Annotated in this window: 65 protein-coding genes and 2 tRNA genes (2 of these 67 cut by a window edge); 62 read left to right on the top strand and 5 right to left on the bottom strand. The window is 36.9% G+C overall.

From position 1 onward, the window contains the following. Positions 1-652 carry the 5' end (the start) of an HD domain-containing protein gene (locus FC86_RS03310; RefSeq protein WP_056974614.1) on the bottom strand. Its footprint begins 707 nt before the window's first position, so the window shows 652 of its 1359 coding nt (coding positions 1-652); it begins with the start codon at positions 650-652; the stop codon falls past the left edge of the window. A gap of 160 nt (positions 653-812) precedes the next feature. Between FC86_RS03310 and FC86_RS03305 the strand changes: the two genes are divergently transcribed. The 5 genes from FC86_RS03305 (at position 813) to FC86_RS03285 (ending at position 5316) form a co-directional block, all read left to right on the top strand. After that, the gene (locus FC86_RS03305) at positions 813-1223 is read left to right on the top strand and encodes a DUF1934 family protein (RefSeq protein WP_056974612.1); all 411 of its coding nucleotides are present in this window, start codon (positions 813-815) and stop codon (positions 1221-1223) included. A 43-nt stretch (positions 1224-1266) separates the two neighbouring features. Further along, on the top strand, positions 1267-1788 hold the full coding sequence (rpoE, locus tag FC86_RS03300) for a DNA-directed RNA polymerase subunit delta (RefSeq protein ID WP_056974610.1): 522 nt from the start codon (positions 1267-1269) through the stop codon (positions 1786-1788). 135 nt (positions 1789-1923) lie between these two features. After that, the gene (locus FC86_RS03295; protein ID WP_056974608.1) at positions 1924-3537 is read left to right on the top strand and encodes a CTP synthase; all 1614 of its coding nucleotides are present in this window, start codon (positions 1924-1926) and stop codon (positions 3535-3537) included. Positions 3538-3700: 163 nt separating this feature from the next. Then, on the top strand, positions 3701-4969 hold the full coding sequence (locus FC86_RS03290) for a UDP-N-acetylglucosamine 1-carboxyvinyltransferase (RefSeq protein WP_056974606.1): 1269 nt from the start codon (positions 3701-3703) through the stop codon (positions 4967-4969). A gap of 101 nt (positions 4970-5070) precedes the next feature. Then, the gene (locus FC86_RS03285) at positions 5071-5316 is read left to right on the top strand and encodes a type B 50S ribosomal protein L31 (protein WP_056974604.1); all 246 of its coding nucleotides are present in this window, start codon (positions 5071-5073) and stop codon (positions 5314-5316) included. Between the two features lie 55 nt (positions 5317-5371). Here the strand turns inward: FC86_RS03285 and FC86_RS03280 are convergent, their stop codons facing one another. Beyond that, positions 5372-6601: a multidrug efflux MFS transporter gene (locus tag FC86_RS03280; RefSeq protein WP_056974602.1), complete on the bottom strand. Its 1230-nt coding sequence runs from the start codon at positions 6599-6601 to the stop codon at positions 5372-5374. Between the two features lie 158 nt (positions 6602-6759). On the opposite strand from FC86_RS03280, the gene FC86_RS03275 reads away from it, so the two are divergent. The 6 genes from FC86_RS03275 to FC86_RS03250 all read left to right on the top strand — a co-directional run bounded on the left by FC86_RS03275 (position 6760) and on the right by FC86_RS03250 (position 11994). Then, complete coding sequence (locus FC86_RS03275) at positions 6760-8136, top strand: UDP-N-acetylmuramoyl-tripeptide--D-alanyl-D-alanine ligase (RefSeq protein WP_056974600.1); 1377 nt, start codon at positions 6760-6762, stop codon at positions 8134-8136. 28 nt (positions 8137-8164) lie between these two features. Then, on the top strand, positions 8165-9745 hold the full coding sequence (gene cshA, locus FC86_RS03270) for a degradosome RNA helicase CshA (protein ID WP_056974598.1): 1581 nt from the start codon (positions 8165-8167) through the stop codon (positions 9743-9745). 75 nt (positions 9746-9820) lie between these two features. Beyond that, positions 9821-10189: a holo-ACP synthase gene (gene acpS / locus FC86_RS03265; RefSeq protein WP_056974596.1), complete on the top strand. Its 369-nt coding sequence runs from the start codon at positions 9821-9823 to the stop codon at positions 10187-10189. Then, positions 10173-11315 carry an alanine racemase gene (gene alr / locus FC86_RS03260; RefSeq protein WP_056974594.1) on the top strand — a complete coding sequence of 381 codons (1143 nt, stop codon included), beginning with the start codon at positions 10173-10175 and terminating at the stop codon, positions 11313-11315. Before acpS ends, alr begins: the two co-directional genes overlap by 17 nt. Positions 11316-11322: 7 nt before the next feature. Then, positions 11323-11574, top strand: coding sequence for a hypothetical protein (locus tag FC86_RS03255; RefSeq protein ID WP_156403332.1), 252 nt, complete (start codon positions 11323-11325; stop codon positions 11572-11574). Positions 11575-11613: 39 nt separating this feature from the next. Next, positions 11614-11994, top strand: coding sequence for a type II toxin-antitoxin system PemK/MazF family toxin (locus FC86_RS03250; RefSeq protein ID WP_056974589.1), 381 nt, complete (start codon positions 11614-11616; stop codon positions 11992-11994). 39 nt (positions 11995-12033) lie between these two features. Here FC86_RS03250 and cbpA read toward each other — a convergent pair whose 3' ends face one another. Together cbpA and FC86_RS03240 are read right to left on the bottom strand one after the other, a co-directional pair. Next, on the bottom strand, positions 12034-12723 hold the full coding sequence (gene cbpA / locus FC86_RS03245; RefSeq protein ID WP_056974587.1) for a cyclic di-AMP binding protein CbpA: 690 nt from the start codon (positions 12721-12723) through the stop codon (positions 12034-12036). Between the two features lie 170 nt (positions 12724-12893). Continuing rightward, positions 12894-13868 (bottom strand): L-lactate dehydrogenase, encoded by a 975-nt coding sequence (locus FC86_RS03240; RefSeq protein ID WP_056974585.1) that lies wholly within the window; start codon positions 13866-13868, stop codon positions 12894-12896. 198 nt (positions 13869-14066) lie between these two features. Between FC86_RS03240 and pth the strand changes: the two genes are divergently transcribed. The 15 genes from pth to rpoC all read left to right on the top strand — a co-directional run bounded on the left by pth (position 14067) and on the right by rpoC (position 36543). After that, positions 14067-14624: an aminoacyl-tRNA hydrolase gene (gene pth / locus FC86_RS03235; protein ID WP_056974583.1), complete on the top strand. Its 558-nt coding sequence runs from the start codon at positions 14067-14069 to the stop codon at positions 14622-14624. Between the two features lie 22 nt (positions 14625-14646). After that, entirely contained in the window at positions 14647-18156 is a 3510-nt protein-coding gene (gene mfd, locus FC86_RS03230; RefSeq protein ID WP_056974581.1) for a transcription-repair coupling factor, read from the top strand. Beyond that, positions 18153-18395: an RNA-binding S4 domain-containing protein gene (locus tag FC86_RS03225; protein WP_056974579.1), complete on the top strand. Its 243-nt coding sequence runs from the start codon at positions 18153-18155 to the stop codon at positions 18393-18395. The genes mfd and FC86_RS03225 overlap by 4 nt, the downstream gene beginning before the upstream one ends. 14 nt (positions 18396-18409) lie before the next feature. Next, the gene (locus FC86_RS03220) at positions 18410-18778 is read left to right on the top strand and encodes an FtsB family cell division protein (RefSeq protein ID WP_056974578.1); all 369 of its coding nucleotides are present in this window, start codon (positions 18410-18412) and stop codon (positions 18776-18778) included. 12 nt (positions 18779-18790) lie between these two features. After that, positions 18791-19144, top strand: coding sequence for a S1 RNA-binding domain-containing protein (locus FC86_RS03215; protein ID WP_056974576.1), 354 nt, complete (start codon positions 18791-18793; stop codon positions 19142-19144). Next, entirely contained in the window at positions 19141-20463 is a 1323-nt protein-coding gene (gene tilS, locus FC86_RS03210; RefSeq protein ID WP_056974574.1) for a tRNA lysidine(34) synthetase TilS, read from the top strand. The genes FC86_RS03215 and tilS overlap by 4 nt, the downstream gene beginning before the upstream one ends. Before the next feature lie 32 nt (positions 20464-20495). Beyond that, positions 20496-22616 carry an ATP-dependent zinc metalloprotease FtsH gene (gene ftsH, locus FC86_RS03205; protein ID WP_056974572.1) on the top strand — a complete coding sequence of 707 codons (2121 nt, stop codon included), beginning with the start codon at positions 20496-20498 and terminating at the stop codon, positions 22614-22616. Positions 22617-22664: 48 nt separating this feature from the next. Beyond that, positions 22665-23543 carry an Hsp33 family molecular chaperone HslO gene (hslO, locus tag FC86_RS03200; RefSeq protein ID WP_056974570.1) on the top strand — a complete coding sequence of 293 codons (879 nt, stop codon included), beginning with the start codon at positions 22665-22667 and terminating at the stop codon, positions 23541-23543. 66 nt (positions 23544-23609) lie between these two features. Continuing rightward, positions 23610-24611 carry a tRNA dihydrouridine synthase DusB gene (gene dusB, locus FC86_RS03195; RefSeq protein ID WP_056974569.1) on the top strand — a complete coding sequence of 334 codons (1002 nt, stop codon included), beginning with the start codon at positions 23610-23612 and terminating at the stop codon, positions 24609-24611. Between the two features lie 27 nt (positions 24612-24638). Continuing rightward, positions 24639-26132, top strand: a complete 1494-nt coding sequence (lysS, locus tag FC86_RS03190; protein ID WP_056974691.1) for a lysine--tRNA ligase — start codon at positions 24639-24641, stop codon at positions 26130-26132. 32 nt (positions 26133-26164) lie between these two features. After that, positions 26165-26237: transfer RNA gene (locus FC86_RS03185), tRNA-Lys, on the top strand. 23 nt (positions 26238-26260) lie between these two features. Further along, positions 26261-26332: transfer RNA gene (locus FC86_RS03180), tRNA-Gly, on the top strand. 218 nt (positions 26333-26550) lie between these two features. After that, on the top strand, positions 26551-29070 hold the full coding sequence (locus FC86_RS03175) for an ATP-dependent Clp protease ATP-binding subunit (RefSeq protein ID WP_056974567.1): 2520 nt from the start codon (positions 26551-26553) through the stop codon (positions 29068-29070). A gap of 213 nt (positions 29071-29283) precedes the next feature. Further along, positions 29284-32877 (top strand): DNA-directed RNA polymerase subunit beta, encoded by a 3594-nt coding sequence (rpoB, locus tag FC86_RS03170; protein ID WP_056974566.1) that lies wholly within the window; start codon positions 29284-29286, stop codon positions 32875-32877. Between the two features lie 15 nt (positions 32878-32892). Continuing rightward, complete coding sequence (gene rpoC, locus FC86_RS03165) at positions 32893-36543, top strand: DNA-directed RNA polymerase subunit beta' (protein WP_056974565.1); 3651 nt, start codon at positions 32893-32895, stop codon at positions 36541-36543. 42 nt (positions 36544-36585) lie between these two features. Here rpoC and FC86_RS06715 read toward each other — a convergent pair whose 3' ends face one another. After that, positions 36586-37128 carry a prepilin peptidase gene (locus FC86_RS06715; protein WP_056974563.1) on the bottom strand — a complete coding sequence of 181 codons (543 nt, stop codon included), beginning with the start codon at positions 37126-37128 and terminating at the stop codon, positions 36586-36588. A gap of 168 nt (positions 37129-37296) precedes the next feature. Between FC86_RS06715 and rpsL the strand changes: the two genes are divergently transcribed. The 36 genes from rpsL to truA all read left to right on the top strand — a co-directional run. Further along, entirely contained in the window at positions 37297-37701 is a 405-nt protein-coding gene (rpsL, locus tag FC86_RS03155) for a 30S ribosomal protein S12 (protein ID WP_056974562.1), read from the top strand. 19 nt (positions 37702-37720) lie between these two features. Beyond that, the gene (rpsG, locus tag FC86_RS03150) at positions 37721-38191 is read left to right on the top strand and encodes a 30S ribosomal protein S7 (RefSeq protein ID WP_056974560.1); all 471 of its coding nucleotides are present in this window, start codon (positions 37721-37723) and stop codon (positions 38189-38191) included. A gap of 29 nt (positions 38192-38220) precedes the next feature. Then, complete coding sequence (gene fusA / locus FC86_RS03145; RefSeq protein WP_056974558.1) at positions 38221-40326, top strand: elongation factor G; 2106 nt, start codon at positions 38221-38223, stop codon at positions 40324-40326. A gap of 252 nt (positions 40327-40578) precedes the next feature. Beyond that, on the top strand, positions 40579-40887 hold the full coding sequence (gene rpsJ / locus FC86_RS03140) for a 30S ribosomal protein S10 (RefSeq protein ID WP_056974556.1): 309 nt from the start codon (positions 40579-40581) through the stop codon (positions 40885-40887). Positions 40888-40919: 32 nt separating this feature from the next. Continuing rightward, positions 40920-41552, top strand: a complete 633-nt coding sequence (gene rplC, locus FC86_RS03135) for a 50S ribosomal protein L3 (protein WP_056974554.1) — start codon at positions 40920-40922, stop codon at positions 41550-41552. Positions 41553-41568: 16 nt separating this feature from the next. Beyond that, positions 41569-42192 (top strand): 50S ribosomal protein L4, encoded by a 624-nt coding sequence (gene rplD, locus FC86_RS03130; RefSeq protein WP_056974552.1) that lies wholly within the window; start codon positions 41569-41571, stop codon positions 42190-42192. Then, a complete protein-coding gene (gene rplW / locus FC86_RS03125) occupies positions 42192-42476 on the top strand; it encodes a 50S ribosomal protein L23 (RefSeq protein WP_056974550.1) in 285 nt (94 codons plus the stop codon). The genes rplD and rplW overlap by 1 nt, the downstream gene beginning before the upstream one ends. A 20-nt stretch (positions 42477-42496) precedes the next feature. Then, positions 42497-43330: a 50S ribosomal protein L2 gene (rplB, locus tag FC86_RS03120; RefSeq protein WP_056974548.1), complete on the top strand. Its 834-nt coding sequence runs from the start codon at positions 42497-42499 to the stop codon at positions 43328-43330. 30 nt (positions 43331-43360) lie between these two features. Then, the gene (gene rpsS / locus FC86_RS03115; protein ID WP_056974547.1) at positions 43361-43642 is read left to right on the top strand and encodes a 30S ribosomal protein S19; all 282 of its coding nucleotides are present in this window, start codon (positions 43361-43363) and stop codon (positions 43640-43642) included. Between the two features lie 17 nt (positions 43643-43659). Next, entirely contained in the window at positions 43660-44010 is a 351-nt protein-coding gene (gene rplV / locus FC86_RS03110) for a 50S ribosomal protein L22 (RefSeq protein WP_056974546.1), read from the top strand. A gap of 23 nt (positions 44011-44033) precedes the next feature. Then, the gene (gene rpsC, locus FC86_RS03105) at positions 44034-44705 is read left to right on the top strand and encodes a 30S ribosomal protein S3 (RefSeq protein ID WP_056974545.1); all 672 of its coding nucleotides are present in this window, start codon (positions 44034-44036) and stop codon (positions 44703-44705) included. Between the two features lie 2 nt (positions 44706-44707). After that, the gene (gene rplP / locus FC86_RS03100) at positions 44708-45142 is read left to right on the top strand and encodes a 50S ribosomal protein L16 (RefSeq protein WP_056974544.1); all 435 of its coding nucleotides are present in this window, start codon (positions 44708-44710) and stop codon (positions 45140-45142) included. Continuing rightward, positions 45132-45329, top strand: coding sequence for a 50S ribosomal protein L29 (gene rpmC, locus FC86_RS03095; protein WP_056974543.1), 198 nt, complete (start codon positions 45132-45134; stop codon positions 45327-45329). The genes rplP and rpmC overlap by 11 nt, the downstream gene beginning before the upstream one ends. 23 nt (positions 45330-45352) lie before the next feature. Continuing rightward, entirely contained in the window at positions 45353-45625 is a 273-nt protein-coding gene (gene rpsQ, locus FC86_RS03090; RefSeq protein WP_082618835.1) for a 30S ribosomal protein S17, read from the top strand. A gap of 45 nt (positions 45626-45670) precedes the next feature. Further along, positions 45671-46039, top strand: a complete 369-nt coding sequence (rplN, locus tag FC86_RS03085) for a 50S ribosomal protein L14 (RefSeq protein ID WP_056974542.1) — start codon at positions 45671-45673, stop codon at positions 46037-46039. Between the two features lie 29 nt (positions 46040-46068). Beyond that, positions 46069-46374, top strand: coding sequence for a 50S ribosomal protein L24 (rplX, locus tag FC86_RS03080; RefSeq protein ID WP_056974541.1), 306 nt, complete (start codon positions 46069-46071; stop codon positions 46372-46374). A gap of 21 nt (positions 46375-46395) precedes the next feature. After that, positions 46396-46938, top strand: coding sequence for a 50S ribosomal protein L5 (gene rplE / locus FC86_RS03075; protein WP_056974540.1), 543 nt, complete (start codon positions 46396-46398; stop codon positions 46936-46938). 20 nt (positions 46939-46958) lie between these two features. Next, positions 46959-47144 (top strand): type Z 30S ribosomal protein S14, encoded by a 186-nt coding sequence (locus FC86_RS03070; protein WP_056974539.1) that lies wholly within the window; start codon positions 46959-46961, stop codon positions 47142-47144. A gap of 27 nt (positions 47145-47171) precedes the next feature. Further along, positions 47172-47570 carry a 30S ribosomal protein S8 gene (rpsH, locus tag FC86_RS03065; RefSeq protein WP_056974538.1) on the top strand — a complete coding sequence of 133 codons (399 nt, stop codon included), beginning with the start codon at positions 47172-47174 and terminating at the stop codon, positions 47568-47570. Between the two features lie 27 nt (positions 47571-47597). Continuing rightward, complete coding sequence (gene rplF, locus FC86_RS03060; protein ID WP_056974537.1) at positions 47598-48128, top strand: 50S ribosomal protein L6; 531 nt, start codon at positions 47598-47600, stop codon at positions 48126-48128. A gap of 29 nt (positions 48129-48157) precedes the next feature. Continuing rightward, positions 48158-48517 (top strand): 50S ribosomal protein L18, encoded by a 360-nt coding sequence (gene rplR / locus FC86_RS03055; protein WP_056974536.1) that lies wholly within the window; start codon positions 48158-48160, stop codon positions 48515-48517. Between the two features lie 19 nt (positions 48518-48536). Next, on the top strand, positions 48537-49037 hold the full coding sequence (gene rpsE, locus FC86_RS03050; RefSeq protein ID WP_056974535.1) for a 30S ribosomal protein S5: 501 nt from the start codon (positions 48537-48539) through the stop codon (positions 49035-49037). Positions 49038-49050: 13 nt separating this feature from the next. Next, positions 49051-49236: a 50S ribosomal protein L30 gene (gene rpmD, locus FC86_RS03045; protein ID WP_056974534.1), complete on the top strand. Its 186-nt coding sequence runs from the start codon at positions 49051-49053 to the stop codon at positions 49234-49236. 20 nt (positions 49237-49256) lie between these two features. Beyond that, positions 49257-49697: a 50S ribosomal protein L15 gene (rplO, locus tag FC86_RS03040; RefSeq protein WP_056974533.1), complete on the top strand. Its 441-nt coding sequence runs from the start codon at positions 49257-49259 to the stop codon at positions 49695-49697. Then, positions 49697-51001 (top strand): preprotein translocase subunit SecY, encoded by a 1305-nt coding sequence (gene secY / locus FC86_RS03035; protein ID WP_056974532.1) that lies wholly within the window; start codon positions 49697-49699, stop codon positions 50999-51001. The genes rplO and secY overlap by 1 nt, the downstream gene beginning before the upstream one ends. Before the next feature lie 11 nt (positions 51002-51012). After that, a complete protein-coding gene (locus tag FC86_RS03030; protein WP_056974531.1) occupies positions 51013-51669 on the top strand; it encodes an adenylate kinase in 657 nt (218 codons plus the stop codon). 69 nt (positions 51670-51738) lie between these two features. Then, on the top strand, positions 51739-51960 hold the full coding sequence (gene infA, locus FC86_RS03025; RefSeq protein ID WP_056974530.1) for a translation initiation factor IF-1: 222 nt from the start codon (positions 51739-51741) through the stop codon (positions 51958-51960). A gap of 30 nt (positions 51961-51990) precedes the next feature. Next, positions 51991-52104 carry a 50S ribosomal protein L36 gene (gene rpmJ, locus FC86_RS03020; protein WP_056974529.1) on the top strand — a complete coding sequence of 38 codons (114 nt, stop codon included), beginning with the start codon at positions 51991-51993 and terminating at the stop codon, positions 52102-52104. Between the two features lie 27 nt (positions 52105-52131). Continuing rightward, a complete protein-coding gene (gene rpsM, locus FC86_RS03015) occupies positions 52132-52497 on the top strand; it encodes a 30S ribosomal protein S13 (RefSeq protein ID WP_056974528.1) in 366 nt (121 codons plus the stop codon). Between the two features lie 23 nt (positions 52498-52520). Beyond that, positions 52521-52910, top strand: a complete 390-nt coding sequence (gene rpsK, locus FC86_RS03010) for a 30S ribosomal protein S11 (RefSeq protein ID WP_056974527.1) — start codon at positions 52521-52523, stop codon at positions 52908-52910. Positions 52911-52957: 47 nt separating this feature from the next. Continuing rightward, a complete protein-coding gene (locus FC86_RS03005; RefSeq protein WP_056974526.1) occupies positions 52958-53896 on the top strand; it encodes a DNA-directed RNA polymerase subunit alpha in 939 nt (312 codons plus the stop codon). 28 nt (positions 53897-53924) lie between these two features. Next, the gene (rplQ, locus tag FC86_RS03000) at positions 53925-54305 is read left to right on the top strand and encodes a 50S ribosomal protein L17 (RefSeq protein ID WP_056974525.1); all 381 of its coding nucleotides are present in this window, start codon (positions 53925-53927) and stop codon (positions 54303-54305) included. 184 nt (positions 54306-54489) lie between these two features. Continuing rightward, positions 54490-55338, top strand: coding sequence for an energy-coupling factor transporter ATPase (locus FC86_RS02995; protein ID WP_056974524.1), 849 nt, complete (start codon positions 54490-54492; stop codon positions 55336-55338). Then, positions 55314-56186, top strand: a complete 873-nt coding sequence (locus FC86_RS02990) for an energy-coupling factor transporter ATPase (protein ID WP_056974523.1) — start codon at positions 55314-55316, stop codon at positions 56184-56186. The genes FC86_RS02995 and FC86_RS02990 overlap by 25 nt, the downstream gene beginning before the upstream one ends. Continuing rightward, a complete protein-coding gene (locus FC86_RS02985) occupies positions 56179-56976 on the top strand; it encodes an energy-coupling factor transporter transmembrane component T family protein (protein ID WP_056974522.1) in 798 nt (265 codons plus the stop codon). Before FC86_RS02990 ends, FC86_RS02985 begins: the two co-directional genes overlap by 8 nt. Positions 56977-56993: 17 nt before the next feature. Next, positions 56994-57671, top strand: the 5' portion of a protein-coding gene (gene truA / locus FC86_RS02980) for a tRNA pseudouridine(38-40) synthase TruA (protein WP_056974689.1). The gene runs 81 nt beyond the window's last position; 678 of the gene's 759 nt are visible here — the first part of the coding sequence; the start codon lies at positions 56994-56996; the stop codon falls past the right edge of the window.

Below are 57671 nucleotides of genomic sequence, written 5' to 3'. Positions count from 1 at the left end.
CAAAAGTAATACCGCCAGAATATGGACGCATCACACGTAGAATACGAGTTAAGTCGAACATCCCATATTGTGTACCCGTCATATAGGCATCACGTAATAAGTAATCCATACGATCAGCATCGATTTGGCTTGAAATCATTTGAACCACTTGCGGATTGGGATAGGTCTTGTTGATAACACTTGCCACTTTTTCTGGAAAATCAAGACTAACTTTTTTCAGTACTTGATTGATTTCTGTTTTTTCGGATGTGATGATTTCTTGTGTGAATTGTTCATGATCGGTGTGGAAAATATGTTCAAATGTGTGTGAATAAGCACCATGTCCCACGTCATGAAGTAAGGCAGCAGCTAAAGCAACAATGCTTTCGCTATCATCCCAAAGACCGTCTCCAGCTTCTTTTGAAGGGTAGTTACGGTTAAAGTTATTCACAATTTGACGTGTTACTTCATAAACTCCAAGTGAATGGGTGAAGCGAGAATGTTCGCCACCATGAAAAGTAAATGCAGCACCGCCAAGTTGGCGAATGCGGCGAAGACGTTGAAACTCACGTGTATCAATGAGTTCAAGAATAAATGGATATTCAACGTGAATATAATTATGCACGGGATCACGCAATACTTTTTCACGTGGTAATTTTTGGATAGATTTCATTGAGATAATCTCCTTTATATTAGCCATAGTTACAATTAACATTAGTATTTTTATTTTAACATTTTTAAGATTGATTTGATAAATCATTTTAGGGTTAGACTTGATGGCTGTTGTCTGATATAACTAAGGTGAGACCATAGCAAAGGAAAGATAATCGTAGATGGCAAAAGAAGTTCAAGTATCTTTAATTACACAAGTATATCAAGAGGGTGAAGTGGAAACTTATCAACATGAAGTTCCGGGTTTGTTAGATGTCATATCTGATTCTCAAATTTTGAGTTATACAGAAGAGTCTGGTGCTGAAGTCGAATTTAGAATTTTTAGCACTTATGTCAAAATGACAAGGACTGCTGATGATCAAAATAGTTCGAGTTTGCATTTTGAACCCAATCAAACTCACAATGGGCGTTTTTTAGCTCAAGGATTTCCACTAGATTTGACGGTTGAAACGCAGCAGTTAGACTTGATTCAATCATCAATTGACTCGCAAATGCTCAAAGTTGAGTACAAATTATTTAATCATGGTCAAAAAATTGGAGATTATATGTTAAAATTGATTTTTGAAGCATAGTTTAGTATTATGAAGAGTAGACTTTTGAAAGGACGTGCATCACGTGAAATTGGATGTATTTAATGGCCAAAACGTAGAAGAACTTTCAATGATTGAAGTAGCACATGCAATCTTGGAACAAAGAGGCGAAAAAATGGCCTTTGCTGATTTAGTAAACGAAATTCAACGCTTTTTAAACAAAAGTGACGAAGTTATTCGTGAAGATTTACCACAATTTTATACAGATTTAAATATCGATGGCAGCTTTATTTCACTAGGTGAAAATGTATGGGCACTACGTTCTTGGTATCCATATGATTCCGTTGATGAAGAAGTTAACCACCCAGAAGATGATGACGAGACAACTCGTGATCGTAAACCTAAGAAGGTTAATGCGTTCCTAGCAGCTGTTGAAGATGAAGATATTATCGATTACGACTCTGATGATCCAGAAGATGAAGAATTAGATGTTGAAGACGAAGATTTTGATTCTGAAGACTTAGAAGACGACGATAAATCAGACACATTGCCAGACGGTATCGAAGGTAAATTAGCTGATTTAGATGACGACGACGAAGATGAATAATTAAATTATTAACTTGATTTTTTAACTTAAATCTTGTAATATACTTTTTGGGCGTCTTTACAGATACGTCAGCTCCCTGATATTCAGGGAGCTATTTTTGTTTTTCCCTGACTTTTTTAGAAGGAGATTGATTATATGACCAAGTATATTTTTGTAACAGGTGGAGTAGTTTCATCCCTAGGAAAAGGTATTATTGCTTCTTCCTTGGGACGTTTATTAAAGAATCGTGGATTAAAGGTGACAATGCAAAAATTTGACCCTTATATCAATATTGATCCTGGAACAATGAGTCCATACCAACACGGTGAAGTTTTTGTTACTGACGATGGTGCAGAAACTGACTTAGATCTTGGTCATTACGAACGTTTTATTGATATCAATTTAAACCGTTACTCAAACGTAACAACTGGTAAAGTCTATACTGAAGTTCTACAAAAAGAACGTCGTGGTGAATACAACGGTGCAACCGTTCAAGTTATTCCTCACATTACTAACATGATTAAAGAAAAAATTATGCGTGCAGCCACAACAACTGATTCTGATGTAATTATCACGGAAATTGGGGGAACTGTTGGGGATATTGAATCAACACCTTTCTTAGAAGCCTTAAGACAAATGAAAGCTGATGTTGGTTCTGAAAATGTGATGTACATTCACTCAACTTTAATTCCTTACTTAAAAGCTGCTGGCGAAATGAAAACAAAACCAACACAACACAGTGTTAAAGAGCTTCGAGGTATTGGTATTCAACCTAACATGCTTGTTTTAAGAACAGAAAGTCCTGTTGAACAAGAAATGAAAGATAAAATTGCGAATATGACTGATGTGCCAGTTGAAGCAGTTGTTGAATCCGTTGATGTTGATAATCTTTACCAAATTCCATTGAACTTGCAAGCACAAAGTATGGATCAAGTTGTTTTAGATTTCTTACACCTTGATGCTCCAAAAGCTGATATGACAGAATGGAAAGCATTGCTTAACCGTGTGCAAAACTTAAAACATAAAACAACTATTACATTAGTTGGTAAATATGTTGAATTACAAGATGCTTATATTTCAGTTTCTGAAGCTTTAAAACATGCTGGATATGCTTTTGATTCAGATATTGAAATCAAAAAGGTTCAAGCTGAAGACATTACAAAAGAAAATGTTGCTGAATACTTAAAAGATACAGATGGTTTGATTGTTCCAGGTGGATTTGGAACACGTGGTCTTGAAGGTATGATTGAATCTATTCAATACGCTCGTGAAAACGATATACCGTTCTTTGGTATTTGTTTAGGAATGCAAATGGCTAGTGTTGAATTTGCGCGTAACGTTGCCGGCCTAAAAGGTGCTAATACAGCTGAAGTCGAGTTTGATATTGAAGATAATATTATTGATTTAATGGCTGATCAAAAAGACCAAGAAAACATTGGTGGAACACTTCGTCTAGGCTTATACTCTGCCAAGTTGAAGCCAGGGACAAAAACAGCTGAAGCTTACGATAATCAAGATGTTATTCAAGAACGTCATCGCCATCGCTATGAATTCAACAATGAATACCGTGACTTACTTGGTGAAAAAGGCTTGGTATTTTCAGGAACATCTCCAGATAACCGTTTGGTTGAAATTGTGGAAGTTCCAGAAAACAAATTCCACGTTGCAGCACAATATCATCCGGAATTTATGTCTAGACCTAATCGTCCAGAAGGCTTATTCAAAGCATTTATTAAAGCTGCTTCTGGCTTGGATGAAGTTAATATTTAAAGTTACATTAAAAAGTTGTCGATTTCGACAACTTTTTTTGTATCCATGGTAATACTTGTTGTTAATATCTTGTAATTTTTGCATTTTTCTTATAACATTAAAGTAACGTGCGTCATCAATTATATGACAGCATGGTAATAATAGTTAAAGGACGTTCTTCCTAATGAAAAAAATGATAATCAATGGCGGAAAGACGTTAAAAGGCGATGTTTTCATTGGCGGTGCCAAAAATAGCACAGTAGCACTGATTCCCGCTGCTATTTTGTCACACACGCCCGTTGTCTTAGAGTCTGTTCCCCGTATTCAAGATGTTGACAACTTAATGTCATTATTAATGGATATGAACGTTACCAGTGATTTTGAACAAACAACTTTAACCATTGACCCAACTAATATCGAATTGAGACCGTTACCACATGGTAAGATCAAGAGTTTACGTGCTTCTTATTATTTTATGGGCGCTTTACTTGGTAGATTTGGTCGTGCAAGCGTTGCGTTTCCTGGAGGAGATGACATTGGTCCAAGACCAATTGATCAACATTTTAAAGGAATGGAATGTTTAGGGGCAAAAGTTGAAAATATTGCTGGAGAAATCGTTGTATCCGCACCCAAAGAAGGTCTTAAAGGCGCTCATATCACACTAGATATGACTTCTGTAGGGGCAACCGTTAACATTATTTTAGCGGCCGTAACAGCCACAGGCAAAACTGTTTTAGAAAATGCTGCAAAAGAACCAGAAATCATTGATTTAGCAACTTTCTTAAATAACATGGGAGCTAAAATTCGTGGTGCTGGAACCGATACCATTCGTATTGAAGGTGTTGAAAAGTTAGAAGCCAAAAATGCACATACAATCATTCCAGACCGTATTGAAGCTGGAACATACTTATCTTTAGCAGCTTGTATTGGCGATGGCGTTTGTTTGCATAATATCATCAGTGAACACTTAGATTCATTTTTAGCTAAAGTCGAGGCCATGGGTGTTAATATGGATGTGAATGAAGATTCAATCTATGTCTATCCTTCTGGTGACTTGAGTATGATTCAAGTCAAGACGATGCCTTACCCGGGGTTTGCAACTGATTTACAACAACCCATCACACCGCTTTTGATTTCAGCTAAAAGTGGTGAAGGTGTTGTGATTGATACCATTTACCCTAAGCGTGTTAAACATATTCGCGAATTAAACAAAATGGGTGCTAAAATTAAAGTTGAAAATGACATTATTTTAATTCATCCGGGGTCTAAACTGACTGGTGCAGAAGTTGTTGCTGATGAGATTCGTGCAGGAGCTTCTCTAATGTTAGCGGGGTTAATGGCTGATGGACAAACGGTTATCCATAATGCTGATAACATTTTACGTGGTTATGACTGTGTTGAAGAAAAGCTCAGATTATTGGGTGCAGACGTGACTGTTTATGAAGATGAATAGTAAAAGATGTTTTGCAATTTTTTTTAAGAGATGTTAATATTTATTGTTGTAATAATTATCTCTAGTTTGGCAGACAAACTAGGGCAAAGGAGAAATAAGCTATGAAAAAAAGCATTCACCCAGAATACCATCAAGTCGTATTTATGGATTCAGCAACAGGTTTTAAATTTGTTTCTGGTTCAACAAAACATTCTGATGAAACTGTTGAATTTGAAGGTCAAACATACCCTCTAATTCGTATGGAAATCACATCAGACTCACACCCATTCTACACAGGTAAACAAAAATTTACTCAAGCAGATGGTCGTGTGGACCGTTTCAACAAAAAATACGGTATCCAAGGTTAATTCTGATAATAAAAAAACACGTTCTTATTTTAAGAGCGTGTTTTTTTATGTTGAATTACTTTGATTGGTCATGACGAAGTTCACGAGTATTAATTGTTACCCAGATTAGGTTGACAAGAACCAACAGACTAGTTGATAAAAAGACACCTGGATAGCCTAAGCTACTTGAAACAAACGATCCAATCAAGGGTCCTGCAACATTACCCATGGCTTGAAAGGATTGGTTATAGCTAAATATTCTCCCTGATACTTCGTGTGGTGAATATTTAGCAAGTAGTGTCTGAACTTGCGGAAGCATGGCGGCATCAGAGAAACCAACTAGTAACCTTAATAGACCTAGTTGCCAGACATTTTGAACGAAAGCTTGAGGAATGTAGAGGATTAGGGCAAAAATAATGCCACCAATTAGGATTTTTTGGGTTCCGATTTTATCCCCCAGTCGTCCAAATAAAGGTGCAGCAATCAAAGTAGCCACTCCCGGAAGTGCCGCAACAACTCCACTGACAATAGCTACAGCGCTACCGTTATTAAGTAATTGTTTAACATATAGACTCAGTATTGGATTAACAGAGTTATTTGAAGCTTGAATAATTAACGTGGTAACAAACATTCCCAAGATTAATTTTGGATAAGGGAGGTTTTGGAATATTTTACGAATATTCAATTTTCTTTGTTCTTGTGAAATGGGTTTGAAATCTTCCTTAACCAAAAATATAGTTAAGAAAAAGACGATAAACAACAATGTTCCGGTAATAAAAAAAGTAACGCGATATGAAAAAGCTTGTGCGATAACGCCACCAAATAAAGGCCCCAGTAGAGTTCCAGAGACAACACCTGTTGTTAGTGTTCCCAGTGCTTGTCCAGATTTTTCTTTAGGCACAGTAGTTGCAATTAACGCATTAGCATTACTGACATAACCTGAAAAAACACCTTGTAAAAGCCTTAAAATAACAAGTTGTTGAACATTTGAGACAAGCCCCATTAAAGCAATGATGATGCTCATCCCAAGAGATGCGCGCAGCAGCATCAAACGGCGTCCCTTAGTGTCAGCTAATTTACCCCAAATAGGAGAAACCAGCGCCATAACTAAAAATGTAGATGAAATGGTAATACCACTCCAAAAACTTAGTTGAGATTGTGAAAAATTTCCTAGTGTGTCGATATATAAACTCATAAACGGCACGATAATGCTAAATCCCATTCCTACCATGAAACAACCAAACCACAAGACTTTAAGATTTCGTCGCCAGTTAGGGTCATAGGATTGTGTCAGACTCTCAGACATTTATAATCCTCCTCTTTGAAATAATTAATAGTACTATTCTACTGCTTTTATTAGACAAATAACAACACTAAAGTGAGATAGTTCTTTTAATTACTTACTAAACGCAGTATAATAAACGATGTGCAATTTTTATTTTTCACTAGTTCAGGAGTTTTTAAATGAAAATGATGCTTTCAGAGATTGCTAAAGCAATCGATGCAACAATTGATTCCAACCAGGATGTTGAAATCACAGAGGTACAATTTGATAGTCGTCTAATTAACGTAAATGCGTTATTCGTGCCAATTATTGGTGAGCGAGATGGTCATGATTTTGTATTTGCTGCTAAAGATTCTGGTGCAATTGCAACACTTTGGCAAACAGACCATGAAATCCCTGAAAATTTGGGACTAGCTGTTTTAAGAGTGGATGATTGTCTGGCAGCTCTTCAAAAATTAGCGAAATATTATTTACAAAAAGTTAATCCAAAAGTTGTTGCTGTAACAGGTAGCAATGGAAAAACGACAACAAAAGATATGATTCGTGATGTTTTGTCGACACAGTTTAACGTGCATGCAACAGAAGGTAACTTTAACAATGAGCTTGGTGTACCCATGACCATTTTGAATATGAAGATTAATACCGAAATGTTAGTGTGTGAAATGGGGATGGACCGTCCAGGTCAGCTAACTCAACTTAGCCAAATCGTCTCTCCAGATGTTGCTGTGATTACGATGATAGGAGAAGCGCATCTTGAATTTTTTGGAACACGTGAAAAAATCGCGCAAGCCAAAATGGAAATTACTTCATACTTAAAAGAAGATGGTTACTTAATTTATAACGGTGATGAGCCTTTACTTAACAACTTGGCTCAAAACATTGAACAAGATAAATTAACGTTTGGTTTTGAAAATACCAATCATCTTTATGCAACAAATGTTGAAACAAAGCAAAAGCAAATGAAGTTTCAAACTAACCTTGATGAAGATATTAACTTTACTTTACCTGTAATTGGGAACCATAATGTGTCTAACGCATTAGCTGCGATTTCTGTAGGTGAGGTATTACAAATAGAACCTTCAAATATGCAAAATGCTTTAAGTCATTTTAATTTGACTAAAGATCGTATGCAATGGTTAGAAGGCGATGCAGGAGAAGAGATTATGAGTGATATTTATAACTCTAATCCGACTGCTACTAGAGCTTCGTTGAGTGCTTTTTCTAACGTTTCATTAGTTGATGAAACTAACCAACGCATTGTTGTGTTAGCTGATATGCTTGAATTGGGTGAACAAGGCCCAGAATTACACGCTAACCTTGTGACCGCGTTTTCAAAAGACGCCATTAACCAGGTTTACTTATATGGGCCGTTAATGGCTAATTTATATAGTCAGCTAATCAAAATTTATCCTGAAACTAACTTGCACTACTATGATATTGATCATAAGCAACAACTGATTCAGGATTTACAAGCAACTATTCATGCAGGTGACCTTGTTTTATTAAAAGGCAGTCATGGGTTGCATTTGAGTGAAGTTTTACAGGCACTTTTATAAAAAAGTAGCCAAATTAGGAGGATATTTTTTGAAATTTGATGAATTAAATTTGAACTCGGATATACTACAATCGATTAAGCGTGCTGGATTTGAAGAAGCAACACCAATCCAAGCCCAAACAATTCCTTTGGTATTAGAAGGAAAAGATGTTATAGGCCAAGCTCAAACAGGTACAGGTAAAACAGCTGCATTTGGTTTACCTGTACTACAAGAACTAACACCTCATGCAGGTAGAGTACAAGCTATTGTTATCTCACCAACTCGTGAATTAGCAATCCAAACTCAAGAAGAACTTTATCGCTTAGGTCGTGATAACAAAGCGCGTGTACAAGTGGTTTATGGTGGATCAGACATTTCACGTCAAATTCGTTCACTAAAACAAGCACCTGATATCTTGGTAGGTACTCCAGGACGTCTGCTTGACCATATTAAACGTCGCACAGTTGATTTAAGTCAAGTTCAACACGTTGTGTTAGATGAAGCTGATGAAATGCTAGACATGGGATTTGTGGAAGATATTGAAAGCATCTTGAGCAATGTTCCAAGTAAGCACCAAACTTTACTATTCTCAGCAACAATGCCAAAACCAATCATGCGAATTGCAGAAAAATTCATGCAAGACCCTGAAATTGTGCAAGTAAAATCAAAAAATATAACAGCTGATTTAATTGATCAATACTTTGTTCGAAGCAAAGAATTTGAAAAATTTGATATCATGACAAGACTGTTTGAAATTCAAAATCCAGATTTAACTGTGTTATTTGGACGTACTAAACGTCGTGTTGATGAATTGACAAAAGGGTTACAACTACGTGGATTTAATGCTGAAGGTATTCATGGTGATTTATCACAGCAAAAACGTATGTCTGTATTACGTCAATTTAAAGGTGGTAAACTTGACATCCTAGTTGCAACTGACGTTGCTGCTCGTGGATTAGATGTTTCAGGTGTAACCCATGTTTACAACTACGATATCCCACAAGATCCAGAAAGTTATGTTCACCGTATCGGTAGAACAGGACGTGCTGGAAAAACTGGTGTGAGTGTGACATTTGTATCAGCAAATGAAGAATCATACTTGCGTTCTATTGAAAACTTGACTAAGAAAAAAATGCTACCGTTAAATCCACCAACTAAGCAAGAAGCTTTCAAGGGTCAATTAGAAAAATCAGTTGACCATGTAAAATCATTACTAGGCAAAACTGATCAACTATCTAAATATGAACAAAGTGCTGAAGATTTATTAGCTTCACATGATGCAAAAGAATTAGTTTCTGCATTACTAAAAGAAGTAACTAAAGATCCTTCAGATATTCCAGTAAAACTTACATCAGAACGTCCACTACCTAATAAAAATGGTCGTGGCGGACGTGGTGGCCGTGGCGGTAATGGTCGTCGTAATGGCAATGGCGGTGGTGGCCGTCGCCGTAATAATGATCGTGGTCGTAGCGGAGACCGTCGTAACAACAATGGAGATCGTCGTCGTAGCAATAGCGATCGTGACCGTAATCGTGGTGGCGAACGTCGTAACGGTAATGGCGGTAACAAAAACGGTTCAAGAAACCAAAATAGTTCAAAAAGCGGTAACTTTACAATCCGTAAAAAATAATCAAAAAAGAATTGGGAGTTATTTCCAATTCTTTTTTTAATATTGAGTTTGTGCAAGAAGGAAGGTTTTGCAAAAATGATTATTGGATTAGGCGTCGATATTACTCCGTTGAAAAGAATCGAACAAGCTTATCAAAATAATGCCCGTTTTGCAGAACGAGTATTAACAGTGAATGAATATAAAAAATTTGCAACCTGTACAGAAAAAGAAAAGATTCGGTATTTAGCAGGGAGATTTTCTGTTAAAGAATCTTTTTCAAAAGCTTATGGGACAGGAATAGGCAAAGTGAGACTTAAAGATATTGAAACACTTAACAATAAATTGGGAAAACCAATTACGACAGTAAAAAATTTTACAAAAATAATCCACGTTTCTATCTCTCACTCGCACACTGATGTGATATCACAAGTTATTTTGGAGGATTTAAATGATAATTGCAACTAATCGACACGCACAAGTGAATGTTAATCTTGAAGCAATTAAACAAAACGTTAAACGACAAATTGAATCTTTTAATACAGATGTTGATGTATTTGGCGTTGTAAAAGCTAACGGATATGGCCATGGTATGGTTCCGGTTGCTCAAGCTATTTTACAAGCAGGGGCCAAAGGGCTTTGCGTAGCAATGATTGATGAGGCACTTGAACTAAGACAACAAGGAATTTTATGCCCGATTTTAGTATTAGGTATCCAAGATTCTAGCTTGGCACCATTAGCTGTTGAGTATGATATTTCATTGCCTGTAGGTAATCTTAACTGGTTAAAACAAGCGACAACTTATCTTAAATCAACGCAACAACTTAAAATCCATTTAGCTGTTGATTCAGGTATGGGACGCATTGGATTTATGGATGCTAGTCAAATGCCTGAAATTGAGTCTTTTTTAACAAATCATCAAACCGCTTTTGAAGTTGAGGGCCTATTTACTCACTTTGCAACTGCTGATGAGGCAGACGATAGTTATTTCAATTACCAAGTGAGCCGATTTAATGCGGTTAAAGATAAATTTAATCTTAAACCAAAATATATTCATATGACTAATAGTGCTACGAGTCTGTTTCACCATAATATTCATGGCAATATGGTTAGAATAGGAATTGGGCTATATGGGCTAAATCCATCAAGTAGTCCTAGTGCCAAGGATTTGGATTTGCCGTATGATTTATCACCTGCATTATCACTGACAAGTGAGTTGGTTTTTGTTAAAGAAATCACGCCGGAAATGGGTGTGAGTTATGGTGCTACCTATAAAGCTGAAAAAAGTCAGTGGATTGGGACAATTCCGGTTGGCTATGCTGATGGTTGGTCGCGAAAAATGCAAGGATTCAAAGTTAAAGTTGGAGATGAGTATTGTCCGATTGTTGGACGTGTTTGTATGGATCAATTCATGGTTAAATTATCTAAGCCTTACGATGTTGGAACACGGGTGACTTTGATTTCTGACAATCCAAATGAGCCAAACAGTGTGACAGCCGTTGCTAATTATATAGATACGATTCACTATGAGGTGATTTGTGGTTTGACGCCACGACTTAAAAGGGTATACCATAACAGTATAGAATCGGAGTAAAAGGAGTATGATGATGTCGGATACACGTGCTATTTCGATTGAAGTTAATCAATCTTGGCAAAGTGCAATGAATATTTATTGCGATTCTCATCAAATGAGTAACGACAAATTTGTGCGGTTAGCCATTGAGGAATACTTGGCAAACCATGAACCAGTTGTTTCAGAATTTGCGAGAGGTTATCAACAGATGGGTGAGATTAATCGTGAAATTTGTCACGAGTTTGATGCTTGTGAACAAGAACTAGATGCTGAATTATAGTCCCCAACCCAACGGTAATAAAAGCAAAGGAAGATTAAGATGTCTAAACATATCAAACGGGGGGATGTTTACTATGCCGAACTGTCACCTGTTGTAGGTAGTGAGCAGGGTGGACTTAGGCCGGTTTTGATTATTCAAAATGATATTGGAAATCGCTATAGCCCAACAGTTATTGTCGCAGCAATTACGACAAGGATTCAAAAACCAAAAATGCCAACACATATTGCTTTTGAACCGCAAGGCAAAATTGACTATCCTTCGGTCATTTTACTTGAACAAATCCGAACAATTGACAAAACAAGGTTAAAAGATCTGGTTGCTGAACTTTCAGATGATAAAATGGATGAAGTTAACCACGCACTATCAATTAGTATTGGTCTTGAAAGTCCATCATTTTCAAGAAAAGTTAAAGTGAAATAAACATAAAAAAATCGCCTAGAGTAATTTCTAGGCGATTTTTTAATTATCTTCTGTAATTTCATCAGGTGAAATTTCATTGTCACGAATTGTTTGACCAGTTTGAAGGTCCTCAACACTTGGTACAGCGAATCCTTTTTTCTCTAGTTTATCAATAATGATATCTAGTTTATCAGTTGTAATCCCAGCAGGTAATGTAATCAAAGTTCTTCTGATTAAATCATTTTTGTTAGCGTCTAGCACAACACAACCCGCGATTGAACAATATTTTGAAACAATTTTGGTCATTTTGGCTAGTTCACCTTGTTCACCAGCTGACAAAATAGTTAACACGTAACTTCCAACATGAATGTTCCAAGCATCTGATAGCATGCTCAATAATTTTGCATGAGTTAAGATGCCATAAAAATGGTTTTCTTCATCTAAAACAGCAATGTAAGGTAGGTCCTTAATATTGAAAAAGATTTGGAAGAAAGGTGAATTTACTTGAATTGTTTTTGTCGCATTTTTAAGTAGGTGAGTAACTGGTAATGTCATATCACCACCACGAGATTTATGGCGATAAATGTGCATTTTATAGATATTACCTCGGAATATTTTACCAGAATCATCTACAATGGGTACACAACGGTAACCAGATTCTTCAAGAATAATCAAGGCTTCCTCAAGCGTTGCTTTTTCATTGATTGTAGTTAGAAATTCTTTTTTTAAGACAAGAGATTTTAAAAGCATAATAGCTCCTTTCATACTTTTTGTTGATAGGATAAAGCTTAACACAATTTGTATTAATGATAAATGAGTCTATCATTAAATATAGGTGATGTTATGGCTAAAAGCAAGAGATAAACGCAAAAAAATAGCCAAGCACTAGGCTTGGCTATTTTTAATCTTAAATTGAAAGATTATTGACGACCTTCGATACCTGTTTCAGCGAAACCTTTTTCAACAATTTCTTTTAATTGTTTAGCTGAAGCGTGCATGTTTTGTGTTTCTTCGTCATTTAAAGGCATTTCAATAATTTGTTTGATACCTTTACGTCCGATAACAGCTGGAGATCCGATAAAGATTTCGTTAATACCATATTGGCCTTCCATAAATACTGAAAGAGGTAATACTGAATCTTCATCATTGAAGATAGCTTTAGTAATACGAGCTAATGAAGCACCAATTCCGTAGAATGTAGCACCTTTCATGTTAATGATTTTGTATGCTGCATCACGAACATCTTCGTAGATTTCTGTTAGACGGTTTTCGTCGATATCATTTTGTGCTTTAACCCAGTCAGTAACTTTAACGCCACCAACATTTGCATGTGACCAAGCAGCGAATTCTGTATCACCGTGTTCACCTAACATGTAAGCGTGAACTGATTGAGGGTTAACGTTCATCATGTCACCAATTCTTTGACGTAGACGAGCACTATCTAGAGATGTACCTGAACCAATAACGCGTTCTTTAGGGAAACCTGAAAGTTTCCATGTAGCGTATGTCAAGATATCAACAGGGTTAGCTGCAACTAGGAATAGTCCATCAAAACCTGATTCAACAATAGGATCAACGATTGATTTCAAAATCTTTAAGTTTTTACTTACAAGATCCAAACGAGTTTCACCTGGTTTTTGAGGAGCACCAGCTGTAATAACAACTAAGTCTGCATCTTTTGCATCTGAATATTCAGCAGAGTAAATTGTTTTAGGAGCTGTATATGCTAAGGCATCAGATAAATCGATGGCATCCCCTTTAGTTTTGTCTTTAGCGATATCTACGATACCGATTTCTTGAGCAATCCCTTGGTTTACCATTGAGTAAGCGTAACTTGAACCTACTGCACCGTCACCAACAAGAATAACTTTTTGACGTTCTGTTTGTGTTGCCAAGATTAATCATCCTTTCGAGTAATAATTATTTATTCATCTATATAATAACATATTTTAAAATTCCTATCTGCATATAAAAATTTTTTTTAAATATTTTTGAATTTCTTTTAAACCATTGGTGTAAATATAATCAAACAACAAATTATGCTATAATTTTAAGTAGTTATGATATATAGAAAATAAAGGATTTTGACAAATATGAAATTAATTGTTGGGTTGGGTAACCCAGGAAATAAATACCAAAAAACAAAGCATAATGTTGGATTTATGGCTATCGATAAGTTTTGTGATAGTCACCATCTGAATTTAGATAGTGAAAAGTTTATGGGTAGTTTTACAAAGACAGTTATTAATGGTGAGTCAGTTATTTTAGCGGAGCCCTTAACTTATATGAATGATTCCGGCCGTCATGTCTCACAATTAGCAAACTTTTTTAAAATTGATCCAGAAGATATTTTAGTGATTCAAGATGATATGGATTTACCAATGGCCAAAATCAGATTGCGTCAGTCGGGCTCAGCTGGTGGTCACAACGGGATTAAAAGTATTATTAATGGACTTGGAACAAAATCTTTTCCAAGATTAAAAGTGGGTATTAAGCATCCCGAAAACGCAACAGTTGTTAACTGGGTACTCAGCCCGTTTACTGGTGAAGATGCTAAAGCAATTGATGATTCACTTGAGACAGTTGTTGAAATTTTAGAAAAATTTATTACTGGTGAAGCAATGAACAAGTTGATGAATCAATATAACTAATCAAAAGAATGGGGGGTTAAGTTTGAAAATTGTTGATTTTATTAATAAAAGCGACCCCTTTGTTGACTTTATCAATCAGGCTTTAACTTCCAAGAGGTCATTGTTAACAGGGGTTAATCCAAATGCTCAACCAATATTTTTGAAGGCGATTTTGCAGCAAGTTGATAAGCCGATTTTAGTTGTGATGGAGTCGTCTCATAAAGCTGATGCATTGTATCAAAGTCTTTCAAGTATTGTTGATGAAGACAAGTTGTATTACTTTGATGTTGATCCGTTAATAGCAACGCAAGGTGCTATTTCATCAACTGAAGAGTTAACTAACCGTATTGAAGCCTTGAACTTTTTAACTACTCAAAAAGCTGGAATTGTGGTCACGACACCTCAGTCGTTAGCTTATCCTTTGACGAGTCCACAAGAATTTGCAGCCGCTAGTTATCATCTTGTGGCTGAACACGATTATGCACTGAACAGTCTTAAAAATTGGTTAGTTAAAAGTGGTTATAAACGTGACCAGATGGTAGTTAAACCTGGTGAATTTGCTTTGCGAGGAGATATTTTAGATGTTTATCCATTAACAAACTCTCAACCGCTAAGACTTGAATTTTTTGGGGACAATTTGGAGACAATTAAAATATTTGATGTTGAAACACAACGCAGTTTAACAACTCAGAATGAAGTACATTTGTTACCCGCTAAAGACCGTGTTTTTGAAATCAATCAGGTAAAGCAAGCAGGTCAAAAACTAGACGAATTATTAGCAGATAGTCAAGGTGGCTTTGATTACTCAGAGCAAAAGCAAGCTAGAGATTTATTACTTGAAGGTATTTTACCTGAAAAAGTAAGTTTTTATATGAATTATCTACAAGAAAAGCAATTTAAGTTACTTGATTATTTGATTGAAGACGGTTTAATGGTGCTCGATGATTTACCTGCGATTAATGATAGTGTTCGCGAAAATATCACGTTAAATGAACAATATCAAACCCAGGAATCAAATGAAAAACGGTGGTTAGAATCACAAAACCCAAATTGGACATTTTTTGATAGTTTTAATCAAGACAAGCATTCTCAATTATTATTATCGCTTTTTCAAAGAGGAATGGGTCGACTCAAACTAGACCAGATTTGTGACTATAAGACGCAAATTCCACAACAATATTTTTCACAAATGCCTTTGATTAAAACAGAGATTGAACGTTATCAACTGCAAGAACAAACCGTTGTTATACAAGCTGATAATGAAGAGCGTGCTAAAAAATTGACCCAAACCTTTCAAGATTTTGAAATTACGGTTAACTACCACGCAAATGGCGAAATCAATTCTAATCAAACACAGTTAATAGTGGGTGATTTACCTCATGGGTTTATTTTGACAAACCAACGCTTTGTTTATTTGACTGAGCGAGAGTTATTTAATGCAAAACCTAAAAAGAAACGTCAGCGTGTTGAAAAGATTGAAAATGCGCAGCGAATTAAAAATTATAGTGAGTTAAAACCTGGCGACTATGTGGTCCACGTTAACCACGGAATTGGGCGTTTTGAAGGAATTCAGACGCTGGTTACGAATGATGTGCCTAAAGACTATATTACGATTACTTACCAAAAGGGTGATCAGCTTTTTGTCCCCGCTGATCAACTCAAACTTGTTCAAAAATACGTTGCAGCTGAAGGTAAAAGTCCAAAAATCAATAAATTAGGTAGTAGCGAGTGGGCTAAAACAAAGCGCAGCGTTGCAGCTAAGATTGAAGATATTGCCGATGAACTGATTGAACTTTATGCACAACGTGAAAGTGAAAAAGGTTTTGCTTTTTCGCCAGATAATCAAATGCAACGAGATTTTGAGTCAGCTTTTCCTTACGTTGAGACAGGCGATCAAATTCGCAGTATCAACGAGATTAAACAAGATATGGAAAAAACACGACCAATGGATCGCTTGTTGGTTGGAGATGTTGGATTTGGTAAGACTGAAGTAGCTGTTCGAGCAGCATTTAAAGCTGTACAAGATAATAAACAGGCTGCGTTTTTAGTCCCAACAACTATTTTGGCGCAACAGCATTATGAAACTATGACTGAAAGATTTCGTGATTTTCCTGTTAACATTGCGGTTGTTTCTCGCTTTCAAACGGCTAAACAAGTCAAAGAAATTATTGAACAGCTTAAGGAAGGTCAAATTGATATTTTAGTGGGAACACATCGTTTGTTATCACAAGATATTAAGTTTAAAGATTTAGGGCTGTTGATTGTGGATGAAGAACAGCGTTTTGGTGTTAAACATAAAGAACGGCTTAAAGCTTTAAAGGCCCAAGTTGATGTTTTAACCTTGACGGCAACACCAATTCCTCGAACGCTACATATGTCAATGGTCGGCGTGAGAGATTTATCTGTAATTGAAACAGCGCCAACTAACCGCTTCCCTATTCAAACTTATGTGATGGAACAAAATGAAAGCGTCATTAAAGAAGCTATTCTACGTGAAATGAGACGAGATGGGCAGGTTTTTTATCTTCATAATCGTGTTGAAGACATTGAAAGCGTTGTTTTCTATTTACAACAACTCGTACCCGAAGCGCGTGTAGGTTATATTCATGGTCAAATGAGTGAACATCAACTTGAAAATGTGATGATGGACTTCATTAATGGTGAATATGATGTTTTGGTCACCACAACAATTATAGAAACAGGTGTTGATTTACCTAATGCTAATACTTTGCTTGTAGAAAATGCTGATTACTATGGCTTATCACAGTTATATCAATTGCGTGGTCGAGTTGGTCGGTCAAATCGATTGGCCTATGCTTACTTGCTGTATCAAGAAAATAAAGTATTAACCGAAGTCGGTCAAAAGCGCCTAGAAGCAATTAAAGACTTTACGGAGCTAGGTTCAGGATTTAAAATAGCCATGCGTGATTTATCAATTCGAGGAGCCGGTAATATGTTGGGTAAACAACAGCACGGATTTATTGATGCGGTTGGATTTGACCTTTACTCACAAATGCTTGAAGAGGCTGTGAAAAAACGCCAAGGAAATAAAAAGCCAGTTAAAACGACTGATTCTGTTATTAATCTTGATTTACAAGCGTATATTCCAGATGATTATATCGTCGATCAGCCTCAAAAAATCGAACTTTATAAGCGTATCAAAATGGTTGATTCAAGCGATGAAATTCCAAAAATTGAAGATGAATTATTAGATCGTTTTGGCGATTATCCAGAAGCTGTTGAGCATTTGCTCCAAATTGCTGAATTAAAATTACTAGCTGATCAAGCACAAGTTAAGTTAATCAGACAACAAGGATTGCAATTAACGGTAACATTTGATGCAAAAGCAACAGAAACATTAAAGGGTGCAAGAGCTTTTAAGGCGCTTAGTGAAACAACACTAAAAGCAAAAGTTGCACTCAATAAAAAACAAGAATTACAAATTAGTTTAATGACAACAAAAGACATGCCGGTTAGGAAATGGATAGCTGAATTAAGTTCATTTTTAAGTGCGGCATCTGATTTATTAAATGAAAAGGAGACCACCTCATGAGAATTGACCGATTTTTAAAAGTATCGAGAATTATTAAAAGAAGAACCATTGCAAAAGAAATGGCTGACCAAGGTCGTATTAAAGTTAACGACAAAACAATTAAATCATCAACCAAAGTTCAAATTGGCGACATTTTAGAAGTGAGCTTTGGTAACCGTACTATTAAGGCTCGTATTTTGAACTTGTTAGAAACAACTAAAAAATCAGAAGCACAAGATCTTTACGAATTAGTTGACTAATAGGGGGGAATAAAATGGGTCGTAAAGTTAAGCACACGTATCAAATTGCTTCAAGTGAAAAGAGTGTTTTTAAAAAACAACGTCATGAGCGTAAAGTTCATGTCAGAAGACGTCGTTTGTATGCGGCGCTGTTTGGGTTCATTGTTTTATTAACAGGGATGCAAATCACAAAAATGACAATAGATACGCACAATCTTAATGTTCAAGCAGAAGAAAGCCAGCAAAAGTTGGATACTCTATTACAGAAACAACATTTATTGTCTAATGAGGAACAAAGATTAAATGACCCCGATTACCTCCAAAAAGTTGTCCGAGATAAATATCTCTATTCAAAGCCTAATGAAGTTATATTTGATATTTCAGATAATAGTCAATCAAAGTAAGAGAGGGATTAGATGATTAAACAAGGCCAAAGATTACAAGGTACAATTAATAATGTTGCTTCATTTGGTGTTTTTGTGACACTTGATGATAAACATCATGGTTTAATCAAGCGACAAGAACTTGATTATGGAAAAAATGATGACTGGCAAATGTATTATGATGTTGGTCAAATGATTGATGGTGTTGTTTTATCTGCTGAAACACCTCAAAAAATTGAACTTTCACAAAAGCAATATGATAACCAAGATCTAAAGGATCTGTCTAATCCATTAGAAGCTGATCAGACAAAGCCTTTTGCCAAAAAGATTGAACACGTGTTGAAACAAGCCAGTGAATTCTTAGATAAGTACGCTGCTGAAAAATGATGGCTATCCAGCGAGTGTTTGAGCAAAAACTAAAAGACTTACAAATTGATATCAAATTAGATAGAATAGTTGTTGCTGTATCTGCTGGACCAGACTCTATGGCATTGCTAGATTTGCTGTATCACAGTCTTTATTATCCTAAAGACCAGTTAGTTATTGCTCATGTTAATCATCAATTGCGTGTCGATTCAGAGCAAGAACTAAGGCTATTGCAGAGTTATGCAAAAGATAAAGGGTTAACCATTGAAAGTTATGATTGGCCCGAAACGCTTCATCCTGGCACAGGTATTGAAGCAGCGGCTCGTCAGATGAGGTATCAGTTTTTTCAAGAGGTTCAAAAAAAAGAAAATGCGAACTATGTTATGACAGCTCATCATGGAGATGATGTGTTGGAAACGATTTTGTTAAAATTAGTTCGAAGTGGAGATGCACAGGAAATGTCGTCTTTAGCCGCAAAGCGGCCTTTTTTTGAAGGACAACTCGTGAGACCGCTACTTAATTTTTCTAAGGAACAGCTGTTAGATTATTTAAATAGTCAGGGTATCGTTTATATTACAGATGAAACAAATAATACCGATTTTACAATGCGCAATCGTATGCGCCACCATGTCATTCCAATTTTGAGAAAAGAAACACCTTATATTGTTGAAAATGGTCAGCGTTATCAACGAACGGTGACAAAATTAACTCAAGCACAAACAACACTTTTTGAACTTGTAACAACCCAAAGACAAGTGACAACTAATTTATATCAGGGTGAAATTAAAGATTTTACTAAAATTCCAACAACTAACTGGTCAGACTATCTTAGTTATTTAACAATGAAAGCATTTAGTGATAAGGTGTTTTTATCTGAGCAACAACATAAGCAGCTCAAACATATTTTAATTAAGGGCGGCAGTTTAACGCTAACTAATAAAATTCAATTTCTAGTTAAAAATGACACCTTTTTTTTAACGTATGATAAACTTAGAATCACCCCACAACTTATTGAGCTGAACAAACCACTTTTGTTTTGTGAGCAACAGTATATAGTTAGTACTGGTAAAAAAGTTGAAGGTTTTGAGTGCATTGGAGTATTCGATGTTCCACTAGATCAAAACTTGTATTTAGGGTTAACACCTAATCAATCTGTGCTACTATCAAATGACCATCACCAAAAAGTGAAAAAAGTTTTTGCTAAGGTGGGAATTCCGACAATTTTGAAGGAGTACTTTTTGGCAATTTATGGATCAGATATTTATTGGATTCAAAATATTTACAGTTATAATTCTTTATCACAACAGTCTAGAAAATTATATTTCTTTGTGGCAAAATAGTAAGAAGTAGTTTATGAAATCGGAGGTTACTTATGAATAAAAGTCCCAAAAAATTCAGGAATAATATATTCTTTTATATTATTGCTGCAATCATTATTTTGGCAGGATTTAACTGGTTCTTTAATGGTGGAAGCAGTAAGTCAGTCAAAAATGTTAGTTATTCAGAATTTATTACGCAACTAAATGATAATAGTATTGATAAGTTTAGTATGCAGCCCGTGAATGGCGCTTATACGGTTTCAGGAACTTATAAAACTAGTCAAACAAATCAAACGTCAAATAACTCAATGTTGTCAATTTTGACAGGTGGACAAAATTCATCGACTCAAAACTTTTCAACAACAATTTTGGCTAATGATAACACAGTAAAGCAAGTCACTGAATTAGCACAAAATAAGAAAGTTAATGTGTCAATGGATGGTGAACCACAAACAGGTCTTTGGCTTACATTGCTAGGTTCTTTTCTACCTATCATTATTATTGCAATTGTTTTCTTCATGATGATGGGGGGTGCTCGAGGTGGCCAAGGTGGCGGTGGAAACCGTATGATGAACGTTGGTCGTTCAAAAGCAAAACCTGAAGATCCTACTAAGAACAAAATTAGGTTTAGTGATGTTGCCGGTGCAGAAGAAGAAAAACAAGAACTAGTTGAAGTAGTTGAATTCTTGAAACAACCTAAACGCTTTGCTAGTCTTGGTGCTCGTATTCCATCTGGTGTTTTACTTGAGGGACCTCCCGGAACCGGTAAAACACTTTTAGCTAAAGCCGTTGCTGGTGAAGCTAAAGTACCATTTTACAGTATTTCTGGTTCTGACTTCGTTGAAATGTTTGTCGGAGTTGGGGCTTCTCGTGTTCGTGATTTATTTGAAAATGCTAAAAAATCAGCTCCTGCTATCATTTTTATTGACGAAATTGATGCTGTTGGTCGTCAGCGTGGAGCCGGTATGGGCGGCGGAAACGACGAACGTGAGCAAACCTTAAACCAATTATTGGTTGAGATGGATGGATTTACTGGTACAGAAGGTGTTATCGTTATGGCGGCAACTAACCGTTCTGATGTTTTAGATCCTGCTTTACTTCGTCCGGGCCGTTTTGACCGTAAAGTATTAGTTGGTCGTCCAGATGTTAAGGGCCGCGAGGCTATTTTGAAAGTCCACGCTAAAAACAAGCCTTTAGCAGAAGATGTTGACTTGAAACTAGTTGCACGTCAAACACCCGGATTCGTTGGGGCAGACCTTGAGAACTTGCTTAATGAAGCAGCTTTGGTTGCTGCAAGAAGAAACGATACTAAGATTACTTCTCTTGATATTGACGAAGCAGAAGATCGTGTGATTGCAGGTCCTGCTAAAAGAGACCGCAAGACTTCAGAAAAATATCGTCAAATTGTGGCTTACCATGAAGCCGGTCATGCTTTAATTGGTCTTGTTCTAAGCGATTCAAGAACCGTTAGAAAAGTAACTATTGTACCTCGTGGTCGTGCAGGTGGTTATGCGATTACGTTGCCTAAAGAAGACCAATTTTTACTAAGCAAAAAGGACTTAGAAGAACAAATTGTTGGTTTAATGGGTGGACGTACAGCAGAGGAACTAATCTTCGATAGTTTATCTTCCGGTGCTTCAAATGACTTTGAGCAAGCAACACAAATTGCACGTACCATGGTGACTCAATATGGTATGAGCGATGTATTAGGTACTGTTGCATTAGAACAAGAAGGTCAGGCAGCTTATGGTCAAGGTCCTTCATATAGCCAAGATACAGCCGCAAAAATTGATCAAGAAGTTCGTCGCATAATAAATGAAGCACATACACGTGCTACTGAAATTATTAAAGAATATCATAAACAACATGATTTAATTGCTAAAGCTTTACTTGAATATGAAACGTTGAATGAAAAACAAATTCTGTCATTATTTGAAGAAGGTAAAATGCCAGAAGAATCAACAGAATTTCCAAGTGAAAAAGATACTGCTGATTACAAAGAATCAAAACAAGCTGCAGATCAAAGAGAAAAACAATCTGAAGCAAAAAATGCTGAAGAGATTAGTGATCAAGAAAAATCAGAAAAAGACATAGAAAAAGAAGTCACATCTAGCAAAAAAGATGTAGATTCTGATACAATAACAAACGATGATAATAATCGTGACGATAAATAATAAAAACAGAGCCTAGTGGCTCTGTTTTTTAATGAGGTGTAAAAAACAATGAAAGATTATTTAATTAAAGCAATATCAAAAGATAAGGCCTTCAGAATTTTAGCTGTTTCAGCAACTGAATTAGTGTCAACTGCACAACAAAAGCACGATACTTACAGTGCATCATCTGCGGCGTTAGGTCGTGGATTAATTGGGACTTTGTTACTAAGTACAGCAACTTTAAAAGGCGATGATACGTTAACAGTTCGTATCCAAGGAGATGGACCTGCAGGTGCTATGGTAATGGATGGTAATGCCGATGGAATGGTTAAAGGTTACATTCAAAATCCGCATGTACACTTGCCACTTAATGAAAAGGGAAAGATTGATGTTAAGGGTGCTGTGGGAACGAATGGCATGTTTAGCGTTACTAAAGATTTGCATATGAAAGAACCATTTACAGGTCAAGTGCCGTTAATTTCGGGTGAGCTGGGTGAGGACTTCACTTACTATTTAGCTAAATCTGAACAAATTCCATCTGCTGTTGGCTTGTCATGTTTTGTTAATCCCAACAATACAATTGGTGCTGCAGGTGGCTTTATGATTCAAGTGTTGCCAAATGCAAGTGAAGAAAGTATTGCCAAATTAGAAGATAGTCTTAAACAATTACCACTAGTTTCTAAATTAGTTCGCGAAGGTAAAACGCCTGAAGAAATTACTGAAATGATTTTCCCTGAGGGTGTAGATATCTTAGATACAATGGATGTAACCTTTAAGTGTGACTGTAGCAAAGAACGCTTTGAAAAATCATTAGCTACTTTGAAAAAATCAGAGATTGAGGCTATGATTGAAGAAGATCATGGAGCTGAGGCAGTATGTAAATTCTGTAATGCACACTATCACTATAGTGAGTCAGACTTGAAAGATATTTTAGCAAAACGAGGCTAAAACTGGTGTTGAGGCTTTTTGGATAAACTGATAAAATAGTACAGGTAAAAATGAGGAAGAGTGTCTATGTGGAAAATTGGAAATGTGGAAATTCCTAATCGCATTGTTGTCGCACCAATGGCTGGTATTTCAAACTCAGCTTTTCGTATCACAGCAAAAGAATGTGGTGCGGGATTAGTTGTTTGTGAAATGATTAGTGATAGAGGAATTATTCACCATAATAAAAAAACTTTAGATATGCTTTTTGTAGATCCAAAAGAGCACCCAATTAGTATTCAAATTTTTGGTGGAACTGTTGAAACACTAGTTGAAGCAGCCAAGTTTGTGGATCAAAATACACAAGCAGATATTATTGATATTAATATGGGATGTCCAGTACCGAAAGTTGTAAAAACTGACGCAGGAGCAAGATGTTTGCTTGATCCTAATCGAATTTATGAAATGGTTAAAGCAGTTGTTGATGTGGTAGAAAAACCTGTGACTGTTAAAATGAGAACGGGTTGGGATGAAGACCACATTTATGCGGTTGAAAATGCCCTTGCTGCTGAACGTGCAGGAGCTAGTGCGGTTGCCATGCATGGTAGAACGCGTAAACAAATGTACACCGGTAAGGCTGACTGGGATATTTTGAAGCAAGTTAAAGAGGCACTTTCTATTCCATTTATTGGAAATGGCGATGTGACTACACCAGAAGATGCTAAACGTATGCTTGATGAAGTTGGTGCTGATGCAGTTATGGTAGGTCGAGCAGCCTTAGGGAACCCTTGGGTTTTAGGCCAAATGGAACATTACCTTGAAACTGGTGAAATTGAACCTGAACCTACACCAAGGGAAAAGATAGATTTAGCTAAATTACAATTGAATCGCTTGGTAGAGTTAAAAGGTGAAAAGATTGCCGTGCCGGAATTCCGTCAACAAGCAGCTTACTACTTGAAAGGTATTCCACGTGCTGCTAAAACTCGTGCAGCAGTTAACCAAGTTTTCGCTAAAGAAGAAGTTTTTGAAATTCTAGACGACTTTGTCGCTCAATATGAAGCTAGAGAAAAATTAAAATCGGAGGGTAAATAAGTGGCTAAACAAGATAATCATCACCAAATGAACGACCAATTACGTGTTCGTCGTGAAAAATTACAAGAATTAATTGATAATGGAATTGATCCATACGGTAGTCGTTTCGAACGCACAGCTGTTGCAAAAGATTTACACGATCAATATGAAAACGAAGAAAAAGATGCGTTAGATGAAAAACACGTCACTGCAACTATCGCAGGTCGTATGATGACTAAACGTGGTAAAGGTAAAGTTGGATTTGCTGATATTCGTGATAACTCAGGGAAAATGCAAATCTACGTGCGTAAAGATACTGTTGGTGAAGAAAATTACAAGATTTTCAAACGTGCTGATTTAGGTGATTTCCTAGGAATTACAGGTGACGTGATGAAGACAGATATGGGTGAGTTAACAATTAAAGCAACTCACGTGACTTTCTTATCTAAAGCACTACGTCCATTGCCAGATAAATACCATGGTTTGACAAATATTGAACAAAAATATCGCCAAAGATATCTTGATTTAATCGCAAACCCAGACAGTTTTGACCGTTTTCAAAAGAGAAGTCAAATTATCTCAACAATTCGTCGTTACTTAGACCAAAATAGCTTTACTGAAGTTGAAACACCAGTATTGCATGACCAAGCTGGTGGTGCTGCTGCAAGACCATTTATTACTCACCACAATGCGCTAGACATTGATTTATATCTACGTATTGCACTAGAATTACATTTAAAACGTTTAATTGTTGGTGGAATGGAACGAGTTTATGAAATTGGCCGTGTATTCCGTAATGAAGGCCTGGATACAAAACACAACCCTGAATTTACAATGCTTGAAACATATGCTGCTTATTTTGATTTTAAAGATGTAATGACCCAAACTGAAGGGCTATTCCGTTACATTGCTAAGGAAGTCTTTGACACAGATACAATTACTTACCAAGGTGAAGAGGTTAAGATTGGCCAACCATTTAGACGTTTACACATGGTTGATGCCATTAAAGAGCAAACAGGCGTTGATTTCTGGCGTGAAATGTCACTTGAAGAAGCACGTCAAATTGCTGATGACCACAATGTTCACTATGAAGAATATTGGCAAGTTGGACACATCATTAACGAATTTTTTGAAGAATTTGTTGAAGAAACTTTAGTCCAACCAACCTTTGTATATGGCCATCCAATCGAAGTTTCACCACTTGCGAAGAAAAATAATGAAGATTCACGCTTTACAGATCGCTTTGAATTGTTTATAGTTAAGAGTGAGTTCGCTAATGCATTTACTGAACTTAATGATCCTATTGATCAAAGACAACGTTTTGAAGCACAAGTCGCAGAACGTGAAGCCGGTAATGATGAGGCAACTGGAATCGATGAAGATTACATCGAAGCATTAGAATATGGTATGCCACCTACAGGTGGACTTGGAATTGGAATCGATCGTTTAGTAATGCTATTTACTGATGCACCATCTATTCGTGATGTTTTACTATTCCCAACCATGCGTCCAGAACATCATGACCAACAAAATGAAGAATAATCACTAAAAGCAGGATATCCTGCTTTTACTACGAGTCGTTAGCTCAGTTGGTAGAGCATCTGACTTTTAATCAGAGGGTCGGCAGTTCGAGCCTGCCACGACTCATTTAATACACGGCGTGTATTAATGCGGAAGTAGTTCAGTGGTAGAACATCACCTTGCCATGGTGGGGGTCGCGGGTTCGAATCCCGTCTTCCGCTTTTTAATAACCTACAAGTTTGTGTGGGTTATTTTTTTATCCCTAAAATGAGTTAAATTTTAAATTAGCGGGTATTAGTTGTACAATAATTGTAGTGAAGAGAATGCACAGTGAAAAAGCAAATTATTGATTAAGAATCGGATTAATTTTTATTTTGATATTTACATTTGGAAACAAATACTTTACTGTATACTTCTATAATAGATTGGCGGTGTAATAATGGAAAACATGTTTACAGATAGTGCAAAAGTGGCACTAACAATTTCACAAGAGCAAGCAACTTACTTCAAGCACCGTGTGATAGGCACTGAGCACTTATTATTAGGGCTAGTGATGGAATCGCATGGAACAGCCGGACATTTGTTGCGGGAATTGGGAGTATCCACCACAGACATTCGTGAAGAAATTGAAACTTACACAGGATATGGTGTTGAATTATCAACACCAGTTAAGGGTGAGTTTTTACCTTATTCACCTCGAGCTAAACAAGTTATGACATTGTCTGGCCAAATTGCAAAACAATTGGGTGCTGACAAAGTTGGGACTGAGCATCTGTTGATGGCCTTAGTTCAAAATGAAAATGTTTTATCTGGAAAAATTTTAAAAAATTTAGGATTTAGTTTGTCACGAATTTACCAAGAGTTATTACAACAATTAGGTATTCAAGACAATGAAAACTTTAAAAAACCTGAATTGAGCACATCAAAAACTCAAAGTAAAAGACAGCAAGCAGTTAAGACGAAGACACCAACTTTAGATAAATTAGCTAATAATTTAAATGATAAAGTTAAACAAGGACAAGTTGATCCTGTCATTGGACGAAATTCAGAAACGCATCGTGTCATTCAAATTTTATCACGCCGAACAAAAAATAATCCGGTTTTAGTCGGTGATCCAGGTGTAGGTAAGACGGCAATTGCAGAAGATTTAGCTGCCAAAATCGAAGCAGGACAAGTGCCAGCTATTTTAAAGAAAAAGCGTGTAATGTCACTTGATATGGGTTCCTTAGTAGCGGGGACGAAGTACCGTGGTGAGTTTGAAGACCGCTTGAAAAAAGTGATGGATGAAATTAAACAAGATGGCGAGGTTATTTTGTTTATTGATGAGCTGCATACATTAATCGGTGCTGGTGGAGCAGAAGGTGCTATTGATGCTTCAAATATCTTGAAGCCATCACTTGCCCGTGGTGATATTCAAGTTATTGGTGCTACAACGTACGATGAATATCAAAAATATATTGAGAAGGATTCAGCTTTAGAACGTCGTTTTGCACAAGTAAAAGTATCTGAGCCTACGATAAAAGAAACTGAGCAAATTTTAGCTGGATTAAAGAAGACTTATGAAAACTTCCATAAGGTAACAATTGCACAAGATGCGATTGATGCAGCTGTTGAAATGAGTCAACGATACATTACTAATCGGTTTTTACCGGATAAAGCTATTGACTTGATTGATGAAGCAGCAGCTAAAGTTAAAATTGAAGGCTTTGAAGAAAGTGAAGATCAACAAATTATTCCGCTTGAAAAAGAATTAGAAGACTTGTTAAATCAAAAAGACAAAGCAATTTTTGATCAAGATTTCGAACAAGCAGCTAAGCTGCGTTATCAAGAAACACAACTTCGTCAAACAATTTATAAAATGACAGAAGAAAAGGTAAAAGCCCAACAAGCTAGACAACAAGTGACACGCGAAGACGTTGCTGAAGTTATTTCAACTTGGACTAAAATTCCGCTAACCCAACTTGATTCTAATGAAAAAACACGTTTACTTGACCTTGAAAAAGAACTTCATCAAGAAGTTATCGGCCAAAATGATGCGGTAATGGCTGTTTCAAAAGCGATAAGACGCGCTCGTGCGGGAATCAAAGATCCTAACCGTCCAATCGGGTCTTTCTTATTCTTAGGGCCAACAGGTGTTGGTAAAACGCAATTGGCAAAAGTGCTAGCTAAAACAATGTTTGGTTCTACTGATAATCTTATTCGAGTAGATATGTCTGAACTTTCAGAATCTTATAGTTCATCAAAACTAGTCGGGTCTGCTCCAGGATATGTGGGTTATGAAGAAGGTGGTCAGTTGAGTGAGCAAGTTCGTCAAAATCCTTATTCCGTTGTTTTACTTGATGAAGTAGAAAAAGCTCATCCAGATATTTTCAACTTATTGTTACAAGTATTAGATGATGGTTACTTAACAGATGCTAAGGGTCGACGTATTGATTTTAGAAATACTATTATTATTATGACATCTAACCTAGGCGCACGCGCAATGAAGATTGATAAGACGGTTGGCTTTTCAAGTAATGAAGACGAACAGCGTCAAGCACAATTGACAAGTAAAATAAAACAAGCAACACAAGAATTCTTTACACCGGAATTTTTGAATCGTATTGATGAAACAATCATTTTCCAAGAACTACAAAAACCGCAATTACGTCAAATTGTGACATTAATGTTGGAAGATTTAAAATCACGATTATCTGAACAACAAATTAAACTATCTGTTTCAACACCGGCATTAGACACTATCTTAGAAGCCGGCTTTGATGTTGAAAATGGTGCTCGACCAATTCGTCGCGCAATTCAAGATAAGCTAGAAAATGAGTTAAGTGATCAATTACTTAGACAAGATATTAAATCAGGAGATTTAGTTAAAATAGGTTCTTCTAAAAATGGATTGACTTTTAAGACTGCTCCTCAAAGTCAAGTTGAAAGTGCACAAAAAGACGATAAAGTGCACAATTAACTTGACAAGTATCAGCGATATGATTATAATTTGTATGATTGAAATTGGCTGTTGAAGTACAGTATTGCTCTGATCTATTGTCCAGAGTGATGATAAAAGCAAAAATGGTACCCGTGTGCCGTTTTTGTTTTTTTATTGTCTAAAAACACCTTTTTTGATAGTTGTAACGTAAATGTAATATTACGTGTTTTTAACAGAAAGGATGGTCTTCTCTTGGTAGGTTCAAATATAAATTATGGTAAAAACCGTACTAGAAGAAGTTATTCACGAATTAAAGAAGTTTTACAACTTCCTAATTTAGTTGAAATACAAACAAGTTCATATGACTGGTTTTTAGAACGTGGACTAAAAGAAATGTTCGACGATATTATGCCAATCGATGATTTTGCTGGTAATCTGTCATTAGAGTTTGTGGATTATAAATTATCCGAACCTAAATATACGATGGATGAAGCAAGACAACATGATGCAAACTACTCAGCGCCTATTCATGTGACTTTAAAATTAACAAATAATGAAACAGAAGAAATCAAAACTCAAGAAGTTTTCTTTGGTGATTTCCCATTAATGACACCGCAAGGAACTTTTATTGTAAATGGTGCAGAACGTGTTATTGTTTCTCAATTAGTTCGTTCTCCAGGTGTTTACTATAACTCTTCATTGGATAAAAATGGTCGTACTAACTTTGGTACAACAGTTATCCCAAACCGTGGAGCTTGGTTAGAATTTGAAACAGATGCAAAGGATATTTCATATGTACGTATTGACCGTACACGTAAATTACCTATTTCTGTTTTAATGCGTGCATTAGGGTTTGAATCAGATAGCGATATTTTAGAAATTCTAGGGCAAAGCGACTCATTAAGCTACACTCTAGAAAAAGATATTCATAAGAATCCACTAGATACACGTACTGAAGAAGGATTAAAAGACATTTACGAACGTCTTCGACCAGGTGAACCAAAAACTGCTGACAGTTCTCGTTCATTGCTATATGCTAGATTTTTTGATCCAAAGCGTTACGATTTAGCACCTGTTGGACGTTACAAAATTAACAAAAAACTTTCATTAAAAACACGCCTATTAAATCAAACGTTAGCTGAAACTTTAGCTGATCCTGATACAGGGGAAGTTATTGCTCAAAAAGGTGATGTGATTGATAATCACATGATGGAAACATTGGGTAAATTCTTAGACCGTGAAGACTTTAAAACTGTTACATACCAGCCTTCAGAAGAATCAGTGGTTACTGATCCTATGGTTGTACAAAAGATTAAGGTCTTTTCTAAAGAAAACCCCGAAAAAGAAGTTAATATCATTGGTAATGGTCACATTCCAGAAGATATTAAACACGTTACGACAGCTGATATCATCGCATCAATCAATTACTTCTTGAACTTGCAAGAAGGCATTGGTGAAGTTGATGATATTGATCATTTAGGTAATCGTCGTATTCGTTCAGTTGGTGAATTGTTACAAAATCAATTTAGAATTGGTTTGTCACGTATGGAGCGTGTTGTTCGTGAAAGAATGTCAATTCAAGACGCCTCAACTGTCACACCTCAACAATTAATTAACATTCGTCCGGTTGTGGCTTCAATTAAGGAATTCTTTGGTTCATCACAATTATCACAATTTATGGATCAAACTAACCCACTTGGAGAATTAACTCACAAACGTCGTCTATCTGCTCTTGGACCTGGTGGTTTAACTCGTGATCGTGCCGGATATGAAGTTCGTGATGTTCACTATACTCACTATGGTCGTATGTGTCCGATTGAAACACCTGAAGGACCTAACATCGGATTGATTAACTCACTAGCTTCCTATGCTATTGTGAATAATTACGGTTTTATTGAAACACCTTACCGTCGTGTGGATTGGACAACTCGTAAAGTTACAGACAAAATTGATTACTTAACAGCTGACGAAGAAGATAACTACATTGTAGCTCAAGCCAACTCAAAACTTAATGAAGACGGATCATTTGCTAATGATAGCGTTTTAGCACGTCACCGTGATGATAACCTTGAAATCAGCACAGACAAAGTTGATTATATGGATGTTATTCCCAAACAAGTTGTTTCTGTTGCTGCTGCATGTATTCCTTTCCTTGAAAACGACGATTCAAACCGTGCGTTGATGGGTGCTAACATGCAACGTCAAGCTGTGCCATTGGTACGTCCACATGCGCCACTTGTTGGTACTGGTATGGAATACCGTGCAGCTCATGATTCAGGTACAGCACTGCTAGCTAAAAATGGTGGTACTGTAACTTATGCTGATGCACGTCGTATTGAAATTACAACACCAGAAGATGGTATTGATACTTATTACGTATCTAAATTCAGACGTTCAAATGCTGGTAAATCATATAACCAACAAACATTGGTTCGCCAAGGCGACCGTGTTGATGCTGGTGATGTTATCGCAGATGGTCCTGCTATGGAAAGCGGAGAACTTGCATTAGGACAAAATCCAATCATTGCATTTATGACTTGGAATATGTATAACTTTGAAGATGCGATTGTTTTATCAGAAAAACTAGTTAAAGAAGATGTTTATACTTCTATTCATATTGAAGAATTTGAATCAGAAGCTCGTGATACAAAACTTGGACCTGAAGAAATTACACGTGAGATTCCAAATGTTGGGGAAGACTCTTTAAGAGACCTTGACGAAACAGGTGTTATCCGTATTGGTGCTGAAGTCCATGATGGTGATATCTTAGTTGGTAAAGTAACACCTAAAGGTGTTACTGAACTCTCAGCAGAAGAACGTTTACTACACGCGATTTTTGGTGAAAAAGCACGTGAAGTTCGTGATACATCATTACGTGTACCACATGGTGGTGGCGGAATCGTGCAAGATGTTAAAGTCTTCACACGTGAAGCCGGTGATGAACTATCTCCAGGAGTTAATAAACTAGTTCGCATTTACATCACACAAAAACGTAAAATCCAAGTTGGGGATAAGATGGCTGGTCGTCATGGTAATAAAGGTACTGTTTCAATTGTTGTTCCTGAAGAAGACATGCCATTCTTACCAGATGGAACACCAGTTGACATTTTATTAAACCCAATGGGTGTGCCATCACGTATGAATATTGGACAAGTGCTTGAATTACACTTGGGTATGGCTGCAAGAGAATTAGGAATTCACGTTGCATCCCCAGTATTTGACGGTGCAACAGATAGTGATTTATGGGACACAGTTAAAGAAGCTGGTATGGCTGCAGATGGTAAGACTGTTCTTTATGATGGCCGTACAGGTGATGCATTTGATAACCGTGTATCAGTTGGTGTTATGTATTACATGAAACTAGCTCATATGGTTGATGATAAATTGCACGCTCGTTCTATTGGACCTTACTCACTTGTTACACAACAACCGCTTGGTGGTAAAGCACAATTCGGTGGACAAAGATTTGGTGAGATGGAAGTTTGGGCACTTGAAGCTTACGGTGCTGCTTACACCTTGCAAGAAATCTTAACTTACAAGTCTGATGATGTTGTAGGTCGTGTTAAAACTTATGAAGCCATCGTTAAAGGTGAAAACATTCCAAAACCTGGTGTACCTGAATCATTCCGTGTTTTAGTTAAAGAGCTACAATCTCTAGGACTTGATATGAAAGTACTAGACATCAATAAAGATGAACTAGAACTACGTGATATGGATGATGACGATGATGATGTCGTAAATGTTGATGCTTTATCAAAAATGGCTGAAAAGCAAGAAGCTCAAAAGCTAGAAGAAGAAGCTCATAAAGCTAATGATCTTTTGAATAATGATGAAGTTTCAAAATAGTAGGAGGTTAAGCTATTGATCGATGTTAACAAATTTGAGAGTATGCAAATTGGCCTAGCATCTCCAAATAAAATTAGAAGCTGGTCTTATGGTGAAGTTAAAAAACCAGAAACGATCAATTACAGAACATTAAAACCTGAACGCGATGGGTTGTTTGACGAACGTATTTTCGGTCCTACAAAAGACTGGGAATGTGCTTGTGGTAAATACAAACGTATTCGTTATAAGGGCATTGTTTGTGATCGTTGTGGTGTTGAAGTCACACGTGCTAAAGTTCGTCGTGAACGTATGGGACACATTGAATTAGCTGCTCCTGTTACACACATTTGGTACTTCAAAGGTATTCCAAGTCGTATGGGTCTTGTACTTGATATGAGTCCTCGTCACTTAGAAGAAGTTATTTACTTTGCAGCTTACGTTGTAATTGATCCAGGTAAATCAGACCTAGAACAAAAACAACTGATAACTGAAGCTGAATACCGTGATAAACGTGCTGAATTTGGTTCAACATTCAATGCTAAAATGGGTGCTGAAGGAATCAAAGAATTGCTTCAAAACATTGACCTTGAAGGCGAAGTCAAAGCACTTAAAGAACAACTTCAAACTGCTCATGGACAAAAGAGAACACGTGCTATTCGTCGTTTAGATATTTTAGACGCGTTCAAAAAATCAGGTAACTTACCTGAATCAATGGTGATGGAAGCTATTCCTGTTATTCCACCTGACTTACGTCCAATGGTTCAACTTGAAGGTGGTCGTTTTGCAACAAGTGATTTAAATGATTTATATCGTCGTGTTATTAACCGTAACAATCGTCTAAAACGTTTGCTTGACTTGAATGCACCAAATATTATCGTTCAAAACGAAAAACGTATGTTACAAGAAGCAGTTGATGCTTTAATTGACAATGGTCGTCGTGGCCGTCCTGTTACAGGTCCTGGTAACCGTCCATTGAAATCACTTTCACACATGCTAAAAGGTAAACAAGGTCGTTTCCGTCAGAACTTACTGGGTAAACGTGTTGACTACTCAGGTCGTTCAGTTATCGATGTTGGACCAACACTTAAGTTTTACCAAGCAGGACTTCCACGTGAAATGGCACTTGAATTATTCAAGCCATTTGTGATGCGTGAATTGGTTAAAGGTGAACTAGCTTCAAATATTCGTAATGCTAAACGTAAAATTGATCGTCGTGATGATGATATTTGGGATGTTTTAGAAGAAGTTATTAAAGAAAGACCCGTTCTACTTAACCGTGCCCCTACGCTTCACCGTCTAGGTATTCAAGCGTTTGAACCGGTTCTAGTTGAAGGAAAAGCCATTCGTTTACACCCACTTGCAACAGAAGCGTATAACGCCGACTTTGATGGGGACCAAATGGCTGTTCACGTACCTTTATCTGATGAAGCTCAAGCAGAAGCTAGAATGTTAATGCTTGCTGCTCACCATATTTTGGCACCTAAAGATGGTCGTCCTATCGTTACTCCTTCTCAAGACGTTGTTTTAGGTAACTACTACTTAACACTTGAAGAACGCAATCGCGAGGGTGAAGGTATGATTTTCTACTCTGCAGAAGAAGCTTTCCGTGCTTACCAAGCAGGTAAAATTCATTACCACACACGTATTGGTTTATCAACAGACTCAATGCCAGAAAAACCATTTACAGCTGACCAAAAAGGAAAAATTTTGCTAACTTCATTTGGTAAATTAGTCTTTAACCAAATCTTGCCAGAAGACTTTGTTTACGTGAACGAACCAACACAAGCTAACTTAGTTAGCGGTCTTTCAGATGATCATTTTCTAAATGAAGGTGAAGACATTCACGCAAAATTAGCTGAAAAACAGTTGGTTACACCATTCAAGAAAGGTTACTTGAGTGATGTCATTGCTGAAGTCTTCAAAGTTTACAAAGTTCAAAGAACTTCTGAATTACTTGATGACTTGAAACAAGTGGGTTATGAAGTTTCAACAGTATCAGGACTTACAGTGGGTGTGGCTGACGTGCCAACATTACCTGATAAAGATGATATTGTTAACGATGCCCATAAGAAAGTTGCAACTGTTGCTAAACAATTCCGTCGTGGTTTGATTACTGATGAAGAACGTCACGAACGTGTTATCAGTGTTTGGAACGATGCAAAAGATACTATCCAACAACGATTAATTGATGACTTTGACCCATCAAACCCTATCAACATGATGAGTGATTCAGGAGCTCGTGGTAACATTTCTAACTTTACTCAGCTTGCTGGTATGCGTGGTCTGATGTCAGCTCCTAACGGTGGTATGATGGAAGTTCCTGTTACATCTAACTTCCGTGAAGGTCTAACAGTTATGGAGATGTTCATGTCCACTCACGGTGCCCGTAAAGGAATGACCGATACGGCCTTGAAGACAGCTAACTCAGGTTACTTAACTCGTCGTCTTGTTGACGTTGCACAAGATGTTATTGTTCGTGAAGATGACTGTGGCACTGACCGTGGTTTAGTTGTTGCATCTATTAAAGAAGGTAACGAAATGATTGAACCATTATTCGATCGTTTAGTTGGCCGTTATACACAAAAATCGATTTTCCATCCTGAAACAGGCGAAGTATTAGTTAATCGAAATGCTTTACTTGATGAAGAAACAGCGCAAATGATTATTGATGCTGGTGTTGAAACAGTTACAATTCGTTCAGCCTTTACATGTAATACTAAACATGGTGTTTGTCAAAAATGTTACGGACGTAACCTAGCAACTGGTGAAGAAGTTGAAGTTGGTGAAGCAGTAGGTACTGTTGCTGCGCAATCAATCGGTGAACCCGGAACTCAGCTTACAATGAGAAACTTCCATACCGGTGGGGTTGCCGGGGGTGAAGATATCACTCAAGGTCTTCCTCGTGTGCAAGAGTTGTTTGAAGCTCGTAATCCTAAAGGGCTTGCAACCATTACAGAAGCTGCCGGAACAATTACTTCTATCGAAGAAAATCCAGCAGATCACACTCGTGAAATAACAGTTGAAGGTAATATTGATACTAGAACTTACGGTGTACCGTATACAGCAAGTATGGCTGTTGCCGAAGGCGATACAGTTCGTCGTGGGGATAAACTAACTCATGGTTCAATTGATCCAAAACAATTAATCCGTGTACGTGATGTATTATCTACGGAAACTTATATCTTGGATGAAATTCAAAAAGCTTACCGTATGCAAGGGGTAGAAATCTCAGATAAGCACGTTGAGGTTATGGCTCGTCAAATGCTACGTAAAGTTCGTATTCTTGATCCAGGTGAAACAGAAATGCTTCCAGGTACATTAATGGATATTAGCGAATTTACAGATAGTAACCGTGAAACGATTATTAATGGTGGTGTACCAGCTACTGGACAATCAGTTATCTTGGGGATTACAAAAGCTTCTCTTGAAACAAACAGTTTCTTGTCAGCTGCTTCTTTCCAAGAAACAACACGTGTTCTTACTGATGCATCTATTCGTGGTAAAAATGATCCGCTTCTTGGACTTAAAGAAAACGTTATTATTGGTAAAATTATTCCAGCTGGTACTGGGATGGCCAAGTATCGTGAGATGGAACCAATTGCTAAAAACGCAAAACCATCTTCAGTTTACTCAATTGCAGATATTGAAAAACAAATGCAAGAACAAGAAGAACAATCAACTAACTAGTTATAAACAAAAAGCGATTCACTTAAAAGTGAGTCGCTTTTTTTATGGAATTAAAAGGCGTACAAGCAAGAAACTGACTAGTAAATAAGGGACAAAAGGATGTTTTACTTTTGAATGAGTTAACTGACAACTAAGCAAGATGAAACAAGCGGTGATAAGAATATAATTAGCGTTTTCAAATGAGAAATTAAGGCCAATAATCAAATAAATCAAGGCGTCGCCTAAGCCCATTTTTTCAAAATAAATGCAGATTAGTAAAGCAATAAACGTTACTAACCCAATGCAGTAATCGATTGAAACAGCGCGATAGTCCAAAAGCCCAATTAATATAGCTGGTATAAGTACCACGGGATAAATGGATTGGTCATAGACATCACTTAAGCTACAAAAAAGTAACGTAAGTAAAACTATTTGATTAGATAAGGAATACGGTAAATAAAAAGCAAACCAGACAATGAATAAGTGAATAGTTAAGATATAACACTTGGATTTTAATTTAGTATCCAACGAAGATGCTTTGAAATCTGGTAAAAAAATATAGTACCAGCTAATAATAGTGAAGAATAACACGAAAAAATCAAACATAATGAAAGGACCTCCGTCAATAATTACGAATTATTTATGATTTTATATTGACGACTTCCAAAATAAGTGATAGATTTGTATAGGTATTTTATTAGAATATTAACCGTCCAGTGAGCAAAAATGATACTCCTGGATGTGTGTGTTTAAATTATTAGGAGGATATCTTTTATGCCAACAATTAACCAATTGGTAAGAAAAGGTCGTAAGTCCAAAGTTTCTGGTTCAGATGCACCAGCTTTGAACTACGGTTATAACAGTAAAAAGAAAAAATTAACAGATAACCCTGCACCACAAAAACGTGGGGTTGCTACTCGTGTTGGAACAATGACACCTAAAAAACCTAACTCAGCGTTACGTAAATACGCTCGTGTACGTTTGTCAAACATGATCGAAGTTACAGCCTACATCCCAGGTATCGGACATAACTTACAAGAACATAGTGTTGTCTTGATTCGTGGGGGACGTGTAAAGGATTTACCAGGGGTACGTTACCACATCGTTCGTGGTGCGCTTGATACTGCTGGTGTTGACGGACGTAAACAAGGTCGTTCTAAATACGGTGCTAAAAAATAAAACGTAGGAGGAAATTTTAATGCCAAGAAAAGGTAATGTGCCAAAAAGAGACATTTTGCCAGATCCAATTTATAATTCAAAACTGGTTTCTCGCTTAATTAATCAATTAATGATGGATGGTAAACGTGGTAAAGCTTCAACAATCTTATACGATGCATTTAACATCATCAAAGAAACTACTGGTAATGAACCAATGGAAGTTTTCGAAGAAGCTATGAACAACGTTATGCCACTTCTAGAAGTTAAAGCAAGACGTATTGGTGGAGCTAACTACCAAGTTCCTATTGAAGTTCGTCCAGCAAGAAGAACAACTTTAGGTCTTCGTTGGATCGTAAACTACTCAAGATTACGTAACGAACACACAATGGATGAAAGATTAGCAAATGAAATCATGGATGCAGCTAACAATACAGGTGCTTCTGTGAAAAAACGTGAAGACAGTCACAAAATGGCTGAAGCAAACCGTGCATTTGCTCACTACCGCTGGTAATCTTTGTTTTTAATAAAGGAGTAAATTAAATGGCAAATAAACGTGCATTCCCGTTGGATAAAACACGTAATATCGGTATCATGGCCCACATCGATGCTGGTAAAACAACTACTACAGAACGTATCTTGTACTATACAGGACGTATCCACAAAATTGGTGAAACTCACGATGGTGGTTCACAAATGGACTGGATGTCACAAGAACAAGAACGTGGTATTACAATTACATCTGCTGCTACAACAGCTCAATGGCATGATAACCGTATCAACATTATCGATACTCCAGGACACGTTGACTTCACAATCGAAGTTGAACGTTCACTTAGAGTTTTAGATGGTGCTATTACAGTTTTAGATGCGCAATCAGGTGTTGAACCACAAACTGAAAACGTATGGCGTCAAGCTACAACATATAACGTTCCTCGTATCGTTTTTGTTAACAAAATGGATAAAATTGGTGCTAACTTTGACTACTCTGTTGAAACATTACATGATCGTCTACAAGCTAACGCACAACCTATCCAAATGCCTATCGGTGCAGAAGATAACTTCGAAGGAATTATCGACTTAATCGAAATGGAAGCTGATGTTTATAGTGACGAAGACAAATTGGGTTCAAAATTTGATAAAGTTGAAATTCCAGCTGATTATTTAGAAGAAGCTCAAAATCGTCGTGCACAATTGATTGAATCTATTGCTGACGTTGATGAAGACATTATGGATAAATACCTTGAAGGTGAAGAAATTACAAACGCTGAATTAAAAGCAGCTATTCGTAAAGCAACACTTAACTTGGAATTTTACCCAGTTCTTGCTGGTTCAGCCTTCAAAAACAAAGGTGTTCAAATGTTGATGGATTCAGTTGTTGATTACTTACCATCACCACTTGATGCTACACCTTATAAAGCTGTAGATCCAAAAACTGATGAACATGAAGAGCTAGTTGCTGGTGATGACAAAGATTTCGCAGCTCTAGCATTTAAGATTGCAACTGACCCATTTGTTGGTCGTTTGACTTTCTTCCGTGTTTATACAGGTACACTTGAAGCTGGTTCATATGTGTTAAATGCTTCAAATAACACACGTGAACGTGTTGGTCGTTTGCTACAAATGCACGCTAACCACCGTGAAGAAATTCCTGAAGTATTCTCTGGTGATATTGCTGCTGCAATCGGTCTTAAAGCAACAACAACAGGTGACTCACTAACAGATTTGAAACACCCATTAATTCTTGAATCAATGGAAATTCCAGCACCTGTTATCCAAGTATCTGTTGAACCAAAATCAAAAGCTGACCGTGATAAATTGGATGTTGCTATCCAAAAACTTTCTGAAGAAGATCCAACATTCCAAGCTGAAACTAACCCAGAAACTGGGGAAACATTGATTGCTGGTATGGGTGAACTTCACTTAGATATCATGGTTGACCGTATGAAACGTGAATTTAACGTTGAAGCTAACGTTGGGGCTCCTCAAGTTGCTTACCGTGAAACATTCACAAAACCAGCTACAGCTCAAGGTAAATTCGTTCGTCAATCTGGTGGTAAAGGTCAATACGGTGACGTATGGATTGAATTTACACCAAACGACGAAGGTGAAGGCTTTGAATTTGAAGACGCTATCGTTGGTGGGGTTGTTCCTCGTGAATACATTCCTTCAGTTGAACAAGGTCTTAAAGAATCAATGGAAAATGGTGTTCTTGCTGGATATCCATTAATTGACGTTAAAGCTAGATTGTTCGATGGTTCATATCACGATGTCGATTCATCTGAATCAGCTTATAAAGTTGCTGCTTCTATCGCATTGAAAGAAGCTGCTAAAAAAGCTGGTGCTGCTGTGCTAGAACCTATCATGAAAGTAGAAGTTATTGCGCCTGAAGAATATCTTGGAGATATCATGGGACAAATTACTGCTCGTCGTGGTCGTGTTGAAGGTATGAACGCTCGTGGTGGTGCTCAAGTTGTTAATGCATTCGTTCCACTTTCAGAAATGTTTGGTTATGCTACAACACTTCGTTCAGGTACACAAGGTCGTGGTACATTTACAATGGTATTTGATCACTACGAACCAGCTCCAAAATCAATTCAAGAAGAAATCATTAAGAAAAATGGTGGAAATACTTCTTCTGATGAATAAAATAACAAAAAATCTTTTGCCATTTGGTGAAAGATTTTTTTGTTTATCACTTGTAATTAAAATTTGTATGAAGTATAATATTATACGTGCTGATTTTGAAGAGGATTACATAGTCTTCTTTGACTATTAGCAGAAAAAATAGAGCGATGAAGCGGAAGGTTGCGACACACCCGGCTGCATTGCCACAGTGGATGTGTTCGGATAATTTTCGCCGAGCAAGTCATCTTTAAAAAGAGACGAGGAGGTAAAAAAATGGCAGGTCAAAAAATTCGTATCAGATTGAAAGCTTACGAACATAGTATTTTAGATCAATCTGCAGAAAAAATTGTGGAAACAGCAACAAGAACTGGTGCTGAAATCTCAGGTCCAATTCCATTGCCAACAGAACGTAAACTTTTCACAGTAATTCGTTCACCACATAAACATAAGGACTCACGTGAACAATTTGAAATGCGTACACACAAACGCTTAATTGATATCGTGAACCCAACACCTAAAACAGTAGATTCATTAATGAAATTGGATTTACCAAGTGGTGTAGATATTGAAATTAAATTATAATAATTAATAAATAAAATTACGGAGGTGTAAACATGACCAAAAAAGGAATCTTAGGAAAAAAAGTTGGAATGACACAAGTCTTCACAGAATCTGGTGAATTAGTTCCCGTAACAGTTATTGAAGCTACTCCTAACGTTGTTTTACAAGTTAAAACAATGGAAAGTGATGGTTACGAAGCTGTTCAACTAGGTTACAAAGATCAACGTGATATCTTGTCAAACAAACCAGCTAAAGGTCATGCTGCAAAAGCAAAGACTTCACCTAAGCGCTTCATTAAAGAATATCGTAATGTTGAGCTTAGCGAATATGAAGTAGGCTCAGAAATTACTGTAGAAACATTTACTGAAGGTGACAAAGTAGACGTAACCGGAGTAAGTAAAGGTCATGGTTTCCAAGGAGCTATCAAACGTTGGGGTCAATCTCGTGGACCAGAAACTCATGGTTCAAGATACCACAGACGTCCTGGTTCAATGGGATCTGTTATCAACCGTGTATTCAAAGGTAAACGTTTACCAGGACGTATGGGTAACAAACAAGTTACTGTTCAAAACTTGGACATTGTAAAAGTTGTTACTGATAAAAATGTTATCATGGTTCGTGGTAACGTTCCTGGTGCTAAAAAATCAACAGTAAGTATTCAAAGTACTGTAAAGAATAACAAGTAAGAAAGGAGGATAAAAATTGCCTAACGTTAATGTATTAGATCAAACAGGTAAAAATGCAGGTCAACTTGAGTTGAATGAACAAATCTTTGGTATTGAACCAAATGAAAGTGTTTTATTTGATGCAGTGATTATGCAACGTGCTTCTTTAAGACAAGGAACACACTCAGTTAAAAACCGTTCTGCCGTACGTGGTGGAGGTAAGAAACCATGGAGACAAAAAGGAACTGGACGTGCTCGTCAAGGTTCTATCAGATCTCCTCAATGGCGTGGTGGTGGTATTGTATTTGGTCCTACTCCACGTTCATACGCTTACAAATTACCTAAAAAGGTAAGACGTTTAGCTCTTAAATCTGCTCTTTCACAAAAAGTTGCAGGTGAAGAAATGGTAGTCGTTGATCAATTATCATTCGACACACCAAAAACAAAAGAATTTGCAAACTTCTTAAACAACGTTAAAGTTGATACAAAAGTTTTAGTAGTTGTTGATTCAGAAAACAAAAACGCTGCTTTATCAGCTCGTAACTTAGAAAACGTTACAATTATTCCTGCTGAAGGTTTAAACGTATTGGATATTGTAAATAACCAAAAAATCGTTTTAACTAAAGCTGCTGTACAAAGTATCGAGGAGGTGCTCGCATAATGGAAGCTCGCGATATTATTTTAAGACCCGTTATTACGGAAGCTTCAATGGGCGCAATGGATGCTCGCAAATACACTTTCGACGTTAATGTAAATGCTGACAAGACTCAAGTACGTCGTGCAGTAGAAGAAATCTTTGACGTTAAAGTTCAAAACGTAAACATTATGAATGTTCGCGGTAAACAAAAACGAGTTGGCCAATATGTGGGAACAACTCGTCGTCGCAGAAAAGCTATCGTAACTTTAACTGCTGACTCAAAAGAAATTACAATTTTCGAAAACTAATCATATAGGAGGTAAGTCAAGTGGCTATCATTAAACACAAACCAACGACAAATGGTAGACGTCATATGACTGGCTCTGATTTTGCTGAAATCACAAAGAAAGCTCCTGAAAAATCTTTGCTTGATTCACAAAGCAGTAAAGCAGGCCGTAACGCACATGGTCATATTACGGTAAGACACCGCGGTGGTGGACATAAACAAAAATACCGTATCATCGATTTTAAACGTAACAAAGATAATGTAAAAGCAACTGTTAAGGCTATCGAATACGATCCAAACAGATCTGCTAATATTGCACTTATTGCTTACCACGATGGTGTTAAATCATACATCTTAGCACCTAAAGGTATCAAAGTTGGACAAATCGTTGAATCAGGTGAAAATGCTGATATTAAAGTAGGTAATACATTACCACTTAAAAACATTCCTGATGGAACATTAATCCACAACATTGAAATGAAACCTGGTAAAGGTGGACAACTTGTTCGTTCAGCAGGTACATCTGCTCAAGTTCTTGGACAAGAAGAAAAATACACACTAATTAAACTTAACTCTGGTGAAGTTCGTATGATTCTTTCAGCTAGCCGCGCAACAATTGGTTCAGTTGGTAATGAACAACACGAATTAATCAACATTGGTAAAGCCGGTCGTAAACGCTGGTTAGGATTCCGTCCTACAGTTCGTGGTTCTGTAATGAACCCTAACGATCACCCTCACGGTGGTGGTGAAGGTCGTGCACCTATCGGACGTCCATCTCCAATGTCACCATGGGGTAAGAAAACTATGGGTGTTAAAACACGTAATAGTAAATCTAAATCAGAAAAACTTATTATTCGTCATCGTAAAGGCAAATAGTAATAGTTAAACAGTAAGGGAGGTCTAGAAATGAGCCGTAGTATTAAAAAAGGTCCATTTGCTGACGCGCATTTATTGAAAAAAGTCGAAGCTCAAGCTGATCAAGAAAAGAAACAAGTTATCAAAACTTGGTCCCGTCGTTCAACTATTTTTCCAACTTTCATTGGATATACAATAGCTGTTTACGATGGTAGAAAACATGTACCAGTATTCATTTCAGAAGACATGGTTGGACACAAACTAGGTGAATTTGTACCTACAAGAAAATTCCATGGTCATTCAGGAAATGACAAACAAACTCAAGGTAAATAGAAAGGAGAATTCGTCTGATGGCAGATACAGTTACAAGCGCTAAAGCTAAAGTAAGAATGGTTCGTCTTGCACCTAGAAAAGCCCGCTTAGTTGTGGACTTAATTCGTGGAAGAAACGCAGCTGAAGCTTTGGCTATCTTGCAATTCACACCTAAAGCTGGCTCACCTATCGTGGCTAAAGTTTTAAAATCAGCAATTGCAAACGCTGAACATAATTTTGATCTAGAATCTGCAAACCTCTACGTTTCTGAGGCATATGTGAATGAAGGACCTACTTTGAAGAGATTTCGTCCGCGTGCCAAAGGTGCGGCTTCTCCTATTAACAAGAGAACAAGTCACATTACAATTGTAGTTTCAGAAGCTGAATAAAAAATAATAAGGAGGTCAATTTAATGGGTCAAAAAGTTAATCCAATAGGCTTTCGTCTTGGCGTTATCCGCGACTGGGAAGCTAAATGGTACGCTGAAAAAGATTTTGCAAACTTCTTACACGAAGATTTGAAAATCAGAAAATTCATTGAAAACAAATTAGCAACTGCTTCAGTTTCACAAGTTGAAATTGAACGTGCTGCAAACAAAGTTAACATTTCAATCCACACAGCAAAACCAGGTATGGTTATTGGTAAAGGTGGTTCTGAAGTTGAAGCTTTGAGAAAACAAATTAATGCTTTAACTAACAAACAAGTTCACATTAATATTGTTGAAATTAAAAAACCTGATTTGGATGCAACTTTAGTTGGTGACAGCATTGCTCGTCAACTAGAAGCTCGTGTTGCATTCAGACGTGCACAAAGACAAGCTACTCAAAGATCAATGAGAGCTGGTGCAAAAGGTATTAAAACTCAAATCTCAGGTCGTTTAAATGGTGCTGACATGGCGCGTAAAGAATGGCATACAGAAGGTACAGTTCCTCTTCACACATTAAGAGCAGATATTGATTATGCTTGGGTTGAAGCTGCAACTACCTACGGACAAATCGGTGTTAAAGTATGGGTTTGTCGTGGAGAAGTATTGCCAACACGTCATGAAAGTACAAATAATAAGGACGCGAAAGGAGGAAACTAATCGTGTTAGTTCCTAAACGTGTTAAACACCGTCGTGAATTCCGTGGAAAAATGCGCGGAGCAGCTAAAGGCGGTAAACAAGTAAGTTTTGGTGAGTACGGTTTACAAGCTGTAGAATCTCACTGGATAACAAATAGACAAATTGAAGCAGCACGTATTGCTATGACACGTTACATGAAACGTGGTGGGCAAGTTTGGATTAAAATTTTCCCTCATAAATCATATACAGCAAAAGGTGTTGGAGTTCGTATGGGTTCTGGTAAAGGTGCTCCAGCAGGTTGGGTTGCTCCAGTTAAACGAGAAAAAATCTTGTTTGAAATTGGTGGCGTTTCTGAAGAAGTTGCGCGTGAAGCTTTAAGACTTGCATCTCATAAATTACCAATTAGAACCAAGTTCGTAAAACGTGAGGAAGTAGGTGGCGAATCTAATGAAAGCTAATGAAATTAAAGAATTAACCACTGAGCAAATTATTGCTAAAGAAAAGCAATACAAAGAAGAATTGTTCAACTTGCGTTTTCAACAAGCCACAGGGCAACTTGAAAATACTGCTCGCTTAAAGCAAGTTCGCAAAAACATTGCTCGTATCAAGACAATCTTGCGCGAACAAGAATTGAACAATAAATAAGATAGTGGAAGGGAGTTATAAACTTGAGCGAAATTAACGAAAGAAATAGTCGTCACGTACACCAAGGACGTGTTGTCTCTGATAAAATGGACAAAACAATTACTGTAGTTGTTGAAACACAAAAGAAACATTCTGTGTATGGGAAACGTGTTAAGTATTCTAAAAAATACTATGCTCACGATGAAAACAACGAAGCTAAAGTTGGAGATATTGTTCGTATCATGGAAACCCGACCATTGTCTCGTTCAAAACGTTACCGTTTAGTAGATGTTGTAGAAAAAGCAGATATCATCTAATCTAAAATAATGTGAATAATCTCTTAAGCGAGAGGAGGAACTCAAGTGATCCAACAAGAAACAAGACTTAAAGTTGCTGATAACTCAGGAGCACGTGAAATTTTAACTATTAAAGTTTTAGGTGGTTCTGGTAGAAAAACTGCCAATATTGGTGATGTTATTGTTGCAACAGTTAAACAAGCAACACCAGGTGGCGTTGTCAAAAAAGGTGACATTGTAAAAGCTGTTATTGTAAGATCTGCATCTGGTGCAAGACGTGCCGATGGATCATACATTAGTTTTGACGAAAACGCAGCAGTTATTATCAACGAAGATAAAAGCCCTCGTGGAACACGTATTTTTGGGCCTGTTGCTCGTGAATTACGTGAAAATGCATTCATGAAAATCGTGTCATTGGCACCTGAAGTTTTATAGAATCTGATTGATAATAGGGAGGTGCGCACATGTTTGTTAAAACAGGCGACAAAGTTAAAGTTATTGCCGGTAAAGATAAAGGCAAAGAAGGTTCAGTCTTAAAAGTTTTAAACAAAGAAGACCGTGTGGTTGTTGAAGGTATTAATATGGTAAAAAAACATAGTAAGCCTTCTCAAATGAATCCCCAAGGTGGTATTCAAGACCAAGAAGCACCTATTCATGTTTCAAACGTTATGCTGATTGATCCAGAAAACAATGAAGCAACAAAAGTTAAATTTGAAGTCGTAGACGGTAAAAAAGTTCGCGTTTCAAAGAAAACTGGTAAACAATTATAAAATAGGAAAGGAGGACAATAAGTGGCTAATCGTTTAAAAGAAAGATACGTTTCTGAAATTACACCTGCTTTGGTTGAAAAATTCAATTACAAGTCAGTTATGCAAGTTCCAAAAATTGAAAAAATCATTTTGAACATGGGTGTTGGTGATGCTATCACAAACGCTAAAAACCTTGATGATGCTGTTAATGAATTAACATTAATCTCAGGTCAAAAACCTTTGATTACCAAAGCTAAAAAATCAATTGCTGGTTTCCGTTTACGTGAAGGTATGTCAATTGGTGCAAAGGTTACTCTACGTGGTGACCGTATGTATGATTTTCTAGACAAATTAATTAACGTTTCGCTTCCTCGTGTTCGTGATTTCCATGGTGTTAGTGCTAAGTCTTTTGATGGACGCGGTAACTATACATTAGGTATCAAAGAACAACTTATCTTCCCTGAAGTGGATTACGACCAAGTAAATCGTGTTCGTGGATTAGATATTGTTCTTGTAACAACTGCAAATACTGATGAAGAAGCAAGAGAATTATTGACTCAAGTTGGTATGCCTTTTGCTAAATAAGTTTAAGGGAGGTCAATTAATTGGCTAAGAAATCACAAATTGCTAAAAACCATCGTCCAGCTAAGTTTTCAACACAAAGTTACTCAAGATGTGAAAGATGTGGACGTCCACATTCTGTTTACCGTAAATTTAAACTATGTCGTGTTTGCTTAAGAGAACTTGCACATAAAGGTCAAATTCCTGGCGTTAGAAAAGCAAGCTGGTAAAAATCTGAAAAAAGGAGGCAGCACATCATGGTCATGACAGATCCAATCGCAGATTACTTGACACGAATCAGAAATGCCAACATGGTAAAACACGATTCTTTAGAAGTTCCTGCATCAACAATGAAAAAAGCGATTTCTGAAATTTTGAAGAATGAAGGCTTTATTCGTGATTACGAAGTCATCGAAGATGACAAACAAGGAATCATCAAAGTATTTCTTAAATATGGCAAAAATAACGAACGTGTTATTACTGGCCTAAAACGTATTTCTAAACCTGGTTTAAGAACTTATGTTGGTGCAAACGATGTACCTAAAGTTCTTAATGGATTAGGAACTGCAATTATCTCAACATCAAATGGTGTAATTACTGACAGAGAAGCTCGCGCTAAAAATGTCGGTGGCGAAGTGCTCGCTTACATCTGGTAATTTTTTGAAAGAAAAGGAGGGAAATTCATGAGTCGTACTGGTTATAAAACAATTATTGTACCAGAATCTGTGACAATCACCAAAAACGGTGACGACGTTACAGTTAAAGGACCAAAAGGTGAAGTAACACGCTACTTTGATCCTAAAATTACTTTTGAACAAAAAGATAACGAAATCAATTTTGAACGTCAAAGCGATGACGACAAAGCACTTCATGGAACAATGCGTGCTAACTTAAACAACATGATTCTTGGTGTAACTGAAGGTTATACTAAAACATTGACTCTTGTTGGGGTTGGGTACCGTGCACAAGCACAAGGTCAAAAGCTAACACTAAACGTTGGTTACTCTCAACCTGTTGAAATGCCAATTCCAGAAGGTATTGAATTAGAAGTACCTGCAGCAACTGAAATCGTTGTTAAAGGAATTAGCAAACAAGCAGTTGGCCAATTTGCGGCAGAAATTCGTGATACACGTCCTCCAGAACCTTATAAAGGTAAGGGAGTTCGTTATAAAGACGAAATCGTACGTCGTAAAGAAGGTAAAACTGGTAAATAATTAACTTAGAAATTATATGAGGTGATACTGTGATTACTAAACCAGATAAAAACAAAACACGTCAAAGACGCCATAAACGCGTTCGTGGTAAAATTTCTGGAACTGCTGAGCGCCCACGCTTAAGTATTTTCCGTTCAAATAAAAACATCTACGCTCAAGTAATTGATGACGTAGCGGGTGTAACGCTTGCAAGTGCCTCAACTCTTGATAAAGATGTTAAAGAAGATGCTACAAAAGTTGAACAAGCTAAACAAGTTGGTGCTTTAGTAGCTAAAAGAGCAACAGAAGCTAAAATTGAAACAGTCGTATTTGACCGTGGAGGTTATTTATACCAAGGCCGTATTCAAGAATTAGCTGACGCTGCTCGTGAAAATGGACTACAATTTTAATAAAGAGGAGGTTAACTAAATGGCAAATATCGATCCATCTCGTTTAGAATTAGAAGATCGTCTAGTTAGTATTAATCGAGTAACTAAGGTTGTTAAAGGTGGACGTAGACTTAGATTCGCTGCTATCGTAATTGTAGGGGACAAAGCTGGCCACGTAGGTTTTGGTACTGGTAAAGCTCAAGAAGTTCCTGAAGCAATTAGAAAAGCTGTTGAAGCTGCTAAGAAGAGTTTGATTGAAGTGCCTATGGTTGGTACAACAATTCCTCATGAAATTGTTGGTCAATTTGGTGCTGGAGACATTCTTTTGAAACCTGCTGAAGAAGGTTCTGGAGTCGCTGCAGGTGGTCCTGTTCGTGCTGTCCTTGAACTTGCTGGTGTTGCTGATGTTACAAGTAAATCACGCGGAAGCAATACACCAATCAATGTTATTCGTGCAACATTAAACGGATTAGACAACTTAAAAACTAAAGAAGCAGTATCTGCACTACGTGGTGTAAATGCTGATACATTGCAAGGCTAGGAGGAAGTTATAGATGGCTCAATTAAAAATCACTTTGAAAAGAAGCGCAGCTCATCGTCTTCCAGCCCAAAGAAAAATTGTTAAAGAATTGGGATTAGGTCGCGTACATAGTTCAGTTATCAAACCTGATAATGATGCTATTAGAGGTGCACTATTCAAAATTTCTCATCTTATTGATGTAGAAGAATATAAAGGTTAATCACAAGGAGGTGCTCGGTTATGAAACTTCACGAATTAAAACCTGCTGAAGGATCAAGAAAAAACCGCAAACGTGTTGGTCGCGGAACTTCATCTGGTGTCGGTAAGACAGCTGGTCGTGGACAAAAAGGTCAATTAGCACGTTCAGGTGGTAAAACACGTATTGGTTTTGAAGGTGGTCAAATGCCATTATTCAGAAGAATGCCAAAACGTGGATTCAAAAATGTTAATCGTAAAGAATATGCTGTTGTCAATCTTTCCGATTTAAATCAATTTAAAGAAGGTACAGAAGTAACACCTGCTTTATTAGTAGAATCTGGTTTAATTAAGAAAGAATTATCTGGTGTTAAACTTCTTGCCAACGGTGATCTTAAAGTTAAATTAACTGTTAAGGTTAACAAATACTCTGAAACTGCAAAATCTGCAGTAGAGGCTGCTGGCGGTTCAATTGAGGTGATCTAATGTTCACCACTTTGAAAAACGCCTTTAAAGTAAAAGAAATTCGTTCTAAGATTTTCTTCACATTGTTTATTTTGCTGCTATACCGTATTGGGTCACATATAATTGTTCCGGGCGTTAACGCTAGCGCGTTGGCTAACCTAACAAAAAGTGGAACAACTAGTTTAGTTCCAATTTTAGATACAATTAGTGGTGGTGGCTTGGCAAACTACTCCATCTTCTCGATGGGGGTTTCGCCGTATATCACGGCACAAATTGTTGTACAACTGCTCCAAATGGACATTGTACCTAAGTTTGTGGAATGGGGTAAACAAGGTGAGGTTGGCCGTCGGAAGATAAATCAAGTCACAAGATACTTGTCTATTGTACTTGCATTTATTCAAAGTATTGGAATCACGTTAGGTTTTAATGCTTTAAGTGGCTTAGGTTTGGTTAAATCTCAAACACTATCGTCTTATATAACGATTGGTATTATTTTAACAGCGGGAACCATGTTACTTACATGGTTAGGTGAACAGATTACAGATAAAGGTATTGGTAATGGTGTCTCAATGATTATCTTTGCCGGTATCGTGGCAAGATTTCCACAAAGTGCGCATGAGTTATATCGTGACGCCATTACAAACAATAATCCAGCCGATCGTGGACAAGGCGCACTATTCTTAGTCGCTGTTGTTATTGCGATTTTAATCATTACGATGATTGTGACATATGTTCAACAAGCCATTCGTAAAGTGCCAATTCGCTATACAAGAAGAGCAACTAGTGGAGGTTCAGAAAGTTACCTTCCATTGAAGGTTAATGTTGCTGGTGTTATTCCAGTTATTTTCGCTAGTTCTTTGATTGCCACACCGGCAACGGTTTTAGTAGCCTTTCAAAATTCTCATGGTGAAGAAGCATGGTTCAAAATCATGAATAATATCTTCAGCATGCAGACTCTAACAGGAGCTCTGGTTAATACATTATTGATTGTATTGTTTACTTTCTTTTATGCTTTTGTACAAGTTAACCCTGAAAAAGTGGCTGAAAACTTGCAAAAACAAAGTGCATTTATTCCGGGCGTTTGGCCAGGACAAGAAACACAAAAATATATTTCAAAACTATTAATGAGACTTTCAGTTGTCGGCTCTATCTTTTTAGGATTTATTTCCTTGGTACCGCAACTTGCTTCAAATATTTGGGGATTACCAAGTTCTATTGGACTTGGCGGAACCAGCTTACTGATTGTTATCGGTGTTGCACTTGAAGCAATGCGTCAATTAGATGGATTACTGATGAAACGAAAATATGTTGGATTTATTAGATAGGCTGTTTAAAAATGAAAAATATTATTTTAATGGGGCTTCCGGGTGCTGGTAAAGGTACTCAAGCCGAAATGATTGTAGATAATTATCAAATTGCCCACATTTCGACGGGTGATATGTTCCGAGAAGCAATGGCTGAAGGAACCCAAGTAGGACTTGAAGCCAAATCATTTATTGATGCGGGTAACTTGGTTCCAGATGAAGTAACAGCTAAGTTAGTTGAAGAAAGACTTAGCAAAGCTGATACAAATGATGGATATATTTTAGATGGTTTTCCTAGAACAACCGTCCAAGCTGAAATGCTTGAATCGATCACAGCTAATGTTAACAAACCATTGCAAAAAGTAATTAATATTGAAGTTGATCCAAAACTTTTAGTTGAACGTTTATCTGGCAGATTTATTTGTCGTGATTGTGGTGCAACTTATCATAAAATTTTCAATCCTACAAAAGTTGAAAACACATGTGATCGTTGCGGTAGCCATAACTTTTACCAACGTGAGGATGACAAGCCTGAAGTTGTTAAAAAACGTATCGAAGTTAACTTAGAAATGAATACGCCATTAATCGATTTTTATCGTGAAAAGGGTTTGTTGATTTCAGTTGATGGAACACGTTCTCGTGACGAAGTTTTTGCCGATATTAATGAAGCTTTAAGTTCTTTGAATTAGTATTTATTGTTCTAAAGTGATATAATATTTTGCTGTAGTATATCGTGGTAAACAATCAGGAGGAAAATTTTGGCAAAAGATAATGTCATCGAAATTGAAGGTACAGTGGTTGATACTCTTCCTAATGCAATGTTTAAAGTTGAATTAGAGAATGGGCATACAATTTTAGCTCACGTTTCTGGTAAAATTAGAATGCACTACATTCGTATTTTACCTGGTGACAGAGTGACTGTTGAATTGTCTCCATATGATTTAACTAAAGGCAGAATCACTTATCGTTTTATTAAGTAGTAGATTTAGACAACTCAGGAGGTTATCAAGATGAAAGTTAGACCATCTGTTAAACCAATGTGTGAAGATTGTAAAGTAATTAAGAGAAATGGCCGCGTTATGGTTATTTGTTCAAATCCAAAACACAAACAAACTCAAGGATAATAATTTATAAAATACGGAGGTGTTATAATGGCTCGTATTGCTGGTGTTGACTTACCCAGAGATAAAAGAATAGTAGTTGCCTTAACTTACATTTACGGTGTAGGTAATACAACTGCTGCCAAGATTTTAGCTGATGCTGGTGTGTCTGAAGACATTCGTTCTAAAGACTTAACTCCAGATCAAGAAGATAAAATTCGTGCGGAAGTAGATAAAGTCCGTGTTGAAGGTGATTTAAGACGTGAAATTAGTTTAAATATTAAACGTCTTAAAGAGATCGGTTCATACCGTGGTATTCGTCACCGTCGTGGTTTACCTGTACGTGGACAAAATACAAAGAATAATGCAAGAACCCGCAAAGGTCCAAAAGTTGCCATTGCTGGTAAGAAAAAATAAGAACTAATTAAGGAGGGAAATTAATGGCTGTTAAGAAAACTTCTCGTAAACGTCGTAACAAGAAGCATATTGAAACTGGTGTGGCACACGTTCACTCAACTTTCAATAATACTTTAGTGATGATTACAGATGTTCAAGGTAACGCTGTTGCCTGGTCTTCTGCAGGATCATTAGGATTCAAGGGTAGTCGTAAATCAACACCATTTGCTGCTCAAATGGCAGCTGAAGCTGCTGCTAAACAATCTATGGAACATGGATTGAAGAGTGTTGAAGTTGCAGTAAAAGGTCCAGGTTCTGGTCGTGAAGCTGCTATTCGTGCTTTACAAGCAACTGGATTAGAAGTTACAGCAATTCGCGATGTTACGCCTGTTCCTCATAATGGATCAAGACCACCAAAACGTCGTCGTGTTTAATTATTTGCTGAATAAAGCACTATACGTTTTGAAAGGGGTCCCAATTTATGATTGAATTTGAAAAACCAAGTATAACAACTGTTGAACAAGATAGTAGTTATGGTAAATTTGTTATTGAGCCTTTAGAACGTGGCTATGGAACGACGTTGGGTAATTCACTACGTCGCGTATTGCTTGCTTCCCTACCAGGAAGTGCAGTATCATATGTCCAAATTGATGGTGTGTTACATGAATTTTCAACGATTGATGGCGTTGTCGAAGACGTTACTCAAATTGTTTTGAATTTAAAACAACTTTCATTAAAGTCTCTTTCAGAAGAAACTAAAGTTGTGGAAATTGATGTAGTGGGACCTGCACGCGTAACAGCAGCGGATTTGCAAGTAGACAGCGAAGTTCAAGTATTGAACCCTAGCCAATACATTGCAGAAGTTGCTGAAGGCGGACATTTACACATGAACGTTGCCATTAAACAAGGCCGCGGTTATGTTTCTGCTGATCAAAATAAAACAGATGACATGCCAATCGGTGTTGTTCCAGTTGATTCGTTGTTTTCACCAATCGATCGTGTTAACTACCAAGTGGAAAGCACTCGTGTAGGGCATCGCAATGACTATGATAAATTGACGCTTGAAATCTGGTCCAATGGCTCAATTGCACCAAATGATGCACTTAGTTTAGCCGCAAAGATTTTGACAGAACATTTAAATGTCGTTGTTGAAATGTCTGATGAAGCACAACTTACTGATATCATGGCAGAAAAAGAAGAAGCAAAAGAAGAACAAAAGCTTGAAATGACTATTGAAGAGCTTGATTTATCTGTTCGTTCTTATAATTGTTTAAAACGTGCAGGAATTAATACTGTGCAAGACTTATCTGACCGTTCTGAATCAGATATGATGCGTGTTCGTAATCTAGGACGCAAGTCATTAGAAGAAGTTAAACAAAAACTATCAGATTTGAATTTATCTTTACGTCAAGAAGACTAAACATAAAAGTGTTAAAGGAGGGAAAGCTATGGGTTACCGTAAATTAGGTCGTAATAGTTCTCAAAGAAAAGCTATGTTGCGTGATTTATCAACTGATTTATTAATTAATGAACGCATTGTGACAACTGAAACTCGTGCTAAAGAAGTACGTAAAGCAGTTGAAAAAATGATTACTTTAGGTAAACGTGGAGACTTACATGCTCGTCGTCAAGCTGCAACGTTTGTTCGTAACGAAGTTGCTGACATCCGTGAACAAGAAGAAGATGTAGTTGTACAATCTGCTTTACAAAAGTTATTTAGTGATATTGCACCTCGTTATAAAGAACGTAATGGTGGGTACACTAGAATTTACAAAACAGCACCTCGTCGTGGTGACGGTGCACCAATGGCTATTATTGAATTAGTTTAATAATATCTATTACTTAAAAAACGATCATTTCTTAGATGTGAGAAATAGCGTAATGATGATGGAATTAAATTCCAAGTCTAGCTTAGATAATAATTAAAATTTTATTATCCCATCTTTGAATGATTTTTTTTTTGCCCAAAATTTACTATAATAGAAGCTATAAAATAATAAGTGGGTAAAAAACATGAGTGAAAACATAATAGAAGTTAGAAATTTAACTTACACCTATTCTCAAAATAATCAACCAACTTTAAAAAATCTCAATTTAGATATTATTAAAGAGAGTTGGACATCTATTTTGGGACATAATGGTAGCGGTAAAAGCACTTTGGTTCGATTACTGACTGGCCTTAAAGAACCTGATTCTAATTCTCAAGCACAAATTAAAATTAATGGGATTGCAGCTAGTGAAGAAAAGTGGTTTGATATTCGTAATGACTTGGGAATTGTTTTTCAAAATCCAGATAACCAATTTGTTGGGGCAACAGTGGAAGATGACATCGCATTTGGTCTTGAAAATCGAAATATTGATCCAGACGAGATTGAAAAGCGTATCAAAGAAGTACTTGATTTTGTAAATATGTCGGAATTTCGAAAAATGGAACCTTCTAAATTATCTGGTGGACAAAAGCAGCGAGTAGCAATTGCTGGTATTTTAGCAATTAGGCCTAAGGTTATTATTTTAGATGAGGCAACTAGTATGCTAGATCCGCAGGGACGAAATCAAATTCACCAGGTCATTCAAGAAATTAAAGCAAAGTATCAAGTTACTGTTATTTCAGTGACCCACGATATTGAAGAAGCGACAAAAGCAGATGATATCTGTGTCTTGTCTGATGGCCAGTTAGTTAAACAAGGAACACCCAAAGAAGTTTTAATTGATGAAAATTGGTTAACAGAAATGGGCTTAATGTTGCCATTTGCTAAGCAGTTAGCGGTTGAATTAAGGCAGCATGCTATCGATGTTCCTCGTGATATTTTAGATGAAAGTGAGTTAGTTGAATACTTTTGGAAATTAAATTCGAAAATGTAAGTTATATATATAGTCAAGGTACAGAACTTCAAAAGTACGGTCTATCTGATATCAATTTTAAAATTAAATCAAAAAGTTTTACAGCTGTTGTTGGTCATACGGGGAGCGGGAAGTCGACCTTAATTCATCAAATTAATGCCTTGTTGAAACCTTCAAAAGGAAATATTCATATCGGTAATGAGTTTTTGATTAATCAAGAAACGACTGGTAAAGGATTGAAACCGCTACGTCAAAAAGTTGGGATGGTCTTTCAATTTCCAGAAAATCAGTTATTCGAAGAGACTGTATTGAAAGATATTATGTTTGGACCACTTAATTTTGGATTCAGCAAAAAAGAAGCCGAAGCCTCTGCTTATTATTGGTTGGATCAAGTAGGACTTGATCAATCCTTAGCCGAAAAATCACCGTTTGAATTGTCAGGTGGGCAAATGCGACGCGTTGCAATTGCGGGGGTGATGGCAAGTCATCCTGAAGTCTTGATTTTAGACGAGCCAACGGCGGGATTAGATCCAGTTGGCCAAAAAGAAATTTTATCTTTGTTCAAAGAGTATCAGCGTCAAGGACACACAGTTGTTTTAGTGAGTCACGATATGGATATTGTTGCAAATTATTCAGATGAGGTGTTGGTGTTAGAAGAAGGACAGTTACTAAGACAATCGACACCGCATGATTTATTTCAAGAGGCAGACTGGTTAGCTAGTCATTCCTTGAACCAACCTAAAGTCACGGAATTTGCTCAAAGGTTAGTAGCTAAGGGTATTAAGTTTGATTCAATGCCAATTACAATGGCTGAACTGGTAAAAGTTTTAGCACAAAAATTTGGTGGAAAGTTGGCTAAAGATGGATAGATTTTTATTGGGACAATATATATATGGTAATTCTTATGTACATCGATTAGATCCGCGAGCTAAATTGCTCGGAACTTTCGCCTTTATCATTTTGATTTTTCTAGCTAATAATTTTTGGACATATGGTGTTATCGTTCTATTTACACTCTTTGCGGCTTACATGACAAAAATATCTGCTAAAATTTACTGGCAAGGTTTAAGACCAATGTTATGGCTGATGATATTCACGGTAACGCTTCAAATTCTCTTTACCAGTGGTGGAGATATCTATTTGAAGTGGGGGATAATTACTATCTCACAATATGGAATTATTAACAGTATATTTATACTCGTTCGATTATCAACAATTATTTTTATGTCAACAATTCTGACCATTACGACCCCACCAATGTTAATTGCCGATGCATTTGCCTCTCTACTAAAGCCACTAAAAAAAGTGAAGTTTCCTGTAGATCAATTTTCTATGATTTGTTCAATTGCACTACGATTCGTCCCTACGTTAATGGAGACAGCAACTAAAATCATGAATGCGCAACGTGCCAGAGGTGCGAGCTTTAATGACGGTAATATTATTAAGCGAATTAAGTCGATTATTCCCATGTTAATTCCGCTATTAATTAACAGTATGAAGATTGCTATCGACTTGGCAGAATCAATGACAGCAAGAAACTACCAGCTAGGTGAGCCTAGAACACAGTTTAGACGTCTAAGATGGCATAAGACAGATTTATACGTCTTATACTACTTCGCTATTTTAACGCTATTATTAATTGTTTTGAGGAGGTTTTAACCGTGCCACGTTATAAAATGAAGGTACGATATGATGGTCATAATTTCCATGGATTTCAAAGACAGCCTAACTTGAGAACTGTACAAGGTGTGATTGAATTGGGTTTGAAAAAAATGATGAAAGGCCAAGAAGTGATGACCCATGGATCAGGGAGAACTGATGCTGGTGTGCATTCTTATGGCCAAATTATTCATTTTGACTTTCCAAATGAAATCCCTGCTATTAATATGTTAAAAGCATTGAATAGTTTAATGCCTCTTGATGTAGAGTTTGTGGAGTCACAAATTCAAGAAGACTTTCACAGCCGTTTTGATGCGAAAGCTAAGTGGTATCAATATCGCGTTGATTGTGGCCGTTATACAGACCCTTTTAAGCGTTTTTATACAGGACATTATCCTTATCCACTTGAAGTCGATCGTATCAAAATTGCACTGAAAGACTTAATAGGTGAGCATGATTTCACAAGCTTTGCAGCAAGTGGTGGTGTGATTGAAGATAAGGTACGAACCATTTATTATGCTAATGTGACTGAAGATAAAGTGAATAATGAGTTGGTTTTTGACTTTATTGGAAATGGCTTTTTGTATAATATGGTGCGAATATTAGTTGCGACTGCACTTGAAATTGGAAATAATCGACGTGATATTCACGACTTTATTCGATTATTTGAAGTTAAAGATAGACAACAAGCACGA

The sequence above is a fragment of the Holzapfeliella floricola DSM 23037 = JCM 16512 genome (assembly GCF_001436605.1).
GTDB classification, from domain to species: domain Bacteria; phylum Bacillota; class Bacilli; order Lactobacillales; family Lactobacillaceae; genus Holzapfeliella; species Holzapfeliella floricola.
The sequence above is the reverse complement of the archived record's forward strand: the minus strand, read 5'-3'. Positions and strand labels throughout refer to the sequence as shown.

Coding starts and splice junctions, on each gene's coding strand:
- FC86_RS02985 (WP_056974522.1), top strand. CDS start 56,179: ATGGATAGATTTTTATTGGGACAATATATATATGGTAATTCTTATGTA.
- rplQ (WP_056974525.1), top strand. CDS start 53,925: ATGGGTTACCGTAAATTAGGTCGTAATAGTTCTCAAAGAAAAGCTATG.
- FC86_RS03290 (WP_056974606.1), top strand. CDS start 3,701: ATGAAAAAAATGATAATCAATGGCGGAAAGACGTTAAAAGGCGATGTT.
- rplV (WP_056974546.1), top strand. CDS start 43,660: ATGGCAGATACAGTTACAAGCGCTAAAGCTAAAGTAAGAATGGTTCGT.
- FC86_RS02995 (WP_056974524.1), top strand. CDS start 54,490: ATGAGTGAAAACATAATAGAAGTTAGAAATTTAACTTACACCTATTCT.
- fusA (WP_056974558.1), top strand. CDS start 38,221: ATGGCAAATAAACGTGCATTCCCGTTGGATAAAACACGTAATATCGGT.
- dusB (WP_056974569.1), top strand. CDS start 23,610: ATGTGGAAAATTGGAAATGTGGAAATTCCTAATCGCATTGTTGTCGCA.
- hslO (WP_056974570.1), top strand. CDS start 22,665: ATGAAAGATTATTTAATTAAAGCAATATCAAAAGATAAGGCCTTCAGA.
- rplW (WP_056974550.1), top strand. CDS start 42,192: ATGGAAGCTCGCGATATTATTTTAAGACCCGTTATTACGGAAGCTTCA.
- FC86_RS03285 (WP_056974604.1), top strand. CDS start 5,071: ATGAAAAAAAGCATTCACCCAGAATACCATCAAGTCGTATTTATGGAT.
- FC86_RS03255 (WP_156403332.1), top strand. CDS start 11,323: ATGATGATGTCGGATACACGTGCTATTTCGATTGAAGTTAATCAATCT.
- FC86_RS03295 (WP_056974608.1), top strand. CDS start 1,924: ATGACCAAGTATATTTTTGTAACAGGTGGAGTAGTTTCATCCCTAGGA.
- FC86_RS03225 (WP_056974579.1), top strand. CDS start 18,153: ATGAGAATTGACCGATTTTTAAAAGTATCGAGAATTATTAAAAGAAGA.
- rpmJ (WP_056974529.1), top strand. CDS start 51,991: ATGAAAGTTAGACCATCTGTTAAACCAATGTGTGAAGATTGTAAAGTA.
- rpsL (WP_056974562.1), top strand. CDS start 37,297: ATGCCAACAATTAACCAATTGGTAAGAAAAGGTCGTAAGTCCAAAGTT.
- FC86_RS03030 (WP_056974531.1), top strand. CDS start 51,013: ATGAAAAATATTATTTTAATGGGGCTTCCGGGTGCTGGTAAAGGTACT.
- FC86_RS03175 (WP_056974567.1), top strand. CDS start 26,551: ATGGAAAACATGTTTACAGATAGTGCAAAAGTGGCACTAACAATTTCA.
- rplF (WP_056974537.1), top strand. CDS start 47,598: ATGAGTCGTACTGGTTATAAAACAATTATTGTACCAGAATCTGTGACA.
- cbpA (WP_056974587.1), bottom strand. CDS start 12,723: ATGCTTTTAAAATCTCTTGTCTTAAAAAAAGAATTTCTAACTACAATC.
- rpmD (WP_056974534.1), top strand. CDS start 49,051: ATGGCTCAATTAAAAATCACTTTGAAAAGAAGCGCAGCTCATCGTCTT.
- rpsM (WP_056974528.1), top strand. CDS start 52,132: ATGGCTCGTATTGCTGGTGTTGACTTACCCAGAGATAAAAGAATAGTA.
- rpmC (WP_056974543.1), top strand. CDS start 45,132: ATGAAAGCTAATGAAATTAAAGAATTAACCACTGAGCAAATTATTGCT.
- alr (WP_056974594.1), top strand. CDS start 10,173: ATGATAATTGCAACTAATCGACACGCACAAGTGAATGTTAATCTTGAA.
- FC86_RS03005 (WP_056974526.1), top strand. CDS start 52,958: ATGATTGAATTTGAAAAACCAAGTATAACAACTGTTGAACAAGATAGT.
- rpsH (WP_056974538.1), top strand. CDS start 47,172: ATGGTCATGACAGATCCAATCGCAGATTACTTGACACGAATCAGAAAT.
- FC86_RS06715 (WP_056974563.1), bottom strand. CDS start 37,128: ATGTTTGATTTTTTCGTGTTATTCTTCACTATTATTAGCTGGTACTAT.
- pth (WP_056974583.1), top strand. CDS start 14,067: ATGAAATTAATTGTTGGGTTGGGTAACCCAGGAAATAAATACCAAAAA.
- rpsS (WP_056974547.1), top strand. CDS start 43,361: ATGAGCCGTAGTATTAAAAAAGGTCCATTTGCTGACGCGCATTTATTG.
- rpsK (WP_056974527.1), top strand. CDS start 52,521: ATGGCTGTTAAGAAAACTTCTCGTAAACGTCGTAACAAGAAGCATATT.
- rpsJ (WP_056974556.1), top strand. CDS start 40,579: ATGGCAGGTCAAAAAATTCGTATCAGATTGAAAGCTTACGAACATAGT.
- tilS (WP_056974574.1), top strand. CDS start 19,141: ATGATGGCTATCCAGCGAGTGTTTGAGCAAAAACTAAAAGACTTACAA.
- ftsH (WP_056974572.1), top strand. CDS start 20,496: ATGAATAAAAGTCCCAAAAAATTCAGGAATAATATATTCTTTTATATT.
- FC86_RS03250 (WP_056974589.1), top strand. CDS start 11,614: ATGTCTAAACATATCAAACGGGGGGATGTTTACTATGCCGAACTGTCA.
- rpsE (WP_056974535.1), top strand. CDS start 48,537: ATGGCAAATATCGATCCATCTCGTTTAGAATTAGAAGATCGTCTAGTT.
- FC86_RS03305 (WP_056974612.1), top strand. CDS start 813: ATGGCAAAAGAAGTTCAAGTATCTTTAATTACACAAGTATATCAAGAG.
- rpsG (WP_056974560.1), top strand. CDS start 37,721: ATGCCAAGAAAAGGTAATGTGCCAAAAAGAGACATTTTGCCAGATCCA.
- FC86_RS03215 (WP_056974576.1), top strand. CDS start 18,791: ATGATTAAACAAGGCCAAAGATTACAAGGTACAATTAATAATGTTGCT.
- rplX (WP_056974541.1), top strand. CDS start 46,069: ATGTTTGTTAAAACAGGCGACAAAGTTAAAGTTATTGCCGGTAAAGAT.
- acpS (WP_056974596.1), top strand. CDS start 9,821: ATGATTATTGGATTAGGCGTCGATATTACTCCGTTGAAAAGAATCGAA.
- secY (WP_056974532.1), top strand. CDS start 49,697: ATGTTCACCACTTTGAAAAACGCCTTTAAAGTAAAAGAAATTCGTTCT.
- FC86_RS03220 (WP_056974578.1), top strand. CDS start 18,410: ATGGGTCGTAAAGTTAAGCACACGTATCAAATTGCTTCAAGTGAAAAG.
- lysS (WP_056974691.1), top strand. CDS start 24,639: ATGAACGACCAATTACGTGTTCGTCGTGAAAAATTACAAGAATTAATT.
- FC86_RS03275 (WP_056974600.1), top strand. CDS start 6,760: ATGAAAATGATGCTTTCAGAGATTGCTAAAGCAATCGATGCAACAATT.
- FC86_RS03280 (WP_056974602.1), bottom strand. CDS start 6,601: ATGTCTGAGAGTCTGACACAATCCTATGACCCTAACTGGCGACGAAAT.
- rpsC (WP_056974545.1), top strand. CDS start 44,034: ATGGGTCAAAAAGTTAATCCAATAGGCTTTCGTCTTGGCGTTATCCGC.
- rplC (WP_056974554.1), top strand. CDS start 40,920: ATGACCAAAAAAGGAATCTTAGGAAAAAAAGTTGGAATGACACAAGTC.
- rplO (WP_056974533.1), top strand. CDS start 49,257: ATGAAACTTCACGAATTAAAACCTGCTGAAGGATCAAGAAAAAACCGC.